Genomic DNA, 53,673 nt, shown 5'->3' with positions numbered 1-53,673 from the left:
GGTCCGGCCCACAGGTCGTCGTAGGTGAAGGTGACCGGTGCGTTGGCGGCCGTGCTGAACAGGTAGGTCGACACCCCGACCCCACCAGCGACCTGCAGCGACGCCGTGGAGTCGGTCGACTCCAGCTGCCAGGCCGTCGGCTCGGTCGTCCCGACCTTCCAGACCTTCGCCCGCAACGTCGTCGGGCTCGTGCCCTGGGCCTGCACCCGCATCTGCAGCTGATCACCGGCCGCGAACGTCAACCCGCTGACCACCACACCCGACACCGGCGTCCCGTTGCCCGCCGTCAGGTACAGCTCGACCGTGCCGTCCGCGCGCAACCGCACCCGCGAACCGTAGTAGTTCGTCGCCGAGACCCGACGCGCCGCGACATACACGAACGCACCGCCACCCGAGGGCACCTTGTCGGCCGAGAACGAGACCTGCACCTCGGTCGAGTCGGACGAGACCCCGCCCAACCACGCCGACCCCGTCTGCCCCGCACCGAGCACCTGCACACCCGCCGAACCGTCGACCGACAGCCCACCGGAGGGACCCGACACCGACCACGCGCCACCCACCGGAGCCGAACCCCAGCCGGACAGCACCAGACGCGAGAACCCGTCCTGCGCCAACGCGCCACCCACCGGCTCACTCACCGTGACGTCGTGCGACACCGAACCCGTCGCACCACCGTCATCGGTCACCGTGAGCGTCACCGTGTACGTACCGGCCGCCGCATACGCATGCGACACCGTCGCACCCGACCCACTCTGCGAGTCACCGAAGTCCCACGCCCAGCCCGCGATCGTGCCATCCGAGTCCGACGAAGCCGAACCATCGAACGACGCCACCAGGGCCGCCGTCGACCAGCCGAACGCCGCAGCGGGTGCGATGTTCGCCGGCGGGACCACCGGGCCGCCGGGGCTCGACCCGACGGGTCCGGCCCACAGGTCGTCGTAGGTGAAGGTGACCGGTGCGTTGGCGGCCGTGCTGAACAGGTAGGTCGACACCCCGACCCCACCAGCGACCTGCAGCGACGCCGTGGAGTCGGTCGACTCCAGCTGCCAGGCCGTCGGCTCGGTCGTCCCGACCTTCCAGACCTTCGCCCGCAACGTCGTCGGGCTCGTGCCCTGGGCCTGCACCCGCATCTGCAGCTGATCACCGGCCGCGAACGTCAACCCGCTGACCACCACACCCGACACCGGCGTCCCGTTGCCCGCCGTCAGGTACAGCTCGACCGTGCCGTCCGCGCGCAACCGCACCCGCGAACCGTAGTAGTTCGTCGCCGAGACCCGACGCGCCGCGACATACACGAACGCACCGCCACCCGAGGGCACCTTGTCGGCCGAGAACGAGACCTGCACCTCGGTCGAGTCGGACGAGACCCCGCCCAACCACGCCGACCCCGTCTGCCCCGCACCGAGCACCTGCACACCCGCCGAACCGTCGACCGACAGCCCACCGGAGGGACCCGACACCGACCACGCGCCACCCACCGGAGCCGAACCCCAGCCGGACAGCACCAGACGCGAGAACCCGTCCTGCGCCAACGCGCCACCCACCGGCTCACTCACCGTGACGTCGTGCGACACCGAACCCGTCGCACCACCGTCATCGGTCACCGTGAGCGTCACCGTGTACGTACCGGCCGCCGCATACGCATGCGACACCGTCGCACCCGACCCACTCTGCGAGTCACCGAAGTCCCACGCCCAGCCCGCGATCGTGCCATCCGAGTCCGACGAAGCCGAACCATCGAACGACGCGGTCAGGTCGGTGGGCACGAAGGAGAACGCGGCGGTCGGCGGCTGGTTGACCACCGGCGCCGTCACCGTGACGTCGTGCTGCAGCGAGGCCTGGGCACCGCCGTCGTCGGTGACCGTGAGGGTCACGGTGTACGTCCCGGAGGCGGCGTAGGCGTGCGACGTCGTCTCGCCGGACGCCGTCCCACCGTCGCCGAAGTCCCAGTCCCAGCCCGTGACCGTGCCGTCGGGGTCGGTCGACCCCGAGCCGTCCACGGCGACGCTCAGGTCGGTGGGCACGAAGGTGAACGCGGGCACCGGCGGCTGGTTCGTCTCCGCCACAGTGACGTCCGCGGTCACGGCCCCGGTCGCACCGATGTCGTCGGTGACGGTCAAGGTCACCGTGTACGTGCCGGCCGCGGCGTAGGTGTGCGACGCCGTCTCGCCGGACGCCGTCTCACCGTCGCCGAAGTCCCAGTCCCAGCCCACGACCGTGCCGTCCGGATCCGTCGAACCCGAACCGGTGAACGAGACGCCGAGCCCGGTCACGGTGGATCCGATCACGGCCGTCGGCGCCTGGTTCGGAGCCGTCACGGTCACGTCCTGGCTCGCGGTCCCGGTCGCAGCGCCGTCGTCGGTCACGGTCAGGACGATCGTGTACGTGCCGGCCGCCGCGTAGGTGTGCGACGTGGTCTCACCCGAATCGGTCTCCCCGTCGCCGAAGTCCCACTCCCAGCCCACGACCGTGCCGTCGGTGTCGGTCGAGCCCGAGCCGTCCAGCGCGACCGTCAGGTCGGTCGGGGTCGGCACGAACGACGCCGTCGGCGCCACGTTCACCGGCAGGGGTTCGGTGACCGTGACGTCCACCGTGGTCGAGTCCGTCGCACCGACGTCGTCCGTCACCGTCAGGGTGACGGTGTACGTGCCGGCCGCCGCGTAGGTGTGCGACGTGGTCTCGCCCGAACCGGTCTCGCCGTCGCCGAAGTCCCAGTCCCAGCCCACGACCGTGCCGTCGGTGTCCGTCGAGCCCGAGCCGTCCAGCGCGACGTCGAGGTCCGTCACCGTGGATCCGATCACGGCCGTGGGGGCCACGTTCGGCGGCGGGTCGGTGACCGTGACGTCGACGGACGTGGAGTCCGCCAGGCCCCCGTCGTCCGTCACCGTCAGGGTGACGGTGTACGTCCCGGCCGCCGCGTAGGTGTGCGACGCGGTCTCGCCCGAACCGGTCTCCCCGTCGCCGAAGTCCCAGTCCCAGCCCACGACCGTGCCGTCGGTGTCCGTCGAGCCCGAGCCGTCCAGGCTCGCGGTCAGGTCGGTCGTGGACGCGGAGATCATGGCGGTCGGCGCGTGGTTCACCGGGCCGACCCCGAGCTCGTAGTGCTCGGCGACGGTCGTGGCGTCCAGCGCCTGGGAGTACACCGCGACCTCGTCGATGTCGCCGGCGAACCACGGCTGCGGACCCCAGGTGGTGTCACCGCCGACGCGCCAGTACCCGGTGTAGCTCTGGGCCGCCGTCTGCGGGTTGGTGCCCACCGCCGCGCCGTCGACGTAGAGCACCATCCCGGCCGACGACTGCGTCGCGACCATGTGGTGCCACTGGCCGTCGTTGTACGACAGCGGCGACGTGATGGTGTTCGTCTGGCCGGTCCACACACCGAACGTCAGCCGGCCGTCGGTCTCCATGTAGACGTGCCGGTCGTAGTTCGTCGACGTGCCGGTGGCGTTGTTGCCGAAGCCGATCAGCTTGCCGCCGTTCGTCGAGGTCGTCCGGAACCAGAGCTCCTCGGAGTACGTCGTCGGGTTGACGAACGTGCTCGCGCTGGAGACCAGGCCGGAGACGCCGTCGAACGTGACGGCGGAGTCGGCGACCCCGGTGAGCGCACCGTCGGTACCGAGCGTGTAGCCGCTGCGGTACACACCCGGGTTGTCGAACCACCCGGTGTCGGCCGCGTCGGTGCCCGACGTCTCGTCGAGCCGCCAGTAGAGGTCGGGCAGGAGGCTCTGCACCGCGGCGCCGTACGCGTCGGCCGGCACCGGCGGCAGCTCGACGGTGCCGCCGCCCGCCGTGAAGTGGTCGACGACCGTCTGGTAGTCGACCACCGTCGGGTAGATCGCGACGTCGTCGATGTCACCGGCGAAGTAGCTGGTGCCGTCCCAGCCGGTGTCGCCGCCGACGCGCCAGTAGCCCTGGTACGCCTGTCCGGCGGTCGGCGTCGCTCGCGAGCCGACCTGCTGACCGTCGACGTAGAGCCGCTCACCGTTCGACCCGAGGGAGGCGACGACGTGGTGCCACTCGCCGTCGTTGTAGGCCTGCGACGAGGCGACCGTGGCCTGGCTGCCGATCCACACGCCGAAGACCACCTGGCCCGCGGTGTTCATGTAGACGTGCCGGTCGTAGCTGCTGCTACCGCCGGACGACGCGTTGCCGAAGCCGACGATCTTGCCGCCCGCGGTGGTCGTCGTGCGGAACCACGCCTCGAGCGTGAAGGTGTCCGGCCCCTGGATCAGGTTCTGGCTGATCACCGTGCCGTTCGACGTGCCGTCGAACGAGGACGCCTGGTCGCTGTCGCCGATCGCGCTCGCGACCCCGCGGGTCACGCCGGTGCCGACGGTGGCGTCGTCGAAGCCCGCCCAGTCGAACGCGACGTCACCGGAGGGCTCGCCGAGGCGCCAGTAGGTCGAGGCGCCGTCGTTGAGCACATCGCTGGCGTAGGCCGACAGGTCGCCCGAGTCCGCCACCGTGACCGTCACCCAGTCGGTCATCGCGAAGTTGCCCCACGGGTCGGTCGCGATCACCCGGTATCTCGCCGTCGACCCGGGTGTCAGGCCGGTGTCGGTGAAGCCCATCCGCGGCAGGTCCCAGAACGGCGTCGTGAGCGTCGTGGTGTAGATCGGGTCGCTCGCGGTGCTGTTCCGGTAGAGCGCGTAGCTCAGCGTCTCGTTGTCGCGGTCCCAGTTGGCCGACCAGCTGACCCGCGCCGTCCCGGTCGCGAAGGAGGTCGCCGAGATCGAGAAGTTCGCACCCGACGAGCGCGGCCCGTCCAGGTTCGGCGCGGTCGACGGCATGGCGAAGCGCACGAGCCCCTGCTGGGCTGTGCTGTTCACCATCGTGAACTCGCCGCCGTACAGCACGTACTGGTCGTTCCCGCTGACCGTCCACGGCCCCTGGGACTTGCCGGTGTAGGTGCCGACGTTGATGTCCGGGTACCAGTTCAGGAACTGCGGCGACGGCTCGCCGTCGTGGTCCGGGTAGCCGTACGGGTCGGCCGTGTTGATCCGCTCGGCCGTCTTCGTGGTCGCGGTCGCGCGGTGGTAGGTCCACGGCGTCGTCTGCGGGAAGCCGCCCGAGTTGCCGCAGTAGTGCTTATGGCTCGCCGAGTAGACGGCGTCGCCGGCCGGGAAGACCGAGTAGGTGTCGCCGTGGCAGTCCTCGACCCAGGTGAGGCTGCCGGTCGCCCAGTCGGCCGAGAACGACCCCTCCATGTTCCCGCCGCCGCCGAAGTGGTAGCCGGATCCGTAGAAGTGCTCCCCGTCGCTCTCGAGGCTCAGGACCGCCGACGCGGTACCGGCGTCCTGGATGTACGTGTTCACCGGCAGCGGCAGCACCGCGCCGGTCGTCGAGTCGAGCCGGGCGAGCCCGTAGCCGGGGTCGCTCGAGCCGGAGACGCTGGTGAACGAACCACCGATCACGACCGACGCCTGGTCGGGCGCGAGCACCATCGCCAGGGGCGTGCCGTTCTCCACGGTGGCGGTGAAGCTCTGCGTGACCAGACCCGTACCGGCGTTGACCGCCGCGACCTTCTGCCGTGCCTGACCGTTGACGTTGGTGAGCGAGCCGGCGAGCCAGACCGTCGTGTCGGTCGCGGAGATCGCCGTGACCGTGGCGTTGACGACCGGGCGGAAGGAGGTCAGCGCTCCGGTGGCCACGTCGATCGCCGCGGCGCGGTAGCGGTTCTGCCCGTCGACCTGGGTGAACGAGCCGCCGATGTAGAGCGTGCTGCCGTCGGGCGACACCGCGAGGTCCTTGACCTGGGCGTTGACCACGTGGTTGAAGGAGCTGATCAGCACGCCGGTCTGCAGGTTGTAGGCCAGCAGGTTCGACCGCGGCACCTCGTTGGTGCCGAGCGGCGACCCGGCCGGACGGGCGGAGGTGAACTCGCCGCCGACGTACACCGTGTTGCCGACGATCAGCTGGACCCAGGCAACGCCGTTGATCTGCACGGTCGGCAACGGGTCCGAGGAGACCGTGAGCGGCTCGGTCGCCGACGCGGGCGCCGTGTCGGCGTACGCCGCTGGAGCTCCCACCCCGACGATCGCGAGTGACATGACGGCGACGGCGGCCCAGAGGCGCCTCGGGGCAGGTCGAGACATGTGGTGCTCCTCGTTCGGGGTCGGCGCGCGGCATGAGGGGAGTCCCGCGTGCTTCCGGCCCAGGGTACGGGGCAATTCGGACATTTCTACCCCGCCAGAAGGGTGAAACTTGACCATCGTCACGCTTGCGGGTGACGACGACGAGGGCCCCGTGCCGCAGCGCGGGGCCCTCGTCGTCCGACGGTCAGTTGAGGTCGAGCACCTCGAGGTCGTCGTAGGCCAGCACCAGGGGCCCGTTGGTCGCGCTGCTGGTCAGGTACCCGATCAGGCCGACCCCGCCGGGCACCTGCAGAGCCGCGGTGGTGTCCGTCGCGGTCGCGAACCAGGTCGTCGGCTCGTCGGTGCCCACCTTCCACGCGCGTGCCTGGACGGTAGTCGGGTTGGTCCCGGACACCTCGACCCGGACCCGCACCTGGTCCCCGGCAGCCAGGGTGAGGCCGGGCACCGTGCCGCCCGCCACGACCGTCCCGTTGCCGCGGGTCACATGGAGCTGGACGGTGCCGTCGGCGTTGAGCCGCAGCCGTGCGCCGTAGTACTCGGTCGCCGAGACCCGCCTGCCCTGGACGTGCACCCAGGCGCCGCTGCCGTTCGGGATCACGCTGGGCGCGATCGTCACGACCGTGTCGGTCGAGGTCGCCGACACCGAGCCGAGGGCCGTGGCGAGCGTGAGCCCCGGGACCAGCGTCATGGTCCCGGCGGTGCCGTCCACCGCGAACCGGCTCGCCGTGCCCGTCAGGGCCCAGTCCCCGCCGGTGTCCGCCGTGCCCCAGCCGCCGGACACGGTCCGCGCGAACGCGTCGGCCGCGATCACGCCGGCCGCGGGCGGCTCGGTCACGGTGACGTCCTGCGACAGCTGACCGGTCACGCCCTGGTCGTCGGTGACCGTCAGGGTCACCGAGTACGTCCCGCCCGCCGCGTAGTCGTGCGACGCGGTCGCACCGGTCGCCGAACCACCGTCACCGAAGTCCCAGGCGTACGAGACCACGGTCCCGTCGTCCGACGACGCCGAACCGTCCACCGCGACCGACAACCCCGCCGGGGTGGCGCTGAACGCCGCCACCGGCGCCTGGTTCACGCCCGGCTCGGAGACGGTGACGTCCTGGGAGAGCTGACCGGTCAGGCCCTGGTCGTCGGTGACCGTCAGGGTCACCGAGTACGTCCCGCCGACCGCGTAGTCGTGCGACGCGGTCGCACCGGTCGCCGAACCACCGTCACCGAAGTCCCAGGCGTAGGAGACCACGGTCCCGTCGTCCGACGACGCCGAACCGTCCACCGCGACCGACAACCCCGCCGGCGTGGCGCTGAACGCCGCCACCGGCGCCTGGTTCACGACGACCGGGCTCGTGCCCACCGCACCGGCCCACAGGTCGTCGACCGTGATCGACACCGGGCTCGCCGCACTCGAGGTGAGGTAGCTCTGGAAGCCGATGCCGCCGGTCGTCTGCAGGCCCGCGGTCGTGTCGGTCGTCTCGACCTGCCAGGCGTCCGGCTCGGTGGAGCCGACCTTCCAGACCTTGGCCCGCACGGTGGTCGGCGAGGTCCCGTCGGCCTGGACCCGGACGTTGAGCTGGTCGCCCGCGGCGAAGCTCAGGCCCGGGACCACGATCCCGGAGACCGCGGTGCCGTTGCCGCGCGTCAGGTGCAGCTGGACCGAGCCGTCCGGCTGGAGCCGGACGCGTGCCCCGTACCAGTTCGTCGCCGAGACGCGACGAGCCTGGACGTGCACCCACGCGCCCGTCCCGGTCGGCACGGAGCTCGCCGACAGCACTGCCCGCACCTCGGTCGAGTCCGACGAGACGGCGTCGAGCGACGAGGTCAGGGTCGTGCCGGCGACCAGCGACTGCACGCCGACCTGGCCGTCCACCGAGAACCGGCTGGCGGTCCCTGTGGTCGTCCAGGCGCCGCCGACGGGCGCGGTCCCCCAGCCGCCGGAGACCGTACGGCCGAACGAGTCGGACGCCAGCGCGGTCCCCGGCTCGGGGGCCGTCACCGTGACCTGCTGGGCGCTCGTGCCGACCGCACCGTCGTCGTCGGTGACCGCGAGCGTCACGGTGTACGTCCCGGCCGCCGCGTAGGTGTGCGACGCCGTGGCGCCGGTAGCCGAGCCACCGTCACCGAAGTCCCACGCGTAGGCGGTCACGACGCCGTCGGAGTCGGTCGACCCCGAGCCGTCCACGTCGACCGTCAGGTCGGCCACGGAGGTCGTGAACGCCGCCGTGGGCGCAACGTTCGGGACACCTGGGACGTCGACGACCTTGCTGAGCGTGCCGGTCGCACCGTCGTCGTCGGTGACCGTGAGCGTCACGGTGTACGTGCCGGCGGCCGCGTACGTGTGCGACGCCGTGGCGCCGGTCGCCGTCCCGCCGTCACCGAACTGCCAGGCGTACGACGCGATCGTGCCGTCCGTGTCCACCGAGGCGCTGCCGTCGACCGAGACCGAGAGGACCCCGGGGGTCGCGGTGAAGTCTGCGGTCGGCGCCACGTTGGACCCGACGCCGGTGGAGCCGAGCAGCCAGTGCTGCTGGATCTGCGCGGCCGACAGCACCGAGCGGTACACGGCGACGTCGTCGATCGTGCCCTTGAAGTAGTCGCTGCTCGGACGGTTCGGCCAGCCGTTCAGCCGGTCGCCGCCGATCCGCCACCAGCCCCACAGCTCGCGGATCATCGAGACGTCGCTGCGCGAGGCGGCGAGCGCGCCGTCCACGTAGAGCTTCAGGACGCCGTCGGTGTACGTGCCGACCAGGTGGTGCCACTTGCCGTCGTTCACCGCCTGCGTGCTGCGCACGGTGTCGAGCGTCAGCGACTGGGTGCCGAAGTTCACCCGGCCCGAGTTGTCGAGGTAGAGGTGCCGGTCACCGACCGTCGACGTGCCCGTCTGACGGGTGCCGAAGCCGACGATCTTGCCGCCGGTCGTGGTGGTCGTGTTGATCCAGGCCTCGACCGAGAACGTGCGCGGCCCGTTGTCCGCGACGGTGCCGTAGGTGTAGCCGTTGCTGCTCGAGCCGCTGAAGGTCGCAGCGCCGTCGGTGTCGCCCGCGATGCCGCCGGTGGCCCCGAGGGTCACGCCGGACAGCTTGGTCTGGTCGTCCCAGCCGATCGTGTCGTCGAGCGTGGTGCCGGACGTCTCACCCAGGCGCCAGAAGGCGTAGGGCTCGTCGGCGCGGACCTGGGCGAGGTACGGGCTGGTGGTCCCGGACCCGGCGACCGTCACCGTGACCCAGTCGGACATCGCGACGTTGCCGAACGCGTCGGTCGCGGTGACCCGGTAGCGCTGGCTCGACCCGGGGCTGAGCCCCTTGTCGGTGTAGCCGAGGATCGGCAGCTGCCAGAACCTCGCGGTCACCGACCGCAGCGTGAGCGGCGTCGATGCCGTCGAGGACCGGTAGAGGCGGTAGGTCAGGGTCTCGTTGTCCCGGTCCCAGTTCGCGGTCCAGGTCAGGTGCACCTCACCGGTCGCGCTGGAGGTCGCCTTGAGCGTGAACGCCGAGGACGTCAGCCGCGGGCCGTCGTCGTTCGGGGCGAGGTCGGTTCGGGCGAACCGCACCAGACCCTGCTGGCCCACACCGTTGACCTCGGTGAACTCACCGCCGTACAGCACGTAGTCCGCGTTGCCGGTCACCGTCCACGGACCCTGCGTCTTGCCGGTGTAGGTGCCCGCGTTGATGTCCGGCCACCACGAGAGGATCGTCGGCGAGGGGGTCCCGGGGTGGTCCGGGTAGCCCAGGTAGTCGGCCGTGTTGACGCGCATCGCGGCGTTGGTCATCGCCGTCGCGCGGTGGTACGTCCACGGCGTGGTCTGCGGGAACCCGCCGGAGTTGCCGCAGTAGTGCTTGTGGCTGGCGGCGTACACCACGTCACCGACCGGGTAGGCCGAGTAGGTGTCGCCGTGGCAGTCCTCGAGCCAGGTCAGCTCACCGGTGGCCCAGCTCGCCGAGAACACGCCCTCGCTGTTGCCCGCCCGGCCGAAGTGGTACCCGGTCCCGTAGAAGCCGTTCTCGTCCGCCTCCAGGCTGAGGATCGCGGAGTTGTCCCCCGCGTCCCGGATGACCGAGTTCACCGGCAGCGCGAGCGACGCACCGGTGGTCATGTCGAGCCGAGCCAGGCCGTAGCCCGGGTCGTTCGAGCCCGCGACCGAGGTGAAGTTGCCGGCGATCACGACCGACGCCTCGTCGGGCGCGATGGCCAGCCCGAGCACGCCGTGGTCGTCCACCGCTGCGTCGAAGGCCAGCGGCGCGCCGGTGGACGCGCTCACCGTCGCGACCCGGTTGCGCGTGACCCCGCCGACGGTCGTGAAGATCCCACCGATCGCCACCGTGGTGGCCGTCGCGTCGATCGCGTCGACCCGCGAGTTGACGACCGGGCGCCATGAGGTGAGCGCGCCGGTCGCGACGTCGAACGCGGCGACCCGGTACCGGGTCTGGCTGTCGATCGACGTGAACGACCCGGAGACGTAGAGCGTCCTCCCGTCGGGCGACACGGCGAGGTCCTTGACCTGCGCGTTGACCACCGGCGCGAAGGAGGTGATGAGCGCGCCGGTCGTCAGGTCGTAGGCGAGCAGGTTGGAGCGCGGCACCTCGTTCGTGCCTGCCGGGGACCCGGCCGGCCGGGCCGAGGTGAACTCGCCACCGACGTAGACCGTGTTGCCGACGATCAGCTGGTTCCACACCACGCCGTTGATCTGGACCGTCGGCAACGGGTCGGAGGACACCGTCGCGGGCAGCCCGGCCGTGGTCGGCGCGGTGTCGGCCGCCGCCGGTGGCGCGGCCAGGCCGACGAGGACGATCGCGGAGGCGGCGGTGGCCGCCCACAGGCGTCGCTGGTAGAGACGAGACATGGGGGGGCTCCTCGTGAGGCACTGCACGCACCGCACGGAAGCCCGTGCTCGGCCCAAGGATAAGCGGCAAATCGGACAATTCCACCCGGCCGCATGGGTGAAAAGTCCCGCCGCCCGGGCGTCGCGGCAGAGCGGTCGCGGGGCCTCGAGCAGCACGTCGGGGCCCGCACCCGGTGCGAGCCCCGACGGTCGCCCCGATCAGCCCAGGCTGGTGACCTCGAGGTCGTCGAACGCGAAGACCACCGGGCCGTTGGTGACGCTGCTGCTCAGGTACGCCAGCAGGCCGATGCCGCCGGGCGCCTGGAGCGCGGCCGTGGCGTCCGAGGTCGTGGTGAACCAGGTCGTCGGCTCCGTGTCGCCGGCGAGCCATGCCCGGGCCGAGACCGTGGTGGGCGCGCTGCCCTCCACCAGCACCCGGACCCGCACCTGGTCGCCGGCACCGACGGTCAGCCCGGGCACCACGCCGCCGGCGACGGGCGTGCCGTTGCCGCGCGTGACGTGGAGCTGGACGGTGCCGTCCGCGTTGAACCGCAGCCGGGCACCGTAGTACTCCGTCGCCGAGACCCGACGGCCCTGCACGTGCACCCAGCCGCCGCTGCCGTCGGGGACCACGCTCGGCGAGATGGTCACGACGGTGTCGGTCGACAGGGCCGAGACGGACCCGAGGGACGCGCCGAGGGTCAGCCCCGGCACATGGGTGAACGTGCCGACCTGACCGTCGACGGCGAAGCGGCCGGCCGTGCCGGCCGTCGTCCACGTCCCACCGGTGTCCGCGTCGCCCCACCCGTTCGCGACCGTGCGCGTGAACGCGTCGGCGGCGACGACCCCGGCGGCCGGGGGCTCGGTCACCGTGACGTCCTGGCTCACCGAGCCGGTGTCGCCCTGGTCGTCGGTCACCGTCAACGTCACGGAGTAGGTCCCCCCGGCGGCGTACGTGTGCGACGTCGTCGCACCGCTGCCCGTGGCACCGTCACCGAAGGCCCAGTCGTACGCGACCACCGTGCCGTCCGGATCCGACGACCCGGTCCCGTCCAGCGCCACGTCCAGGTTCGACGGCGTGGCCGTGAACGCCGCGACCGGAGGTTGGTTGGTGCCGGGCTCGCTGACGGTGACGTCGTGGGTCACCGAGCCGGTGTCGCCCTGGTCGTCGGTCACCGTCAACGTCACGGTGTAGGTCCCCCCGGCGGCGTACGTGTGCGACGTCGTCGCACCGCTGCCCGTGGCACCGTCACCGAAGGCCCAGTCGTACGCGACCACCGTGCCGTCCGCATCCGACGACCCGGTCCCGTCCAGCGCCACGTCCAGGTTCGACGGCGTGGCCGTGAACGCCGCGACCGGTGCCTGGTTGCCCGGCACCGTGCCGACCTCGCCGGCCCAGACGTCGTCGACGGTCATCGTGAGCGCGCTCGCGGCCGAGGTGAGGTAGCTCTGGAAGCCGATCCCACCGCTGGTCTGCAGGCCGGCGGTCGAGTCGGTGCCGACCAGCTGCCAGTCGGCCGGCTCGGCGTCCCCCACCTTCCAGATCTTGGCCCGGATCGTCGTGGGCGAGGCGCCCTCGACCTGCACCCGGGTCTCGATCCGGTCGCCCGCGGTGAACGTGAGGCCCGGCACCACGATGCCGAGGAATGGCGACCCGTTGCCGCGAGTGAGGTGCAGCTGGACCGAGCCGTCCGGCTGCAGCCGGACCCGCCCCCCGTACCAGCTCGTCGCCGACACCCGGCGCGCCTCGAGGTGCATCCACGCGCCGGTGCCGGTCGGCACCGCATCGGTGGACAGCACCGCACGCAGCTCGGTCGACGCCGAGGAGACGCCGTCCAGCGCCGACACGAGCGTCACGCCGCCGGCGAGCAGGTGCTGACCGACGGCTCCGTCGACCGCGAACCGGCTCGCCGTGCCGGTCGTGGTCCACGCGCCGCCGACCTGCGCGGAGCCCCAGCCACCGGAGACCGTGCGGCTGAAGTCGTCCGAGGCCAGCGCCGAACCCGGCTCGGGGGCGACCACGGTGACGTCCCCCGTCACGGATCCCACGGCGCCGTCGTTGTCGGTGACCGTGAGCTCCACGGTGTAGGTGCCGCCGGCCGCGTAGGTGTGGCTGGTGGTGGCTCCGGTGTCGGTCGAGCCGTCACCCAGGTCCCACAGGTAGGAGACGACCGTGCCGTCCGGGTCCGTGGACGACGACCCGTCGAGCGTCACCGTGAGGTCCGTGACCGACGACGAGAAGCTCGCGGTCGGCGCCTGGTTGGGCGGCTCGGGCACGTCGACCACCTGGCTGAGCGTGTCCGTCGCGCCGAGGTCGTCGGTCACCGTGAGGGTGATCGGATAGCTGCCGCCCGCCGCGTAGTCGTGCGACGCCGTCGCGCCCGTGGCCGTGCCGCCGTCGCCGAAGGTCCAGGCGTAGGAGACGACGGTGCCGTCCGGGTCGGACGAGGCCGAGCCGTCGACCGCCACCGAGAGCAGCCCCGGCGTCGCCGTGAACGCAGCCGTCGGCGGGTCGTTCAGGGACACGCCGCTCGTTCCGAGCGACCAGTGCTGGGCCACCTGGGCGTCCGTGAGCACCGAGCGGTACACGGACACGTCGTCGATCGTCCCGGCCAGGTAGTCGCTGGCCGGGCGGTTGGGCCAGTTCCTCATCTGGTCCCCGCCGACGTGCCACCAGCCCCAGAGCTGGCGGATCATCGGGATGTCGTTGCGCGTGTCGACGACCTGACCGTCGAGGTACAGCGTCGCCACGCCGTCGGAGTACGTGCCGACCGCCTGGTGCCACTGCCCGTCGTCGACGCGCTGCGAGCTGCGCAGGGTCACGAACGAGATCGCCGTGATCCCGAGGCTCAGCCGTCCGCCGGAGTCGACATAGAGGTGCCGGTTCACGGTCCTGGACAGCGCGGACTGCCGGTCGCCGAACCCGACGATCATGCCGCCGGCGGACGAGCTCGTGCGGAACCACGCCTCGACCGAGAACGTCGAGGGTCCGTTGTCCGCCGCGGTCCCGATCGCGATCCCGGAGGAGGTCCCGTCGAAGCTCGCCGCGGTGTCGCCGTCACCGGAGATCGCGCCGGTCACACCGAGGCCGACCCCCGAGCCCCGGGTGAGCGGGTCCCACCCGATCGTGTCGTCGAGCGTGCTGCCGCCCGACTCGCCGAGCCGCCACAGCGCGTACGGCTCGTCGGCACGCAGCTGCGCCAGGTACGCGCCGGTGGACCCCGAGCCGGCGACCGTCACGGTCACCCAGTCCGACATCGCGACGTTGCCGGAGGCGTCGGTCGCGGTGACCCGGTAGCGCTGGCTCGACCCTGGTGTGAGACCCCGGTCGGTGTAGCCCAGGTTCGGCAGCTGCCAGAACTTGGCCGTGACCGGACGCACCACGAGCGGCGTCGACGCGGTCGAGGACCGGTACAGCCGGTAGGTGAGCGTCTCGTTGTCCCGGTCCCAGTTCGCCGACCAGGTCACGTGCACCTCGCCGGTGGCGCCGGAGGTCGCCTTGAGCGAGAACGCGGACGAGGTCAGCCGCGGACCGTCGGCGTTCGGCGCGAGCCCGACGCGGGCGAAGCGCACCAGGCCCTGCTGGGCGGTCCCGTTCACCGTGGTGAACTCTCCGCCGTAGAGCACGTAGTCGGAGTTGCCGGACACGGTCCAGGGACCCTGCGTGAGGCCGGTGTAGGTACCCGTGTTGAAGTCCGGGTACCAGGTGAGGATCTCCGGTGCGGGGGTCCCCGGGTGGTCGCCGTAGCCCCAGTAGTCGGCCGTGTTGACGCGCATCGCGGCGTTGCTCAGGGCCGTCGCGCGGTGGTACGTCCACGGCGTGGTCTGCGGGAACCCGCCTGTGTTGCCGCAGAAGTGCTTGTGGCTCGCGACGTACACGACGTCACCGACCGGGTAGGCGGAGTAGGTGTCCCCGTGGCAGTCCTCGAGCCAGATGAGCTCGCCGGTGTCCCAGCTCGCCGCGAACACGCCCTCGCTGTTGCCGGCCCGGTGGAAGTGGTACCCCGTGCCGTAGAAGCCCGAGGCGTCGCCCTCGATGCTGAGGATCGCCGAGTTGTCACCCGCGTCCCGGATCTCGGAGTTCAGCGGCAGCGGCAGCAGGTCACCGGTGGCCAGGTCCAGCCTGGCCAGGCCGTACCCCGGGTCGCTCGAGCCGTCGACCGTGGTGAAGTTCCCGCCGATCGCCAGCGTCGTCGCATCGGGTGAGATCGCGACGCCGAGCACGCCGTGGTCGTCCACCGAGGCGTCGAACGCGAGCGGCGCGCCCGTCGCCGCGCTCACCGTGGCGACCCGGTTGCGGGTCACGCCACCGACCGTGGTGAAGATGCCACCGATCGCGACGGTGGTCGCCGTCGCAGCGATCGCGCTCACCCGCGAGTTGATCACCGGCCGCCAGGAGGTCAGCGCGCCGGTCGCCACGTCGAAGGCCGCGGCCCGGTAGCGGGTCTGGCCGTCGATCGACGTGAACGAGCCCGCGACATAGAGCGTGGACCCGTCCGGCGAGACCGCGAGGTCCTTGACCGCCGCGTTGGTCGACGGGTGGAACGAGGGGTCGAGCACACCGGTGGTGAGGTCGTAGGCGAGCAGGTTCGTCCGCGACACCTCGTTGGTGCCCGCCGGCGACCCGGCGGGCCTGGCGGAGGTGAACTCGCCGCCGACGTAGACGGTGCTCCCGACGATCAGCTGGTTCCACACCACACCGTTGATCTGCACGGTGGGCAGCGGGTCGCTGGACACCGTGGCGGGCAGTCCCGCGGCGGTCGGAGCGGTATCCGCCTGAGCTGCCGGGGCGGCGACTCCGACGAGTGCCAGCCCGAGGATCACGGCGACGAGACGGGACAACGGGCGACGTCGCATGGCGAACTCCTCCGGGCGCGGCGGGTCGGCGCGGGGGGGATGGGCCGGCCACCGGAGCCTTGGTCGGGTAGCACCACCGTACGGCGAAACGGACAAAAAGGACCACGCCGATCGGGTGAATCTGCCCGGCGCGCAGGCGCCCGGATGGCGTCAGCCGACCGCGCCGGAGAAGAGCACCACGGTGTCGTCGGCGGACAGGTCGACCTCCACCAGCACCTGGTCGCGCTGGTCCAGGGGCACGTTGAACACCCACACGCCGGTCACCGAGGCGCCCGGGGCCACGCTGGCCGGGAAGTCGCGCGCGCCGGGTTCGAGCAGGCCGACCGCGGGCCGCTGGTCGGCACCGAAGTAGAGGTTGACGACGGCGCTCGTCAGGCTGACGTCGGCGTCCGTGCGGTTGGTCACCTGGACCGTGACCCGCAGGGCCGGTCCGCCGACCTCGCCGGGGATGGTCGCCTCACCCTCGACCGACTCCATGTTGGCGAGGTCGACCCGCAGGCCCTGGGCCGGCGCGGCCGGGTCGGTCAGGTCGACCGGCGGGGCACTCGGTCGGGCGCCGGGGATCGGCTGCTCGTTCTCGTCGACCGGGATCGTCGGTTCCACCGGGGTCGGGTCGTCCCCGGCGTCCGGGGCCTCGGTGGTCGGGTCCACCTCGGGCTCGGCGGTCTCGGTGTCCGTCGCCCCCGCGGACGGCTCGGCCGAGTCGGTCGTCGAGCTCGTCGCGGTGGACGAGCCCGTCGCGGTGGGCTCGGCGGCGTCCCCGGTCCCGCGGCCCGACAGCGCGCCGACGACGACCACCACCGCCACCAGTGCGAGCACCACCACCCACGTCACGACGACCCGACGTCGCATGCCGCGGTCCGCGTCGCTGGACATCCGGCCTCCTCATCACACCTGACTGCCGCGACGGCTCGCGGAACGACCGGCCCACACTACGTCCTGCCGACCCATCTACCATGGTGGGGACAAACCGCACACACCAGGTCCGGGCGGGTGAAAACGCCCCCCGGTGCAACTGGATCGCCGTCGAGGCGCGACACTGGGGGAACGCACCACCCGCCGCCGCCCCCGAGTGCGCGCGTGGTGGTCCCGACGTCGGACGAGCAGGGAGCCTGTGCATGGAACTGGGTGAATACCTGGCGGTGCTGCGCAAGCGGTGGCTCGTGATCCTCGTGCTGGCCACCATCGGCGCGGCGCTCGGCTACGCGTCCACCGCGACCGAGACACCGCTCTACCGCTCGTCGAGCACCGTGTACCTCACCGCGGCCCGCGGCGACACGATCTCCGAGCTGGCCCAGGGCTCCACCTACACGTCCAACCTGATGGAGACGTACGTCCTCCTCGCGACGAAGCCGGTCGTGCTGGAGCCGGTCATCGAGGACCTCCAGCTCGGCGTCTCGGCCAGGACCCTGGCCCGGTCCGTGCAGGCCGACTCGCCGCTGAACTCGTACTTCATCGACATCACCGTGGCGAGCGCCAACCCCCAGCGGGCCGCCGACATCGCGAACGCGGTGGCCGCGCAGCTCTCCTCGACGGTGAGCGAGCTGGCCCCGACCGCCTCGGACGGGACCGCCGCGCTCAAGATGACCCAGGTGTCCCAGGCGGCGCCTGCTCTGGCACCGTTCTCGCCCCGGCCGCGTCTGACCGCGACGATCGGCCTCGTCCTCGGTCTCGCTCTGGGCCTGGTGACGGTCGTGCTGTGGGCCCAGCTCGACACCAGGGTCCGCACGCAGCGCGACATCCCGCAGATCCCGTCGCGGACCGTGCTCGGCCAGGTGCCGCAGGACTCCGCGCTGCGCCGTGACTCGCTCGCGGTCGCGACGAGCCCGCACAGCCCGCTCGCCGAGTCCTACCGGCGCCTACGGACGAACCTGCAGTTCCTCGACGCGTCGCGGCCGCTGAGGTGCGTGGTCGTGACCTCGTCGCTGCCGGGCGAGGGCAAGTCCACCACGGCGATCAACCTCGCCCTCGTGATGGCCGAGAAGGGCGCCAAGGTGCTCCTCGTGGACGCCGACATGCGCTCGCCGTCGGTCGCGGACCTGTGCGGCCTCGAAGGCAGCGCGGGGCTCTCCGGGGTGCTCATCCACGAGGCCGAGCTGGGCGACGTCGTGCAGCCGTGGCAGGTCCACGGGCTCGACGTCATCGCCGCGGGACAGATCCCGCCGAACCCCGGCCAGCTCGTCGAGTCCACCGCGATGGAGAACTTCCTGCACGAGGCGCAGGAGCGGTACGACATGGTCATCCTGGACACCGCACCGCTGCTCGCCGTGACCGACGCGGCGATCCTCGCCCACCGCACCGACGGAGCGATCGTCGTCGCGCGCAGCAAGCGCGTGCGCCGCCCGGACCTCGCCGAGGCCCTCGCCAGCCTGGACGCGGTCGGGGCCCACGTCCTCGGCGTGCTGCTGAACGGCGCTCAGGGCTACCGGGGCGACCTCAAGTACGGCTACGGCCAGACGAGCGGCCGCAGCAAGCGTCGGTTTCGCCGCCTGAGCACCGTGCGGCCGATGGCGTCGCACAAGCACGTGGCACCGCAGCTCACCCCGCTCGGTCCGGACGCGGAGCGGCTCCGCGGCGAGCACTCGCCGTTCGGCGACGGCGACGCCCTCGCACCGACCTGGCACCGGGTCGCGGACACCGACGCGAACGAGATCGGCGCCCGCGGAGACCTCGACGCTCCCGTCGAGCGCGACGAGCAGGTCGCCGAGCAGGACCAGCCCGGCCCGGACCGCACGTCGGTCGCTGACGACGCTGCCCTGGGCGGCGAGTCGGTCGACGACGGTGACGGCGTCGAGCCGTCCGGCGAGGACCACCCTCCGGCCGAGCCGGACGCGCCCGAGGCGGTCACCGAGGCGATCACGGACGCGATCACCGAGGAGATCGACGCGAGCGCCGTGGCCGCCTCGTCCCGGGTCCCCGAGCCGCGGCTGGCCGGCTGGGCCGATCCCGGCGAGCCGGTGGCGACAGCCCGAGAGCGCAGCGATCGCCCCGCCTGATCGCGTGGCCGCCGACAGCGAGCCGCGGAGCCCTGACACCGCGCCGGGCCCCGGCCGGGGACGCCCGCCGGGAGCCACGGCGCTCGTGCTCGGCGTGCTCGCGGCCGTCGTCTCCGCGATCAGCTCCTGGCACGTCAGCCTGTGGTCCGACGAGGCGGCGACGATCTCCGCCTCATCCCGGAGCCTCGCCGACCTCACCCGGCTGATCGACCACATCGACGCCGTGCACGCGACCTACTACGTGCTGATGCACCCGTGGGTCGCCCTCGTGCACACCTCTCCCCTCGGGCTCCGCCTGCCCAGCGCGATCGCGATCGGCGCCGCCGTCGCGGGCGTCTACCTGCTGACCCGCCGGCTCGCCGACCACCGGACCGCGCTGTACGCGGCGTTCGTCGCGATGGCGCTCCCCCGGCTGACCTGGGCGGGGATCGAGGCCAGGCCGTTCGCGCTCGCCGCCGCCCTGGCCGTCTGGTCGACGGTGATCCTCGAGGCGGCGCTGCGGCGCCGGCGGTTCTGGCTCTACGCGGGCTACGCCGTGCTGCTCGGGCTCGGGGTCGCGGTCAACCTCTACGTCGCGCTCGTGGCGGTCGCACACCTGGTGACCGTCGCGACCCGACGCGACCTGCGGCAGTCGCTCGAGGTCCTCGCCGCGGCCGCGTGCGGCGCCGTGCTCAGCAGCCCGGTCGTGCTGCTCGGCCTCGGCCAGGGCGGCCAGCTCGGGGTCCCCGACCGCGGGCCGCTGACGTTGCTGCGGTCGGTCGTGGTCGACCAGTGGTTCCTCGGTGAGACTCCGACCCCGACCACCGGGTCGGGCACGCTCGACGCGTCCCCGTTCGCCCCGGGCGAGTGGTGGAAGCTCGCGTCGGTCGTGGTGGCGCTCGCCTGCTGGGCGCTGGTCGCCGTCGCGCTCCTGCGACGCGACCAGCGCACCGTCGTCCCGTGGGCGCTGCCGTGGCTCGCGGTGCCGACCGTGCTCACCCTCGCGGCGGCCCTCGTCGAGCCGACGCTGTACAACGCGCGGTACTTCGGCATCGCCGCCCCCGCGATGGCGATGCTCGTGGCGGCAGGACTCCGCGAGCTCAGTACGAGGACGGCCACCGGCGTCCTGGTCGCTCTCGCCGTGCTCGTCGCTCCGGTGTACCTCTCCCAGCGGACCGTCACGGCGAAGAGCGGGTCCGACTGGTCGCTGGTCGCGGCGGAGCTCGAGGGCCGGACCGCACCCGGCGACGGCGTGTACTTCGGGCCGCGCGACGACCTGGTCGACGGGGTCGCGCTCCGCTCGCTGCGCACCGCGGCCATCGCCTACCCGGAGCCGTTCACCGGTCTGGTGGACATCACCCTGATCGCCTCTCCCGCCGAGGGCGGGACCCTGTTCGGCACCTCCCGGTCGCTCGCGGCGTCCGCCGACGAGCTCGCGGGCGTCGACACGCTGTGGGTGCTGCGCCGCGAGGACCGGCCGGCGGCCGCGGCGGAGGAGGACCAGCTGCTCGCCGACGCGGGCTTCGTGGTGGTCAGCTCCTGGTCCGGTCCGCAGACCGAGGTCCTGGAGCTCGTCCGGGACTGACGCCGCCCGCGGTCGTGACGCGTCCGCCGCGCGGCGTCAGGCTGCCGACGGGCGGCCGAGCCCGCGCATCTCGCGGTACCACTTGACCGTCGCCAGCAGCAGGTACCCCGCGCTGGCCACGACCACGACGCCGTAGCCCCAGGCGAAGGCCACCGGCCAGGCCAGCAGCACGAACAGGTAGCACTGGACGCCGTAGTCGGTGGGCACCGCCACGAGGGTGCGCACCCAGGCACCGGCACCGCCGCTCGCCGCGAGCGGGACGGTGCCGTGCGCTCGCCGCAACTGCTCGGTGAGGATCATGGTGAAGAACGACACGCTCTGTACGACGGCTGCGGCGAGCGGGACGAGCAGCACCGTCTCGCTGAGGTCGGTCCGGCGCAGCGCGAGGAGCACCGCCAGGGGCAGGGCGACGACCTTGATCGAGTCGACCACGTGATCCAGCCACTCGCCGGCCGGGCTGCCGCCGCCACGCAGCCGCGCGAGCTGCCCGTCCGCGGAGTCGAACGCGTACCCGAGCACGAGCAGCACGGTCACGGTCACCCCCTGGAGGAGGCCCACCGGCGCGAGGGCGAGCACCGCGATCCCGGAGAAGGTGAACAGCGCACTGATGCCGGTCACACCGTTCGGCGTGAGCCCGACGACCGCGGCCGCCGCCGCCAGCACGCGTCCGAGCCGGCGGTTGACGAACCTCGAGTAGGCGGGCGCGCCTCGGGCCGCCGCCTTCTGTGCGCCGCCGAGCGCGGCGAGCGCCTGGGAGAAGGTGTAGCTCACGAGGTCTCCTCGGGTCGTGGTTCGGGACGGCGGCGACCGGACAGGCGCGGCCGGCGAACCCGCCGTGCCGCGAGGTCGCCGAGCAGGGTCTCGTACCGGGCCGCGACGTCGTCCCAGTCGTAGTCCTTGGCGCGCTCGCGCAGCCGCTCGCCACGGGCGACCCGGGCGGCGGGCTCGGCCTCGGCCTCCGTGATCCGCTCGGCCACGGTGCCGGGGTCGGAGAAGAACACCCCGTCGCCGGCGAGCACCTCACGGTTGAAGCTCACGTCATAGGCGATCGTCGGGGCGCCGGCACCGATCGCTCGCAGCAACGCCGGGTTGGTCCCGCCGACGGAGTGGCCATGGAGGTACGTCGCCGCGTTGGCGAACAGCTGGTCGAGCAGCTCGGCGTCCCACAGGCCGCCCAGGAACCGCACCCGGTCGTCCGCCACGGCGTGGACCCGGGCGGTGTACGCCTCGGAGTAGGGCGCCGACCCGACGACGACGAGCGGCAGGGTCGCGGCGCTGCGCGCGTATCCCTCGACGATCATGTCGACGTGGTTCTCCGGCTCGAACCGCGCCACGACCAGGTGGTACCCCCGCTCGGTGAGGTCGAGCTCGGCGAGCCGGTCCGAGCCGGGCGCGACCAGCGGTGCACCGTAGGCGATCAGCCGCGTCGGCGCTCCGAACTCCTCCTGGTAGTAGTCGGCGATGCCCTGCGCATCCGCGATCAGCGCGTCGGACCACCGCACCGAGAGCGCCTCGGCGGCCCGGTAGTAGCGCCGCCCGCGCGGGCCCCACTTGGCCCGGCGCCACTCGAGGCCGTCGACGTGCGTCGCCACCGGGACCCGGGCGGCCCGCAGCACCGGCAGCAGCGGCGCGTTGGCCGCGTTGAAGAGCACCGCGGCGTCCAGCCGCCGGCCCACGGCGTGGCCCACCGACAGCGCCGTGTGCGACAGCGTCTCGAGGGCACGGTGCCGCACGGCGGGCAGGTGGACCAGACGCATGCCGAGGTAGTGCTCCAGGCGAGGCTCGCCGGGAACCGGCCGGCAGTAGACGATGACCTCGTGCCCCCGGTCCGCGAGCCGGCGACCGACCTCCTCGACGGCCGTCTCGAAGCCGCCGTAGCGCGCGGGCACGCCGCGCGTCCCGATCAGCCCCACCCGCAGGGTCGTCATCGTCGTCCTCTCGGTCGGCGCCCGGTCGCCGTCAGACGCCGGCCCGGGTGCCGGCACGTTCCGGGCACGGGCCCGCCGGCCCCGTCGACCCGCGTCGTGCGCGGCACGGAACACCGCGGCGTGTGCGCGCCCGAGGTCCGGCCACTCCCGGCGGGACAGGTCGGGCGGCGCGGGCGGCGCCTGCCGGGTGGCCTCCAGCGCGTCGTGCAGGTCGGTGGCGTCGAGCTCGTCCTCGAACCGCCGCACCCACCACTCGCCGACCTCCTCGGCCATCGCGTCGGTCACCGCGTTCCGCGGGACCAGGACCGGACGGTCGAGGGAGAGCGCGAGGAAGGCCGCGGACGAGTTGTGCATCTGGCGGTACGGCAGCACCACGACCGACGCCTCACCGGTGTCGTGCACCATGACGTCGTCCGGCACGTGCTCGAGCGCGAGCGACACCCGCGGGTCGGCACCCGCTGCGGCTCGCACGGCGGCGGCGACCTCGGGCGTGGACGGACGGCCGGTGACCCGCAGGCTGGCCGACTCGTCCGGCATGCCGGTGAAGACCTCGAGCAGCCGCTCGACGCCCTTGTAGGGCCGGATCAGGCCGAAGCACAGCAGCCGCCCGGGCACCGGACTCGTCGGGGTGACGTCGGCGAACCACTCGCGGTAGTGGCCGAGCGGGATCGTCGTGACCGGCGCGCCGGCGGGCGTCGGGGTGTGCTCGTTGAGCCGGATCCAGGAGGCCGTCCACCGCTCGCACAGGGCCAGGGCGGCGGCCGTCGTCCAGCGCGGTCGCTCGTGCGGGCGAAGGTTGTGCACGGTCCGGACGATCGGCACGCCGAGCAGCCGGCAGCGCAGCAGGACGAGGGCGAACAGGGTGGCGGCCGCCGCGGCCCGCACCGGGTTGCGCCGGTCCACGACGACCTCGGGCCAGTGCACGTGGAAGACGTCGTAGCGGCCGAGCAGCGCGGCCGGCCAGGAGAAGGTGGTGACCTCGACGTCGGCCGGGAACGACCGGAGGAGCAGGACGAGGTAGGGGTTCGTGGTCGTGCGCGGCGCTCGGAAGGACTCGAGCACATGCAGCGGCGGCGCCCCGCCCGCGTCGTCCGTCATCCCGCTCCCTCCTGTGAGTGGCCACGATCGTAACGGCAGAGCGCTGATCACCGACGGTACGCTCGGGCGACGTCCCCGAGCCTGGTGGTGATCCGTGGCACCCCTGACCGCCGTCATCGTCGTCTCCTACGGCTCCAGCCGGTTGCTGGCCGAGAACTTCGCCACCGCGGGTTCACCGGGCACCAGCCCAGCAGGCACCGCGATGGTGGTCGTGGACAACTGGTCCACCGCCGCCGAGCGGGCCGACGTGGCCCGGCTCGCCGCCGACCGCGGCTGGGACCTCGTCGCGCCGCGCGACAACGGCGGGTTCGGCGCGGGGGTCAACCTGGGCGTCGCGCGGGCGCTCGAGCTCGGCGCGGACGTCCTGGTCCTGCTGAACCCGGATCTCGAGATCGACGCCGCGACCGTCGACGCGCTCGCCGAGACGGTGCGAGCCGACCCGGACGCGGTCGTCGCCCCGGTCACCGCGCGACCCGACGGGCGCATGTGGCACAACGGCGGGACGCTCGACGTCGCCACCGGGCGGACCCGCTCGTCCGGTGCGCCGGCAGAGCCCGACTGGTTGTCCGGTGCGGCCCTGGCGATCTCGGCCTCGATGTGGGAGCGGGTCGGTGGCTTCGACGAGGACTACTTCCTCTACTGGGAGGACGTGGACCTGTCGCGCCGGGTCCGCCGGGCCGGTGGGCGGCTCGTGGTCCGTCAGGACCTCTCCGCCGTGCACGACGCCGGCGGCACCCAGGCGACGGCGGGCACCCGGGCCAAGTCGACCGTCTACTACCGCTACATGACCCGTGGCCGGCTGCTGTTCGCCGGTACCCACCTGAGCGCGCGCGCGGCAGCGCGCTGGGCTCTCGGCGCCCCGGGCTACGCGCGCGAGGTGGTGCTGCGGGGCGGCCGGCGTCAGCTCCTGCGCTCGCCGGCACCCGTGCTCGCGGCGGCCCGCGGCACCCTGGAAGGGCTGGCGGCCGGCTGCATCCGGCAGCTGCGCCGTCGCAGGCCCCGCGGCCGCGGCAGCTCGCTGCTGATCGCCCACCCCTCCCCGGACCTGTACGGCTCGGACCGCCAGATGCTCGAGACCGTCGCGGCGGCCGTGGGGGCCGGACGGCGGGTCGAGGTCGCGCTGCCCGCCGACGGCCCGCTGGTGCCCTTGCTGCGCGAGCACGGCGCGACGGTGACCGTCGAGTCGTTCCCCGTGCTGCGCAAGGCGTTGCTGCGGCCGACCCGCCTTCCCGGGCTCGTCGGCCGGACGCTCGTCGCCACCGTGCGGCTCAGCGCGCGGATGCGGCGCGAGCGCCCCGACGTGCTGCTGGTCAACACCGTGACGATCCCGGTGTGGGCCCTGGCGGGCCGGCTCGCCCGGATCCCCGTGCTGTGCCACGTGCACGAGGCGGAGGAGGACCAGCACCGCGTGCTGCGGGCGGGCCTCGCCGCTCCACTGCTGCTCGCCAACCACGTGATCACGAACAGCGCTGCCGCACGTCGAGCCCTGACCGACGTGCTCCCGGTGCTCGCCCCACGCATCACCGTGGTGCACAACGGCGTCCCGGGGCCCGCCGAACCACCGGCTCCTGCCGAGCACGAGGCGGGCGCCCCGTGGCGGCTCGTGCTCGTCGGCCGACTCTCGCCGCGCAAGGGCACCGACGTCGCGGTCGAGGCGGTGGCCCGGCTGGTCGAGGCCGGGCGAGACGTGGAGCTGGCGATCTGCGGGACGACGTTCGAGGGCTACGAGTGGTTCGAGGCGGAGATCGCGGACCGCGCGGCGCGACCGGACCTCGCGGGACGGATCGAGCTGCTCGGCTACGTCCACCCGACCTGGCCGCACCTCGCCGCGGCCGACGTGGTGCTCGTGCCGTCCCGTGCCGAGCCGTTCGGCAACGTCGCGGTCGAGGGCATGCTCGCCCGCCGCCCGGTGGTCGCCTCGCGCGTCCAGGGGCTGGCCGAGGTCCTCGACGACGGCCGTACCGGGCTGCTCGTGCCGGTGGGTGACGCCGACGCCCTCGCCGAGGCCGTGGGTCGGCTGATCGACGACGCGGACCTGCGCACGGCCCTGGCCGAACGGGGCCACGACGAGGCCCACGAGCGGTTCACCCCCGCGCGGTACCGCGCGGCCGTGCTCGCGGTCATCGACGACATGGGGTGAAATCCCGGCCACGACTCGGGCCCTGGCCGGCAGGTGGGTACATTGTCCGCACGCCGACGACCGTCGCGCGTGAGCCGGGCGTCGTCGACCGTGCGGGTCGCCGGCGCGGCCACGCACCAGGAACGGAAGGGCTGCATGCGGGCACTCGTCACCTGGGCCAGCGACACCTCACCCAACCTCGGCGTCCGGGCTCTCGCGCAGGGCACCGAGGCGCTGCTGCGCCGGGTGTGGCCCGACGTCGAGGTCGAGCACCAGAACTTCGGTCGGGGCGCCGCCCCGATGCCGATCGGCCGCACCCGCTCCCTGGTCAAGGAGCGCGTCACCGGCCGCGCCGGTCTGATGGCGTGGCTGCGCGGCTTCGACCTGGTCGTGGACACCAGGTCCGGCGACTCGTTCGCCGACATCTACGGCGTGCGGCGCCTGCAGCGGATGACGGCGTTCGCCGAGCTGGTCGCGCAGGCGAAGGTGCCCCTCGTGCTCGGCCCGCAGACCGTGGGGCCGTTCGACCACCCGCTCGGCCGTGCGCTCGGCCGCTGGACCCTGCGCCGTACCGACCTCGTCATGGTGCGCGACGGCGAGAGTGCCGCGTGCGCCGAGGGGCTCGGCCGCACGCCGGACGTGCACACCACGGACGTCGTCTTCGCGCTGCCACAACCCGACGTGCCGCGCGACCGGGACGTCGTGCTGAACGTCTCGGGGCTGCTGTGGCGCCCCGGACCGCACGTCGACGCCGCCGCCTACCGCCGCACCGTCACCGACCTGCTCGACCGGCTCGGCGCGGAGGGGCGGACCGTGACCCTGCTCGCCCACGTCCTGGACTCCGACCACCCGGACAACGACGTGCCCGCGGTGCGTGAGCTCACGGCCGCCCGCGGCCTGGAGGCCGTGGTTCCGGCCGGCCTGGAGGAGGTCCGCGAGACCGTCGCCTCCGCGACCCTGGTGATCGGCTCGCGGATGCACGCGTGCCTCAACGCGCTCTCGGTCGGCACGCCCGCGATCCCGCTCGCCTACTCGCGCAAGTTCGCCCCGCTCCTCGGCGAGCTCGGCTGGGGTGCGACGGTCGACCTGCGCACCGCCGAGGACCCGGTCGCCGACGTGATGCGACGGCTGACGGACGACCTGGCGCAGCAGAGCGACGCGGTCGTCGACCGCGCGCAGGCGCTGCTCCGCCCCGCCGAGGACGCCCTGCGAGGGCTGCTGTGAGCGCGGCGCCGTTCGGGACGACGGCGCGGTGAGCGAGCCCGCCGCCGGGCAGGAGCCGGCTGCCCCACCGCCGCGGCTGAGCCACACGGCGGCCCGCGGCGCGATGATCACCCTGACCGGTCAGGGCGCGCGGATGGCGCTGCAGATCCTCTCGGTCGCGGTGCTGGCCCGTCTGCTCGCCCCCGAGGACTACGGCCTGCTCGCGATGGTCACGGTGATCGTCGGCGTCGGCGAGATCTTCCGGGACTTCGGCCTGTCCTCGGCGGCCATCCAGGCACCCGACCTGTCCAAGGCCCAGCGGTCCAACCTCTTCTGGATCAACGCCGGCATCGGGGTCCTGCTGGCCGGCATCGTGATCGCCTCGTCCGGGCTGATCGCCACGCTCTACGGCAGGGACGAGCTCGCCACCCTCGCCAAGGTGCTGTCCGTCACGTTCGTGTTCAACGGCCTCGCCACCCAGTACCGCGCCGACCTGGTGCGCGGGCTCCGGTTCGCCTGGACCGCCGCGGCCGAGCTCGCCGCGCCGGCGGTCGCGCTCGTCACGGCCGTGCTCGCGGCGCTCGCCGGCTGGGGGTACTGGGCCCTGGTCGCCCAGAACGTCGCGCAGTCCCTGACGCTGCTGATCGGGTACGTGATCGGCGGCCGATGGCTGCCCGGGCTGCCGCGCCGGGTGTCCCGATGCGGGGTCTCCTGTCGTTCGGCTGGAAGCTGGTCGGCACGCAGCTGATCGGGTACGCCAGCAACAACACCGACGCGCTGGTGATCGGCATGCGCTTCGGAGCCGGCCCGCTCGGCTACTACAACCGGGCGTTCCGGCTGCTCATGACGCCGCTGATCCAGCTCCGGGCACCCACGACGACGATCGCCCTACCGGTGCTCTCCCGCCTCCAGGGCGAGCCCAAGCGATTCGGCGACTACGTGATCCGCGGCCAGCAGGCGCTCGGCTACACCCTGGTCGCCGGGCTGGGGCTCGTCGCCGCAGCGGCGGAGCCGATCACCGCCATCTTCCTCGGCGACCAGTGGCTCAGCGTCGTCCCGATCCTCCGGTTCCTCGCGCTGGCCGGCATGTTCCAGACGCTCGCCTACGTCGGGTACTGGGTGTACCTGGCGAGGGACCTCACCACCGACCTGCTGCACTACACGCTCGTCTCGGCCGGCGTGCGGATCACCTGCATCCTGGTCGGGAGCACGTGGGGGGTCGTCGGCGTCGCCGCCGGGTACGCCCTCGCGCCCGCGCTGACCTGGCCGCTGTCGCTGTGGTGGCTGTCCCGACGGGCCGCGCTGCCGGCCCGGGACCTCATCGTCGGAGCGTTGCGGATGCTCTCCGTCGCCGCCGCGGCGGCCGTGCCCACGGCCCTGCTCGTCGTCCTCCTCGAGGACGCTCCGAGCGTGCTCACCCTCGCCGCCGCGACCCTGACCACCGCGGCCGTCTACGGCCTCGCCTGGCTCGTCGTGCCGAGGGTCCGGGCGGACCTTCGGGGCGTGATCGACGTCGTCCGGCTCGGCGCGCGGCGGAAGTCCGCTTCCTGAACCGGGGACCTCACCCGTTCGGGTGAGTAGAGTGAACCCGATCTGCCGCCCAGCCACGGGAGACCTGCATGCCCGGACGCCACCGCGCTGCGGGTGCTCCCGCCCGCACGCGGCGAGACTCTCCTGCGGGCGGCCGGCAGCAACGCTGGTTCTCGTCCGCACCAGGGCGTCGCCTGGTACGGATCTGGGTGCTGGCGTCCGCCGCGATCCTCGCCACCGGGGCAGCCCTCTCCGCGTCGGCCGCTCCGGTCGACCGGCCCGCGTCGCTCGCCGCGCTCCCGGCGGTGGATGCCGTCCGGGACGCGGCCACGGCGTCCCGGTCCGCGGTGCGCAGTGCCGCCCCGGCCACCCCGGCCCCGACCTCGTCGGCGGCGGTCACCGACCCGCCGGCGACGCCCGAGGACGCCGGTCGTCCACCCGTCACGTCGCAGTCGGCCACCCCGTCGCCGAGCCCGTCGCCCAGCGCGACCGCGTCCTCGAGCCCCTCGCCCAGCGCGAGCGCATCGCCGTCGCCGAGCGCGTCACCGAGCGCGAGCCCGTCGCCGAGCGCGAGCCAGACGTCCAGTCCTCCGGCCGCGGCGCCGTCGTCGTGGTCGTTGCCGGTCGGCGTGCCGGCGGGGACGTCGTTGACGGTGCACAACGGTGACCTCACGGTCACCACCGCCGGTGCGGTGATCTCCAACCTGGACATCCGCGGCTACCTTCGGATCAAGGCCCCGAACGTGACCGTGAAGAACACCATCGTGCGCGGCGCGCCGGGCCTGACCGGCTCGATGTCGCTGGTCCAGGCCTCCTCGACCGGGACGAAGATCATCGACTCCGAGCTCGTCGCGCAGTACCCGACCTGGGGCATCGACGGGATCGTCGGGTCCGGGTTCACCCTGACCCGGGTCAACATCCACGGCGTGGTCGACTCGGTGAAGATCACCGGCGACAACGTGACCATCGACTCCTCGTGGCTGCACGACAACCTCTACTACGCCAGCACGCCCTCGGGCCACGACACCCACAACGACAACATCCAGATCCAGGTCGGCACCAACATCACCGTGCGCAACTCGGTGCTCACCTCGACCCGCTACACCGGGATGATCATCACCCAGGACACCGGCGACGTCTCCAACGTCACCTTCACCAACAACCGTGCCGACAACGGCTCGTGCACGATCAACATCGCCGAGAAGTCCTACGGTCCGATCCATGGCCTGACCATCGCCGACAACGTGTTCGGCATCGGCCAGACCAACCCGCACTGCGCCGTGATCGGCCCGGACTCCACCACGAAGATCTCCACGATCACCGGCAACAGCTTCACCGACGGCACCACCTTCCGGGTCTCACCCGGCAACTGAGCAGGGCGCCGGCCAGGGCCGGCCGGCTCGAGAACGATGCTCCGCCGAACGGGTCACGACTTGCGGGGAGTTGTCCGGTTTTGGGTTGATCTGGCCGTTATGCGTCTGTGATCTTCTTCACAATCCCTGGAAATTCACCCTTCGAGCGCCTGTACTTTCACACGAACGGCGCTCACGACCGCCCCCACTCGCCACCCGGACGGGTGAGCGATCGTGAGGAGATGCCCCCGCCCGGGTGCAGCTCGAGCCGACCATCCGAAGACGAAAAGGCAAACCCGCCGCGAGGCGGGGACGCAAAGCCATGGGGCCTCCAAGGGCCAGCCAGGCTACCGAACCGACGGAGCTCATACGTGATCACCGCAGGGCCATTCTCTCGTTCCCTCCGACCCGGTGTGCGCAAGCGCGCCGCCGCGGTCGCAGCAGCCCTGGCGACCCTCGTGGTCATGGTGGCGCCCGCCTCACCGGCGCACGCCGCCACCACCGCGGAGGAGAAGATCCGCACCTACGTGACGTCGGTGTACAGCGACCTGTTCGACCGAAAGCCGGACAGCGCGGGCCTCTCGTCGTGGACGACCGCACTGATGTCGGGGACCCCGCGGATCGCCGTCGCGAACTCCATCACCGCGAGTGACGAGTACCGCAGCCGCCTGATCAAGAGCTCGTACTGGACGTACCTCAGCCGCAGCCCCGAGTCGGCCGGCATGTCCTCGTGGCTGGCCTTCCTGCGCAGGGGCTCGACGCTGCAGAACATGGAGGCAGGCTTCCTCGCGGCGCCGGAGTACTACCAGCAGTCCGGCAACTCCGACGCCACCTGGGTGTCGCGTCTGTACCGGCACGTGCTCGGCCGGAGCGCGTCGAGCTCGGAGGTCTCCTACTGGGTGGGCAAGCTCCACTCCGGGACCTCGCGGTACTCGGTCTCGATGGGCTTCCTGAACTCGGCCGAGCACCTGGGCACGGTGATCGACGGCTTCTACCGCGACCTGCTCGGCCGCAAGATCGACTCGTCCGGCCGGACCACCTGGGTCACCGCCATCCAGCGCGGCACCCGGCTCGAGCAGGTGATCGGCCAGCTCATCGCGAGCGACGAGTACGTCAGCTCCCACGGCGGCGTCTGGACCCTCGCGCCGACCGGCCCGGACCAGGTCGCAGCAGGTGTGCCGGCGGGGACGTCGCTGACGGTGCACAACGGTGACCTGACGGTCACCACCGCCGGTGCGGTGATCTCCAACCTGGACATCCGCGGCTACCTGCGGATCAAGGCCCCGAACGTGACGGTGAAGAACACCATCGTGCGCGGCGCGTCCGGCCTGACCGGGTCCATGGCCCTGGTCCAGGCCTCGTCCACCGGGACGAAGATCATCGACTCCGAGCTCGTCGCGCAGTACCCGACCTGGGGCATCGACGGGATCGTCGGGTCCGGGTTCACCCTGACCCGGGTCAACATCCACGGCGTGGTCGACTCGGTGAAGATCACCGGCGACAACGTGACCATCGACTCCTCGTGGCTGCACGACAACCTCTACTACGCCAGCACGCCCTCGGGCCACGACACCCACAACGACAACATCCAGATCCAGGTCGGCACCAACATCACCGTGCGCAACTCGGTGCTCACCTCGACCCGCTACACCGGGATGATCATCACCCAGGACACCGGCGACGTCTCCAACGTCACCTTCACCAACAACTACGCCGACGACGGCTCGTGCACGATCAACATCGCCGAGAAGTCCTACGGCCCGATCAACGGTCTGACCATCACCGACAACATCTTCGGCACCGGCCAGACCAACTCCCACTGCGCCGTGATCGGCCCGGACTCCACCACGTCGATCTCCACGATCACCGGCAACACGTTCACCGACGGGACCGCGTTCCGGGTCAACCCCGGCACCTGAGCACCGCAGCTGCAAAGGGCCCCGTCCGACCCCCGGACGGGGCCCTTCGCATGCCCCCGGATGGTGACCTCGGATGCGAATTCGACACCCCGGACGTCGCTCTGACCTGCACAGATGGCCCACTGTGGCCGAACTCACTCACCCGAATGGGTGACGTCGTTATATTTCCGTGACACTATCTCCATCACGTCGTTATCCATGCCGGCCCTCGACACCGGCCCGCGCGAACTCCCGTGCGAACCCGCGAGCGACGCACAGCCGCCCGACGAGATGGAGCACCCGCATGACGCATGGCCGCCATACCCTGGCCGTCGCCAGGGGTCGACATGCCGCCCCCACCACCACTCGCCCCTCGCGCCGTCGCACGGGCTTCGCCGTCCTCGCCGTGGCGGCGCTCGTCGCGACGACCGCGTCCTCGGCCCAGGCCGCGACCCGCACCGGTCCGCCGATCGGCAACGTCGACAAGGTCGTCGCCGTGGACGGAGGCGTCCGCGTCGAGGGCTGGGCGTGGGATCCCGACACCACCGATCCGGTGACCGTCGAGCTCCACGTCGGTAGCCAGACGGTGGTCAAGACCGCCACCGCCTACCGACCGGACGTCGCGCGGGTCTTCCCCGAGGCCGGGAGCAACCGCGGCTTCGCGACCACCGTGCCGACCCGCGGCGGCGAGATCACGATCTGCGTGGTCGCGCAGAACGTCGGCCCCGGCTCCGACCGCTCGTTCCCGTGCCGCACCGTGAACGTCGTGAACGACGACCCGGTGGGTTCGCTCGACGTGGTCGCCGCCCAGGACGACGGCACCGTGACGGTCCGAGGATGGGCCGACGACATGAACGCCACCGGCGCCGTGTCCGTGCGGCTCACCGCCGGCGACGCGACCAGCACCGTCTCGACCGGTGAAGCGCGGCCCGACGTGCCCACCGTGATCCCGTGGGCCGACGGAGCGACCGGATGGTCCTCGTCGCTCTCCGGGTTGTCCGGCTCGACGAAGGTCTGTGCCGTGGCACTCAACGTCGGCCCGGGCAGCGACACCCCGCTCGGCTGCCGCACGCTCGACCTGCCGGCCGGGACCGCATCAGCGACCCCGACCCCGACCCCGACGACATCGCCGAGCCCGAGCCCGTCACCGAGCCCGACGGCATCGCCGAGCCCGTCACCGAGCCCGAGCCCGACGACCGGAACGCCGTCGTCGTGGTCGTTGCCGGTCGGCGTGCCGGCGGGGACGTCGTTGACGGTGCACCACGGTGACCTGACGGTCACCACCCCCGGTGCGGTGATCTCCAACCTGGACATCCGCGGCTACCTGCGGATCAAGGCCCCGAACGTGACCGTGAAGAACACCATCGTGCGCGGCGCGTCCGGCCTGACCGGCTCGATGTCCCTGGTCCAGGCCTCGTCGACCGGGACGAAGATCATCGACTCCGAGCTCGTCGCGCAGTACCCGACCTGGGGCATCGACGGGATCGTCGGGTCCGGGTTCACCCTGACCCGGGTCAACATCCACGGCGTGGTCGACTCGGTGAAGATCACCGGCGACAACGTGACAGTCGAGGACTCGTGGCTGCACGACAACCTCTACTACGCCAGCACGCCCTCCGGCGGCGACACGCACAACGACAACGTGCAGATCCAGGTCGGCACCAACATCACCGTGCGCAACTCGGTGCTCACCTCGACCCGCAACTCCGGGATGATCATCACCCAGGACCGCGGAGACGTCTCCAACGTCACGTTCACCAACAACCGTGCCGACGACGGCGCGTGCACGATCAACATCGCCGAGAAGTCCTACGGCCCGATCCATGGCCTGACCATCGCCGACAACGTGTTCGGCGCCGGCCAGCTCAACCCGCACTGCGCCGTGATCGGCCCGGACTCCACCACGAAGATCTCCACGATCACCGCCAACCCCTTCACCGACGGCCCCACCTTCCGGGTCTCGCCCGGCAACTGAGCCCGCACCACGAGGGGCCCCGTCCGCACGCCGGACGGGGCCCCTCGTGCATGCCCGTGTGCCGGTGAGCCACGTCGTTGCCGGGAACCGGTGTGACGCTCGCCACACCTGCCCGGATCGCACCGTTTTGCCACCTCGTGGCGAGACAGTCACCACCTGCAAAACCCTCAGCACTCCCCCTCGCTGCCGATCCCTCGGATGGACGCACCCGATCGGGTGATCAACATCGCTCCTAGCGAGGGGGACACACAACATGACAGCGCGACACTGGAGGGGCCGGGGCCGAGCCGCGGCACTGCTCCTCACCGTAGCCGGACTTGTCCTGGCACCGAGCGCGGCCGACGCCGTGCCGAAGACCGGCAAGCCGGTGGGCAACGTCGACGTGGTCGTCGGCGTCGACGGCGGCGTGCACGTCGAGGGCTGGGCCTGGGACCCGGACTCGACGGCCAGCGTCACCGTCGTGGTCACCGTGGCAGGCGGGTCGACCTCGACCCTCGCCAACCAGCCGCGCCCCGATGTCGCGCGCGTCTTCACCGCGGCCGGCGGGTACCGAGGCTTCTCGGTGAACGCCGCAGCCCCCGGCGGCTCGCAGAAGGTCTGCGTGCGGGCCGTGAACATCGGCTCCGGGAGCGACAAGACCTTCCCGTGCGTGACCGTCGACGTGCCCGTGGCCGACCAGGCGCCCGTGGGGCACCTCGACGCCGCGACTCCGACGCTCGGCGCGATCGACGTCGCGGGCTGGGCGGCCGACCGCGACTCGTCCTACCCGGTCGACGTCGAGATCTCGCTCAACGGCGTGCCCGCCGCGACGCTCACCGCGTCCGAGGAGCGGGCGGACGTCGCCAAGGCGATCCCCGACCTCGGTTCCGCCGTGGGCTTCTCCGGCCAGATCCCCGCCGCGCCCGGCACGTACGAGGTCTGCGCGACCGCGTTGGACATCGCCGGGACCAGCGACACCACGTTCCCCTGCATGGAGGTCACCGTGGTCGGGCGTGCGCCCGAGGGTGAGCTCTCCTCCGTGACCGACACCGGGCTGGGCGGCCTGCAGGTCATCGGGTGGGCGAACGACGCGGACAGCGCCGCGCAGACCCCGGTGGCCCTGACTCTCGACGGCGCGGACGCCGGCGTCGTCCAGGCCTCCGCGACGACCCCGTACGGCTTCACCGCGGACCTCGCCGCCGACCCCGGCCAGCACACCGTGTGTGCGGTCGCGCTCGACGTCGAGGGCTACAGCGACACCGCGCTCGGCTGCCGCACCGTCACCGTCCTCGAGCACTCGCCGGTCGGGGAGCTCACCGCCGCGACCGAGGACCTGTCGACCCGTGGCATCCTCCTCACCGGCTGGGTCACCGACGCCGACACGCTCGACCCGGTGAAGCTGCAGGTCTCGATCGACGGTGCGCCGACCACGACCACGGCCACCACGGTCGCTGCCGCCGGTGTCGCGCTCGAGCCGAGCACCGCTGCCGGTTCGTTCACGCTCTCCGCTCCTGCCTCCCTCGGCGAGCACACGGTCTGCGTCACCGCGACGAACGTCGGCTTCGGCTCCGACACCGACCTCGGCTGCCGGACCGTCGCCGTCCTCAAGCACGACGTCGTCGGCCACCTCGACAAGGTGACGGCCGGGACCGACTCGATCACCGTGGCCGGCTGGGCCGCGGACCCCGACAGCACCGACCCCATCACGGTCGCGGTGGCGATCGACGGCGTGCGGAGCGACCTGACCACCGGCAGCCCGCGTCCGGACGTCGCGAAGGTGTTCCCGCAGTACGGCGACTCCACCGGCTTCACCGGAGTGCTGCCGGCCGCTCCCGGGACCCACGAGGTCTGCGCGACCGGCATCAACGTCGGCCCGGGCTCGAGCACGACCTTCCCGTGCCTCACCGTGACCATCGAGGCCCCCGCTCCCGAGCCCACCCCGGAGCCGACCCCGGAGCCCACGCCCGAGCCGACCCCGGAGCCCACGCCGGCGCCCGACGTCGCGCCCGCGCAGTCCCAGGTCCCCGGCCCGACCACGACCGGCGTGCCCGCCGGCACCGCGCTCACCGTGCACGAGGGTGACCTGACGATCACCACGCCGGGCGCCGTCGTCGACTCGCTCGACATCCGCGGCTACCTGCGCATCAAGGCTGCGAACGTCACGGTGATCAACACCGTGGTCCGCGGCCGTGACGGGCTGACGACCGAGATGGCCCTGGTGCAGAGCTCCGGCTACACGGGCGTGCGGATCATCGACTCCGAGATCGTGGCGGACTACCCGACCTGGGGCGTCGACGGCTTCGTCGGCAACAACGTGACCTTCACCCGGGTCAACGTCCACGGCGTCGTCGACGCGATCAAGCTGACCGGCGGGAACGTGGTCGTCGAGGACTCGTGGCTGCACGACAACCTCTACTACGCGACCACCCCGGCCGGGCACGACACCCACTCGGACAGCATCCAGATCCAGGGTGGCTCGAACATCGAGATCCGGAACAACGTGCTCACCGGCTCGACCAACGCGGGCCTGATGATCACCCAGGACCGGGCCGCCGTCTCGAACCTCACCTTCGCCGGCAACATCGCCGACAACGGCGTGTGCACGATCAACGTCGCCGAGAAGTCCTACGGCCCGGTGCAGGGCCTGCAGATCCTCGACAACGCCTTCGGCGTCGGGCAGAGCATCGACCACTGCGCGGTGATCACGCCGCTCACGACGTCGAGCATCTCGACCATCTCCGGGAACACCTTCAGCGACGGGACGGCCTTCAAGGTCAACCGCGGCTGATCCCACGACGCGACGGGGCCCCGGTCCGCCCGGCCCGGGGCCCCGTCGCGGCGACCGGCACGCGGTCGGCGGAGGCGTCGGGGGTGCCCCCCCCCGCCCCCCCCCCCCCCCCCCCCCGGCCCCCCCCCCCCCCCCCCCGCCCCCCCCCCCCCCCTCGACCGGCACGCGGTCGGCGGAGTCGTCGTGGGTCAGTAAGCGCCGCTGGGCCGCAGCACGGCCCGCAGGGTCTTCCAGAGGATCATCAGGTCCATCATGACCGACCAGTTGTCGACGTAGCGCAGGTCGAGCCGGACCGACTCCTCCCACGACAGGTCCGAGCGGCCGGAGACCTGCCACAGCCCGGTCAGCCCGGGACGCACCCGCAGGCGCCGATGGGCGGCGTCCTCGTACCGGGCGACCTCCTCGCCGAGCGGCGGGCGCGGCCCGACGAGCGACATCTCGCCGCGCACCACGTTGAACAGCTGGGGCAGCTCGTCCAGCGAGTAGCGCCGCAGGACGCGACCGACCGGGGTGACCCGCGGGTCGTCACGCATCTTGAAGAGCATCCCGTTGCCGTCGCTCTGCTCGGCGAGCTTCGAGCGCCGGCGGTCCGCGTCGACGTACATGCTGCGCAGCTTCCACATGGTGAACGGTGCGCCGTCGACCCCGACCCGGGTCTGGCGGTAGAAGGCCGGCCCGCGCGACGTCGCACGCACCGACAGTGCGGCGAGCGCGATGATCGGCGAGGCGACCATCAGCAGGAGAGCACCGGCGATCCGGTCCATCGCGGTCTTGGCGATCAGCCGGCGACGAGGTGCGGCGACCTCGAGCTCGAGCAGCGAGAGACCCGCCGTGGGGCGCAGCGTGATCCGGGGCCCGGTGACCTCGACCAGCCCCGGAACCACGACCAGCTGGGCTCCGACCCGGTCGAGCGCCCAGGACAGACGACGCAGCGCATCGGGCGACAGCGCCGGACCGGCGACCACCACGACGTCGACCGCGCGGTCCACCACGACCTGGGCGACGTCCGCGACCGCCCCGACCACCGGTAGGTCGGCGACGTCCTCGACCTGACCGACGCTCGGCAGGCATACCCCGGTGAGCCGGTAGCCGTGGTGGCTCGACCGGCTCAGTCGCCGCGCGATCCGCTCGACGTCCTCCTCCGGGCCCACCACGACGGTGTTCCGCATCGCGAGGCCGTCGGCGCGGGCGTGGTGCAGGAAGCGCCGGTGGGCGTAGCGGACCAGCGCGACGACGGCGATCAGCGTCGGGGCCCCGACGAAGACGAGCAGGCGCGACACCTCGGCCTTGGTCGCGTACGAGAACGCCATGACGATGGCGGCGCCGATGGCGCCGGCGCGCAGCACGGCCTGGAACTCCTCGGGCCCGTCGCCGAGCAGGCGGGGGTCGTAGCCCTGGCGCATCCAGACCAGCAGGCAGAAGACGGCGGCCGTCGAGGCCGCCAGGAAGACGACGTCCCACACGGGGCCGAGGACACCGATCAGGAAGGCGGCCGAGACCACCATGGCGAAGACCGCGTCGAGGGCGATGGTGCGGTGCCGGTAGACCGTCGCGATGCGCGGCCATCGCTGGGACGTGAGCGCGGCGTCGTTGAACGGCGTACCGCGGTACTCGACAGGCTGGGGGGACGCCCAGGACCGGCGCGGCTCGACGGCGGCACCACGACGGTCAGGGACGACGGGCCAGTCGAGCGAGCGGTCGATGGCGAGCGTCACGAGCCACCTCTTCCTCGCACGCAGCGGGCAGATCGGCTGGGGGTCACCCCGAGGTTACCGCGGGGTATTGGTCCTGAGATGTCCCCAATGCCCGATTTCACCCGTTCGGAACGTGCGCCGGACGAGTCCGTGACCCGGCCGTGACCTCCATATCGATTCAAGCCGAGTGGAAGCGCTGCTGGGCTGCCGCGAGCCCCTGCACGACGAGCATCTCGACCGCATCCGCAGCGGCGTCGACGAGCCACGGCAGCTCCTTGGCCTCCACCGAGCTGAAGTTGGCCAGCACGAAGTCCGCCGGATCCATCCGCCCCGGCGGGCGCCCGATGCCGACCCGCACGCGCAGGTAGTCGCGCGTGCCGAGCGCCTGGCTGATGCTGCGCAGGCCGTTGTGGCCGCCCTCGCCACCACCCGACTTGAGCCGCACGGCAGCGAACGGCAGGTCGAGCTCGTCGTGCACCACGACGACGCGGTCGACCGGCACCTGGTGGTAGCGCGCGAGCGCCGCGACCGGCCCCCCGGACACGTTCATGTACGTGGTGGGCTGCGCCAGCAGGACGCGGGGGCCGGGCACCCCGCCCGGCAGCATGCCCAGACGAACGTCGGCGACCTTCGCGCGCGACCGGTCCGACCCGAATGCCGTCGAGGCGCGCTTGGCGAGCTCGCCGGTGACCATCTGCCCGACGTTGTGCCGGTTGCCGGCATACCCCGGACCGGGGTTGCCGAGGCCGACCACGAGCCACGGTGTGGTCATGTCACCTCCGCCCGCCCTGCGCCACCACGGACGCAGGGCGGTGAGCAGTCGCTCAGGCCTCGTCGGCGGTCTCCGCCGACTCCTCGGCCGCCTCGACCTCGAGCTCGGCGCCCTCGGCCTCGCCCTCGGCCTCGGTGGCCTTCGGGATGGTGACGGTGACGATCACGGCCTCGGGGTCGCCCAGGTACGTCGCGCCCTCCGGCAGGACGAGGGCGGACCCGTGCACCTGCGCGCCGGCCTCGAGACCCTCGACCGAGACCTCGATCGCCTCGGGCAGGTTGGTCGCCTCGGCCTCGACCGTGACGGTCTGCGCCTCGACCATGTGGATGGTGCCCGGGGCGGACTCGCCGGTCACGTGGACCGCGACCTCGACCGTGACCTTCTCGCCCTTGCGGACCACGAGCAGGTCGACGTGCTCGATGTCGTAGCGGACCGGGTCGCGCTGCACGTCCTTCGCGATGGCGAGCTGCTCGGTGCCCTCGATGTCGAGGGTGAACAGCGCGTTCGCGTGCTTGAGCGCGAGCATCGTCTCGTGGCCCGGCAGCGCGATGTGCTGCGGGTCGGTGCCGTGGCCGTAGAGCACGGCCGGGATCTGGTGGGCACGGCGCAGTCGACGCGCGGCGCCCTTGCCGAACTCGGTGCGGATCGTCGCGGCGAGCTTGTTCTCGGACGTGGCAGCCACAGGTACTCCTTGTTGTCTCGTGGGGTGGTGACCCCGGAAGGGCGGTGTGCCCAGGCGCGGGACAGCGGGCGCGCCAGGCGCACCGCGTCGATCACGGAGACCGCAGGCAGGTCAGCCCGCCCGCTCTCCCTCGCCGAGGCAACCGGAACAGTTTAGCCGCTCGTCCGGGGTGCGTCGTCCACGTCCGCCCAGCCGTGCCGGACGACGACCTCGACGACGACCTCCTGCTCGCCGGCCTCGACCGGCACGGCCGCGGCGGCCCGCATCGCCATCCGCCCGGCCACCGGCGCCACGTCGCCGGACCCGGACTCACGCACGTCGATCACTCGGCCGAGCTCACGGCCGGCGAGCGCGGCGAGCTGTCGCGCGGCAGCGACCGCGTCGGCGAAGGCCAGCTCGCGCGCCTGGCCGCGAGCGGCGGACTGGTCCGACACCTGCAGCGTGGTGCCCTCGAGCCGGGCCGCGTCACCCGCGGCCTCGAGCGCAGCGCCGATCACCTCGCCCGCTCGGACCAGCTCGCGCAGCCGCGCCTCGACGGCGATCGTCACCGTGGTGCGCGGCAGCCGGGTCGCGGTCTGCTCCCCCTCCTGCACCGTGGCACCGGGATCCGTCCACGCGTGCGTCGCTGCGGTGCGCAGGTCGCGGTCCGCGACGCCGGCCGCCCGGAGCGCCACGAGGAGCGCCTCGGCGGCCTCCACGGCGGCCTCGTGCGCAGCCCGCGCCGAGGTGTCCGAGGCCTGTGCGGCGAGCCGCACGACCGCCACGTCGGGCACCACGGGCACCCGGCCGCTGCCGACCGTGGTGATGCCACCACCGCGACGGAAGCCGGGGTCACCCATCAGGACGCGCCGTCGAAGAGCGAGGTCACCGACCCGTCGTCGAAGACCTCGCGGATGGCCCGGGCGAGCAGGGGAGCGATCGACAGCACGGTGAGCTGCTCGAAGCGGCGCTCCTCGTCGATCGGCAGCGTGTCGGTGACGACCACCTCGCGCGCGCCGCAGCCGGACAGCCGCTGCGCGGCGGGGTCGGAGAGCACACCGTGGGTCGCCGCGACGATCACGTCCTTCGCACCGGCGGCGAGGCACACCCGGACCGCCTCGGCGATCGTGCCACCGGTGTCGATCAGGTCGTCGGTGAGGATCGCGGTCCGTCCCTCGACGTCGCCGACCACCCGGTTGGCCACGGCCCGGTTGGGCCGGGTGATGTCGCGGGTCTTGTGGATGAACGCCAGCGGGCAGCCGCCGAGCTTCGCGGCCCACTGCTCCGCGACCCGGATCCGACCGGCGTCCGGCGAGACGACCGCGACGTTCGTGGGGTCGACCCGGGTCCGCACGTAGTCGACCAGCAGGGGCATCGCCCAGAGGTGGTCGACCGGGCCGTCGAAGAAGCCCTGGGTCTGCGCGGAGTGCATGTCGACGCTCATCAGCCGGTCCGCGCCGGCCGTGCGGAACAGGTCGGACATCAGCCGGGCCGAGATCGGCTCGCGGCCGCGGTGCTTCTTGTCCTGGCGGGAGTAGCCGTAGAACGGCAGGATCACGGTGATCGTCTTGGCCGAGGCGCGCTTGAGCGCGTCGACCATGATCAGCTGCTCCATGATCCACTGGTTGATCGGCGACGTGTGGCTCTGCAGCACGAAGGCGTCCGCACCGCGCACGCTCTCGCCGAACCGCACGTAGATCTCGCCGTTCGCGAAGTCGTAGGCCGTGGTCGGGACGAGCTCGACCCCGAGCTCGCGTGCGACGTCGTCCGCCAGCTCAGGGTGCGCCCTGCCCGAGATGAGGACGAGGCGTCGTTCCCCGTCGGTCGAGACGATCCCGGTCATGACCGCGGCTGCCCTTCGTTCGTGCCATCACTGTCGTTCGTGCGATCACTGTCGTTCGTGCGATCACTGTCGTTCGTGCCATCACGGCCGTTCGTGTCATCGCTGTCCTGGCCGCGCGCATGGCCTCGCAGCTCCAGCTGTGCCTGCGGTGACAGGGCCGTGGGCTCCTCCTCGGTGACCCCGAGCGCAGCACGCGCAGCGGTCGCCGACGGGCTGGTCGGCCGGCGGCGCAGCACCCAGCCGTCGATCGTGCGCTGCGGGGCGGTGTTGATGCCCAGAGCGCCGGCGGGCACGTCCCGCCGGATCACCGAACCGGCGCCCGTGTAGGCGCCGTCCCCGATCGACACGGGCGCGACCAGGGCGTTGTCCGAGCCGATCCGCACGTGGTCACCGACCGTCGAGTGGTGCTTGGTCACGCCGTCGTAGTTGACGAAGATCGTCCCCGCGCCGACGTTGCTGTGCTCACCGATCGTCGCGTCGCCGACGTAGGACAGGTGGGGCACCTTCGAGTGGGCGCCGATCGTGGCGGCCTTGGTCTCGACGTAGGCGCCGATCTTGCCGTGCTCGCGCAGGTCCGTACCGGGCCGGAGGTAGGAGAACGGACCGACCAGGCTGTCCGGACCGACCTGCGACCCGAGCACGTGGCTGCGGACCACCTGGGCGCCGGCGCCGATCGTGGAGTCCCGCACCGTGGTGTCCGGGCCGACCACGGCTCCGGTATCGACCACCGTCCGGCCCGCGAGGTGCGTGCCCGGCAGCAGCGTGACGTCGGCGGCGAGCTCGACGTCGACGTCCACCCAGGTGCTCGCCGGGTCCATCACGGTGACGCCCTCGATCATCCAGTCGGCGAGGATCCGGCGGTTCATCTCCGCGGCCAGCCGGCCCAGGGCGAGACGGTCGTTGACCCCCTCGACGATCATCGGGTCGTCGACCCGCACCGCGCGCACCGCGCCGCCGTCGGCCCGCGCGAGCGCGAGGACGTCGGTGAGGTAGACCTCGCCCTGAGCGTTGTCGCGACCGAGCCGGCCGAGGCCGGACCGGAGCACCGCCGCGTCGAAGACGTACACCGAGGAGTTGATCTCGGCGATCGCGCGCTCCTCGGCGGTTGCGTCCCGGTGCTCGACGATCCGCAGCACGTCACCCGTCCCGGGCTCGCGCACGATCCGGCCGTAGCCCGTCGGGTCCGCGACCTCGGTGGTCAGGACCGTCACCGCGTTGCCGTCCGCCAGGTGCGCGGCGACCAGCTCGGCCAGGGTGCCGCCGTCCAGCATGGGGATGTCGCCGGCCATCACGACGACGGGTCCGGTGACGCCGGGCAGCGGCTCGCCGGCCAGCGGGGTCCCGGCCGGCATCCCCGCACCGTCACCAGTGCCCGCCGCCGTGGCCGCGGCCGCCGCGTCGAGCACCGACATGGCGCACTGCACGGCCCGACCGGTGCCCGGGATCTCGTCCTGGTCGGCGATCAGGGCGCTCGGGGCGAGCTCGAGGGCGTGTGCCGCGACCCGGTCACGCCCGTGGCGCACCACGACGACGAGGCGGTCCGGCTCGAGGTCGCTCGCCGCGCCGATCGCGTGCCCCAGCATCGTGCGGCCCGCGAGGGCGTGCAGGACCTTGGGTGTCGTCGACCGCATCCGGGTGCCCTCACCTGCGGCGAGGACGACTACGGCGGCGGGTCGAGCTGCGGTCACCAGGACTCCCGTCGATTCACCTGCGAGGTCGGCCGCGGCCACTCTACCGTCGCCCCGCGGTCGCTGAGACCGCGGGCCGACCGCCGGCCACGGGTCCGGCTCGGGCTCCGCCCCCAGGATTCGAACCTGGACCGCAAGGCTCCAAAGGCCTGCGTGCTGCCGTTACACCAGGGCGGACCGCCCGCGAGCGTTCGGCGCTGACGCGCCGCCGGGCCAGTCTGCCAGCCCGGACCGGATGGCACGGCATGATGGGCGGGTGGCCACCACTCGACCCCCTCGCGCCAGGATGACCGCTGCCCAGCGCCGCGAACAGCTCCTGGACGTCTCCCGACAGCTGTTCGCCGAGAAGGGGTTCGAGGGCACGAGCGTCGAGGAGATCGCCTCCCGGGCCGAGGTGTCCAAGCCCGTCGTGTACGAGCACTTCGGTGGCAAGGAAGGCGTCTACGCGGTCGTCGTGGACCGCGAGATCCAGGCCCTGACGGGGGCTCTGACCGGCGCCCTGGAGGCCGGCGGCCACCCGCAGGTGCTGGTCGAGCGCACCGCGCTGGCGCTCCTCGACTACATCGAGTCCTCCACGGACGGGTTCCGCATCCTGGTGCGCGACTCCCCCGTGACGCAGTCCACCGGGACCTTCTCCAGCCTGATCGGCGACGTCGCGATGCAGGTCGAGCACCTGCTCGCGGCGCAGTTCAAGCGACGCGGTCTCGACCCGCGCACGGCGCCGATCTACGCACAGATGCTGGTCGGCATGGTCGCGCTCACCGGGCAGTACTGGCTGGACGCCCGCAAGCCCAAGAAGGACGAGGTCGCCGCCCACCTGGTGAACCTGGCGTGGAACGGGCTGTCGGGTCTCCAGGTCAAGCCGAGCCTGCGCGGTCAGGCATGACCCTGCGGACCGACGAGGTCGACCGGATCCTCGAGGCCTGGCGCCGCGAGCGCCCGGACCTCGACGTCGAGCCGTTGGCCGTGCTGTCCCGGATCACCCGCCTCGCCCGTCACCTCGCGACGGCACGGTCCGGTGCGTTCGCCAACCACGACCTGGAGCAGTGGGAGTTCGACGTGCTCTCCGCGCTGCGCCGGGCCGGGGCCCCGTACGAGCTCTCCCCCGGCGTCCTGGTCACCCAGACCATGGTGACCAGCGGCACGATGACCAACCGGATCGACCGGCTCGAGGCCCGGGGGCTGGTACGTCGCGGGCCGGCCCCGGCGGACCGCCGCGGCGTGCTGGTCCGGCTCACCGACGCCGGACGGGCCCGGGTGGACGCAGCGCTCGCCGACCTGCTCGACGTCGAACGCACCCTGCTGGCCGACCTCGAGCCCGCCGACCGCGCGCGTCTGGCCGAGCTGCTGCGGGTGCTCGTCGCGCCGTTCGACGCCTGACCGGACGGCCCGGCGTCCTGCGCGCGACGATTGACGATCCAGGATTTGTTCTACAAAGTAAGACACATGCGGACGACCGGCGCTCTGGAACTTGACGTGCTGCTCGCGGTCGCGCGGCACGACGGGTCGGCCTACGGGCTGCTCGTCCGGGAGGAGGTCAGCGCGGAGCGGGGCCGGGAGCTGTCCGTCGGCGCGACCTACACCACCCTGTCGCGCCTGGAGACCAAGGGGTTGCTGACCTCGCGCACCACCGACCCGCTGCCCGTGCGCGGCGGCCGCTCTCGCCGGGAGTACCGGCTCACGACGGCCGGGCACCAGGTGCTGGCCGCCGAGCGCGAGCGGGCCGCGCGGCGGTGGGGCTCGGCCCCGCAGTGGGGCCCCGCATGAGCCCCGACGAGCGCGGAGCCGGTCGCGCCGCGGACCCGGCCTCCGCCCTCGGACCCACCGGAGCCCTCGAGCGGTTGCTCACCCTCGTGCTGGCCGGGCTCGTCCGGGACGAGGACGAGTTGCTCGGCGATCTCGCCGAGGCGCGCGCAGGGGTCGCGGCCTCCCGGGGGGAGCGTGCGGCACGCCGATGGTGGTGGGGCCAGGCGCTGCGGGCAGTGCCGAGGCTCGGGTGGCACGACCTGGTGCACCGGCCGGCGATGGCCCTGCTCGGGCTGGCGGGGTTCGTCGGCTGGGTCGCACTGACCTCCGTGGCCTACACCGCCTCGTGGTTCCCCACCGTGAACCAGTCCTACGACATGGCCCACCCCGTGCTCCCACGGCTGAGCGACGTGATCGTGGCCACGACCGCCGCCGGGGTCTGGAACCTGCTCGCCGCCGCGCTGGTCGGCGCGGGGACCGCTCTCTTGGCCCGCCGGGCACGCCTCGTCCCCGGGTTGGTCTCCGCCGCGCTCATGGCGCTGATATCGGCGCGGCACGCCTTCTACATCGTCTACGGCCCCGGCACGTGCGCGACATCGCCCGACGGTTCGGTCGAGACCTGCTCCCTCGAGCTCGGCGCGTGGTCCGACGACGTCGTCGTCCCCGTGCTCTGGCAGCTCCCGACCATGATGATCCTGCTACCCGTCGCGACGGTTCTCGGGGGTCTCGCGGTCGTCGCCCGGGTCCGAGCACACCGCGCCCGGGGCCAGGCCGCGCCTCCCCGGTGAGGACCCGGCTCTCAGCCGGCCGTCTCCGCGGCCACGAGCCACTCGTCCTCGAGCGCGGCGCGCTCGGCCTCGACGTCCCGCAGCTCGGCGCCCAGGCGCAGCAGCGCCGCGTGGTCGGCCGCCTGCGCCGCCATCGAAGCGTGCAGCCGGTCGACGTCGGCCGAGAGCCGCTCGAGGCGGCGTTCGATGCGCGCCAGGTCCTTGCGGGCCTGGCGCGCCTGCGCAGGCGTCGGGCCCGCCGGCGTCGGCGGCGCCTCGGGCACGGGCCCCGTCCCGGCGAGGTCGACCCGCTCCCGGGCGGCCGCGCGCAGCTCGAGGTACTGCTCGACCCCGCCGGGCAGGTCACGCAGCGCGCCGTCGCCGAGCAGCGCGACCTGGCGGTCGCAGACCCGCTCGAGCAGGTAACGGTCGTGCGAGACCACGACGAGCGTGCCCGGCCAGCCGTCCAGCAGGTCCTCGAGGGCGGCGAGGGTGTCGGTGTCCAGGTCGTTCGTCGGCTCGTCCAGCAGGAGCAGGTTCGGCTCCCCGACCAGGAGCCGGAGCAGCTGGAGCCTGCGCCGCTCACCGCCGGACAGGTCGCGCACCAGCGTCTGGCTGCGCCCGCGCGCGAAGCCGAGCCGCTCGACGAGCTGGGCGGCGGTGAGCTCCGCGCCACCCACCACGACCCTGCGCCGCTCGCGCTCGACCACCTCCACGACCCGCAGGTCGGCCAGCTCGTCGAGCTCCGCGACGTCCTGCGTGAGGGTCGCCACGACGGCAGTCTTGCCGCGGCGCACCCGCCCGGAGTCCGGCGCGAGCTGCCCGTCGAGCACCTTGAGCAGCGTGGTCTTCCCTGCCCCGTTGACCCCGACGAGGCCCCAGCGCTCACCCGGCCCGAGCCGCCAGGTCACGTCGTCCAGCAGCGCCGGGGCGCCCGGGTAGCCGACCGTGACGTCCTCGAGGTCGACCACGTCCTTCCCCTGCCGCGACGTCGCCAGGCGCACGAGCTCGGTGGTGTCCCGCGGCGGGGGCTCGTCGGCGATCAGCGCTGCGGCCGCGTCGAGCCGGAAGCGTGGCTTGCTGGTGCGGGCCGGCGCTCCGCGGCGCAACCAGGCGAGCTCCTTGCGCAGCAGGTTCGAGCGCTTCTCGGCCGCGACCTGTGCCGTCCTGGCGCGCTCCGCGCGGGCGAGCACCCACGCCGCGTAGCCACCGTCGAGCGGGGCGACGTCGCCCGTCCCGGTGACCTCCCACGTCCGGGAGCACACGGCATCCAGGAACCACCGGTCATGGGTGACGGTCACCAGGGCGCCGTCGGCGGCGGTGAACCGGCGCACCAGGTGCTCGGCGAGCCAGGCCACACCCTCGACGTCGAGGTGGTTGGTCGGCTCGTCGAGCAGCAGCACGTCGAGGTCGGCGACCAGGAGCGCCGCGAGGGCGACCCGGCGGCGCTGACCGCCGGACAGGGTGTCCACCGCCGCGTCCAGCGCGACGTCGGCCAGCAGCCCGTCGTGCACCTCGCGGATCGCGGCGTCCGAGGCCCACGCGTGCTCCGCGGCGTCGCCGTGCACCGCGTCGAGCACGGTGCCGTCGAGCGCCGGGTCCCGCTGGTCGAGCAGCCCGACGCGCAACCCCCGCACGTGCGTGACGCGCCCGCTGTCCGGCACCTGGGTCCGCGCGATGAGCCGCAGCAGGGTCGACTTCCCCGACCCGTTCGGGCCGAGCATGCCGATCCGGTCGCCCGAGTCCAGGCCCAGGCTCACGCCGTCGAACAGCGTGCGGACGCCGACGGACAGGCCCACGCCGTCCAGGCCGAGCAGGTGACTCACAGCACGCGCGCCCCGCCGACGGGGCCGACCACCCAGGCGACCTCGTCGGCCTGGCCGGCGGCGGTGACCGCCGCACCGATCGCCATCGCGTGGCGGCGGCTGCGGGCCAGCGCGGCGACGGTCGGACCCGAGCCGGTCACGACGACGCCGAGCGCCCCGGCGCTGCGTGCCGCGGCGACCGTCTGCGCGAGGTCCGGCGCGAGCTCGAGCGCGGCGCCCTGCAGGTCGTTGCCGAGGTTGCGCCCCACGGCCTCCAGATCGGCCGCGCGCAGCGCGGTGAGCAGCTCCCGGTCCGGCTCGGGGTCGGCCAGGCCGGGTTCGGCGAGGTCGTCGAAGCGCCCGTACACGTCGGCCGTGGACAGGCCGCTGCGCCGGGTCGCCAGCGCCCAGTGGTACCGGCCGCGGCACAGCGCCGGGCTGATCAGGTCGCCCCGGCCGGTGCCCACCGCGGTGTGCCCGTGCAGCAGGAACGGAACGTCGGCGCCCAGCTCGCCGGCGAGCAGCGCGATCCGTTCGCGGGTCAGGCCCGCGTCCCACAGCGTCTCGCAGGCCAGCAGCGCGGCGGCTGCGTCGGCCGAGCCCCCGGCCATCCCGCCGGCCACCGGGACCTGCTTGCGCAGGTGCAGGTGCACGGCCGGCTCGATGCCGACCTCGGCGGCGACCAGCTCGGCGGCGCGCCATGCGAGGTTCGTCGCATCGGTGGGGGTGACCTCCGCGCCGGGTCCCTCGACGGTGACCGTCAGCTCGTCCGCGGCGGTCGCCACGACCTCCTCGTACAGCGACACGGCCTGGAAGACCGTGGCCAGCGGGTGGTACCCGTCGTCACGCCGACGCCCGACGCCGAGGCTCAGGTTGAGCTTGCCCGGCGCCCGGGCCGTCACGGCGTCACGGGTGCTCACGACGCCCACTCTGGCACGGTGCCCGCGGGCCTGCTCGCGGGTCCGCGGGCGGGTACCGCAACGGCCCCGCCCGACCGGGAGGCCACGCGCGGCTCAGCCACCGAGCGCGACCCCGGCAGCGACCAGCCGTTCGGTGACGGCGGCGAACTGCTCCACGGTGAGGCGTTCGCCACGGTCGGTCGGCTCGACGCCGGCTGCAGCCAGCGCCTCCGCGGCGGCGGCCGACGACCCGGCCAGCCCGGCCAGCGCCGAGCGCAGCATCTTGCGTCGCTGCGCGAACGCCGCGTCGACGACGGTGAACACCTGCTCGCGGGTCACAGCGGTCACCGGGACGGGTCGGCGCTCGAGCGAGACGAGCGCGGAGTCGACCCGCGGCACGGGCCAGAACACCGCACGGCCGATCGGCCCGGCCGGGCGGGCGTGCGCGTACCAGGCGGCCTTGACCGACGGGATGCCGTACGTGCGCGACCCGGGCGCGGCGACCAGCCGGTCGGCGACCTCGGCCTGGACCATCACGAGCACGCGCTCGAGCGAGTCGAACCGCTCGAGGAAGGAGAGCAGCACCGGCACCGCGACGTTGTACGGCAGGTTCGCGACCAGGGCGGTCGGCGCCGGGTCGGGCAGCTCCCGGACGTCGAGGGCGTCGGCGCCGACGACCGTGAGCCGGTCGGCGGCCTCGGGCAGCCGGGACGCGACCGTGCTCGGCAACGCGCCCGCCAGGACCGGGTCGATCTCGACGGCCACCACCGACGCCCCGGCCTCGAGCAGCCCCAGGGTGAGCGAGCCGAGCCCCGGGCCGACCTCGACGACGCGCTCACCCGCCGACACCCGCGCGACCCGGACGATCTTGCGCACGGTGCCCGGGTCCACCACGAAGTTCTGCCCGAGGGTCTTGGTCGGGTGCACGCCGAGCGCACCGGCCAGCTCGCGCACCTGGCTCGGTCCGAGCAACGCCTGGGTCATGCCGCGAGCCTAGGGCCAGACGGCCGCGCCCGAACGCGCCGAGGTCCGGCCCCCGTCGTGGGACCGGACCTCGGGACTCCGCTCGCCCGGTGGCTCAGCGCAGGCCGAGCTTGGCCGAGCAGTAGGGCCACTGGCCCCAGCCGGAACGTGCCTGCAGCGCCTGCGCCCGCTGGGTCTGCTCGGCGGCCGACGCCTGGCTCGGCAGGCCGGAGCCACCCATCGCACGCCAGGTCGGCAGCGAGAACTGGTACAGCCCGTAGTAGAGGCCGTTCGAGGACACCGCCGTGGGGTTGCCGCCGGACTCGCACTGCGCGAGCCGGGCCCAGACGTCGCCGCTCACGGTGCTCGACGAGCTCGACGAGGTCGTGGCCACCGGCCGCGCCTTCGTGCCGACCTCGACGACGGCCGTGACCGGCTCGGTGGTCACGTCGTCGCCGAGCTGGGTCCGGGACTCCTCGGTACCGTCCACGAGCGTGACCTCGTAGGTGAGCGTCCGCTCACCCGCGACACCCTGGGTCACGGTGCGGCTCTGCCCCTTGTACAGGCTGTCGGTGGACCGCGTCTCGGTGTCGAAGTCGATCGCCTGGGTCTCGGTGGTCTCGTGGACCACGACCCGCTGCACGAGGACGGTCAACCGTCCCGCGTCCCCGGACGGCAGGATCTGCACCCGGTCCGGGGTGGCGAGGAGCACCTGTGCCTTGCCCAGTGCGTCGGCGAGGCTCTGTGCGCCGTCGACGGTGGTGGTCCGGCCGTCGGCGACGACGTCGACCGAGCCGCTCACCGTCAGGTCGACGGGGAGCTCGGCGCGGTCGTGCGACCGGGACACCATGAGCCGGACGTCCTCGCCGCGCAGCGCCAACGAGTCGAGCGCGTCCTGCGCGGACAGCGCCGTCGACCAGACCGTCTGCTCCGTGCCGTCCACGGAGAGCGTGAGCTCGTGGCCGTGGCGCACCACGACCGCGGTTCCGTCCTGCAGCGCCGTCGTGCCGGCCGGCGAGAGCGAGTCGTGCTCGCCGAGCTCGACACCTTGCGCGGCGAGCAGGCCGTCGACGTCACCGGCGAAGGTGGAGACCTGCTGGGTCGCGCCGTCGATGTCGAGCGTCACGACCTTGTGCGCCTGGGCGAGCGCGATGCCGCCGCCGGTGAGCGCGAGCGCCCCGGCGGTCGCGATCACGACCGGGACGCGCAGTCGTCGGGCCAGCGGTCGGGTGGTGCCCGTCTCGGCGGTCTCGCCGGGGGCCTGGTCGGGGGTCTGTTCGGGGGTCTGGTCAGGGGTGGTGCTGGAGGGCGTGGGTCGCGCGAACACGCGGCGCAGAGCGGAGAAGGTCACCGAGATCCAGTCGTCGTGCCATCCGGGCACAGGGAGCTGCGCCACTACTGGCGCCCAGCCGACAAGAAGGGGGGATGACCGGGTCCATGACCACGGTCCGGCTGGTCCGGACTCCCTGATCCGGCCGTCGGGCCCACCGCTCACGGGCGGGGGCTGCAGCGCCTCTGACGACGCCTGCATCGACCGTAACCGAATCGTGACCTGAGATTCGACCCACGGTGTGAGAGGTGTGTGCAGATCAAGGTGAGCACCTGCGCGGGTGCCGGCCGGACGGGCCTCGGCGCCCGGGCGACCGTCAGTACCAGTTGTGCGACTGGAAGAAGCCCCACGCGCCGCACGGTGTGCCGTACCGCCCCGAGATGTAGCTCAGGCCCCAGGCGATCTGGGTCGCCGGGTTGGTGCGCCAGTCGGCACCGAACGCGGCCATCTTCGAGCCGGGCAGCGCCTGCGGGATGCCGTACGCGCCGCTCGACGCGTTGCTCGCGTTCACCCGCCAGCCGCTCTCCCGCGACCACAGCGAGTCGAGGCAGGCGAACTGCTGCTGGTCCCAGCCCCGGGCCAGCACCATCTCCAGGCCGACCGCGCGCGCCGTGCCCGGCTCGACCGCGGCCACCTGCGGCAGCTCGCCGGTGCCGACCCGGATCACCTCGTCGACCGGTTCGGTGAGCACCGACTCGGTCAGCACGGTCCGCCCGATCTCGACACCGTCCACCGTGTACGCCTCGTAGGTGACGACGGCGGATCCGTCCTGGCCGCGCGTCGCCGTGACCTCGTTGCCCTTGAGCAGCGAGGCGTCGTCCTGGCGGACCGTCTGGAACGGAGTGGTCTCGGTCTGCGACCCGATCACCGTCTGCACCCGGGTGACCATCACGACCAGCCCGTCCACCGCGGCCGCGTCCAGCGGCACCGAGACCAGGTCGTGCTCACCGAGCACGACCCCGGCGTCGGCGAGGACCTCGCGCACGGTGGCGCCCGTGGTGCTCAGGTCGAGCGTGGAACCGTCGACCGCGACGTGCACCTGCTTCAGCGTCGACAGCCGCAGCACGTCACGACCCGGTGCCGAGGATCGGGACACCGAGGTCCGCGAGTCGCGCAGGCCGAGCTCGTCGACCACGCCGCCGACCGTGAGCGCCGTGCTCCACACGGTGCGCTCCTGCCCGTCCACGACCACCTGCAGCTCGCGGGCGTGCTGGACGACCACCCGGCTGTCGCTCGAGACGGTCGCGTCCAGGGCCGGCGTGACCAGGTCGTGCTCACCGACCTCGACGCCGCGCGCGGCCAGCACGTCGGCGACGGTGCGGCCGTAGAGGGTCACCGGCGCGGCGTACCCGTCGACCTCGAGGGTGACCTGCTTGTGCAGTGCGGCGAAGCCGGTGGTGCCCGCCACGACCGCGGTCAGCACCAGGGTCTGCGCGACCAGACGCGTGCGTGCGGACACCCTCGCGGGGCGTCGCACGGTGGTCGGCAGTCGCATCAGTCGTCTCTCCGGAGCAGGCACGGACCGAAGAACGGTAACGGAATGGACACGGTCGGCGAAAGCGGAGAAGGTCCCGAGCGGGGCACGACGGGAGGAATCGGACCCTCACCAGGGTCCGTAGAGCTCCGTGCTCGTGCGCCAGACCTGCTCGCACAGCCGCTCGAGAGCCGTGCCCAGCTCGTCGGCGACCTGCCGTGCCGTCTCCGCGACCAGGTACGGGCCGTTCGGGCGACCGCGCCACGGATGCGGCGGCAGGTAGGGCGCGTCGGTCTCGAGGAGCAGCAGGCCGGGCGGCGTCGCGTGCAGCGCGGCGCGCAGATCGGCCGACCCGGGGTAGCCGACCGGGCCGGCGAACGACGCGTACCAGCCGTGCTCGGCGCAGGTCCGGGCCAGCTCGGCGTCGCCCGAGAAGCAGTGGAACACCGTGCGTGGTGGAGCGCCGTCGGCGAGCAGCACCTCGACCACCTCGGCGTGCGCGTCCCGGTCGTGGATCTGCAGCACCAGGTCCAGCTCCTTGGCGAGCGCGATGTGCGCCCGGAACGCCTCGCGCTGCACCGCGCGCCCCGCCTCGCCCGCCCGGAAGAAGTCGAGGCCGGTCTCGCCGATCACCCGGACCCTCGGGTCGGCCGCGGCGACCCGGGCGACCTCGGCGATCGCGTCGGCCAGTGGCACGTCGTGGTGCGGGCGCGGGTCCGGGTCCAGGCCGTCCGGTGCGACCTCCCGCACGCCCGCGTGCAGCACGGCCTCGTTCGGGTGGATGGCGACGCCACCGAGCAGCGCCGGCGCGACGGCCGGGTCGGCGAGCGTGCGCTCGGTCCAGGCGATCGCCGGCAGGTCGCAGCCGATCTGCACCAGCCGGGTGACCCCGGTCCGGGCGGCCAGCTCCAGGTGGTCGGCCACCCGCGGCTCGCGGTCCAGCCACGCCCGGCCGGGACCGTCCGCGGACCGTTCCCGCCAGCCGAACCCGTCGGTCACCTCGAGCACGTGGTCGAGGTGGGTGTGGTTGTCGACGAGAGGGTGGGGCAGCGGCTCGGGGACGCCGGGCCACGACCGGTCGCGCCGCTTGCGGCTCACGGGCGCGGGCTCACTGCTCGGTCGAGGCCAGGCGAGCGATCTCCTCGTCGACCACGGACGGGTCGAGCTTGGTGAACACCGGGGTCGGCTTGGCCACCGGCGCGCCGACCTGCACCGGGCGGGACTCCCACGCGGGCGTCCCGGAGTAGTCGCCGGTGATGATCGTGTACGTCGCCAGACCGGCGCCGTTGTCCGGGTCGAGCTCGGTGACCTGCTCCGCGCGAGGCATCGGCATGAGCTCGCCCTCGCCGCCGAGGACCTGGTGGACGCGGTTCGCGGAGTGCGGCAGGAACGGCGCGAGCAGCGTGTTGCAGTCCTGCACGCACTGCGCCGCGACGTGCAGCACCGTGCCGAGACGTTCGCGCTGCGACTCGTCCTTCATCTTGTAGGGCTCGGTCGCCGTCAGGTACTTGTTCACCTCGCCGACGACGCGCATGGCCTCGGCGATCGCGGCGCGCTGCCGGTGGCGGCCGATCAGCCCACCCACCGTGTCGAACCCGGTCCGGACGGCAGCCAGCACGGCCTCGTCGACCGGCTCGAGCGGCCCGGCGGCCGGGATCTCGCCGAAGCTCTTGGCGATCATCGTCGCGGTGCGGTTGACCAGGTTGCCCCAGCCGGCCACCAGCTCGGAGTTCGTCCGCTGGACGAACTCCGACCAGGTGAAGTCGGAGTCGGAGGTCTCCGGTCCCGCGGCACTGATGAAGTAGCGCAGCGCGTCGGGCTGGTACCGCGCGAGCA

General features: G+C 72.8%; 34 protein-coding genes, 1 tRNA gene and 1 riboswitch (1 of these 36 cut by a window edge). Of the genes, 14 read left to right on the top strand and 21 right to left on the bottom strand.

What is annotated here, in order from left to right:
- The 4 genes from OEB99_RS16025 to OEB99_RS16010 form a co-directional block, all read right to left on the bottom strand.
- Nucleotides 1-6,095 (bottom strand): PKD domain-containing protein (locus tag OEB99_RS16025; protein ID WP_263578289.1); only part of this gene is annotated, 6,095 nt, incomplete at its 3' end.
- A gap of 184 nt (nt 6,096-6,279) precedes the next feature.
- On the bottom strand, nt 6,280-10,929 hold the full coding sequence (locus OEB99_RS16020; RefSeq protein WP_263578288.1) for a PKD domain-containing protein: 4,650 nt from the start codon (nt 10,927-10,929) through the stop codon (nt 6,280-6,282).
- Nucleotides 10,930-11,127: 198 nt separating this feature from the next.
- The gene (locus tag OEB99_RS16015; RefSeq protein WP_263578287.1) at nt 11,128-15,765 is read right to left on the bottom strand and encodes a PKD domain-containing protein; all 4,638 of its coding nucleotides are present in this window, start codon (nt 15,763-15,765) and stop codon (nt 11,128-11,130) included.
- 150 nt (nt 15,766-15,915) lie between these two features.
- Nucleotides 15,916-16,641 carry a hypothetical protein gene (locus tag OEB99_RS16010; RefSeq protein ID WP_263578286.1) on the bottom strand — a complete coding sequence of 242 codons (726 nt, stop codon included), beginning with the start codon at nt 16,639-16,641 and terminating at the stop codon, nt 15,916-15,918.
- 242 nt (nt 16,642-16,883) lie between these two features.
- Between OEB99_RS16010 and OEB99_RS16005 the strand changes: the two genes are divergently transcribed.
- Both OEB99_RS16005 and OEB99_RS16000 read left to right on the top strand, forming a co-directional pair.
- Nucleotides 16,884-18,761, top strand: coding sequence for a polysaccharide biosynthesis tyrosine autokinase (locus OEB99_RS16005; RefSeq protein ID WP_263578285.1), 1,878 nt, complete (start codon nt 16,884-16,886; stop codon nt 18,759-18,761).
- Between the two features lie 4 nt (nt 18,762-18,765).
- A complete protein-coding gene (locus OEB99_RS16000) occupies nt 18,766-20,325 on the top strand; it encodes a glycosyltransferase family 39 protein (RefSeq protein ID WP_263578284.1) in 1,560 nt (519 codons plus the stop codon).
- Nucleotides 20,326-20,361: 36 nt separating this feature from the next.
- On the opposite strand, the gene OEB99_RS15995 is transcribed toward OEB99_RS16000, so the two are convergent.
- Together OEB99_RS15995 and OEB99_RS15990 are read right to left on the bottom strand one after the other, a co-directional pair.
- Nucleotides 20,362-21,096 (bottom strand): CDP-alcohol phosphatidyltransferase family protein, encoded by a 735-nt coding sequence (locus OEB99_RS15995; RefSeq protein WP_263578283.1) that lies wholly within the window; start codon nt 21,094-21,096, stop codon nt 20,362-20,364.
- Nucleotides 21,093-22,253, bottom strand: a complete 1,161-nt coding sequence (locus OEB99_RS15990) for a DUF1972 domain-containing protein (RefSeq protein ID WP_263578298.1) — start codon at nt 22,251-22,253, stop codon at nt 21,093-21,095. Before OEB99_RS15990 ends, OEB99_RS15995 begins: the two co-directional genes overlap by 4 nt.
- Nucleotides 22,254-23,445: 1,192 nt before the next feature.
- Between OEB99_RS15990 and OEB99_RS15985 the strand changes: the two genes are divergently transcribed.
- The 4 genes from OEB99_RS15985 to OEB99_RS15970 all read left to right on the top strand — a co-directional run bounded on the left by OEB99_RS15985 (nt 23,446) and on the right by OEB99_RS15970 (nt 28,224).
- Entirely contained in the window at nt 23,446-25,491 is a 2,046-nt protein-coding gene (locus OEB99_RS15985) for a glycosyltransferase (protein ID WP_263578282.1), read from the top strand.
- Nucleotides 25,492-25,560: 69 nt separating this feature from the next.
- Nucleotides 25,561-26,694: a polysaccharide pyruvyl transferase family protein gene (locus OEB99_RS15980; protein WP_263578281.1), complete on the top strand. Its 1,134-nt coding sequence runs from the start codon at nt 25,561-25,563 to the stop codon at nt 26,692-26,694.
- Between the two features lie 28 nt (nt 26,695-26,722).
- The gene (locus OEB99_RS15975) at nt 26,723-27,421 is read left to right on the top strand and encodes an oligosaccharide flippase family protein (RefSeq protein ID WP_263578280.1); all 699 of its coding nucleotides are present in this window, start codon (nt 26,723-26,725) and stop codon (nt 27,419-27,421) included.
- Complete coding sequence (locus OEB99_RS15970) at nt 27,373-28,224, top strand: oligosaccharide flippase family protein (RefSeq protein ID WP_263578279.1); 852 nt, start codon at nt 27,373-27,375, stop codon at nt 28,222-28,224. Before OEB99_RS15975 ends, OEB99_RS15970 begins: the two co-directional genes overlap by 49 nt.
- 10 nt (nt 28,225-28,234) lie before the next feature.
- Here OEB99_RS15970 and OEB99_RS15965 read toward each other — a convergent pair whose 3' ends face one another.
- Nucleotides 28,235-28,915 carry a hypothetical protein gene (locus tag OEB99_RS15965; protein ID WP_263578278.1) on the bottom strand — a complete coding sequence of 227 codons (681 nt, stop codon included), beginning with the start codon at nt 28,913-28,915 and terminating at the stop codon, nt 28,235-28,237.
- Between OEB99_RS15965 and OEB99_RS15960 the strand changes: the two genes are divergently transcribed.
- From OEB99_RS15960 to OEB99_RS15945, 4 genes are all read left to right on the top strand, one after another.
- Nucleotides 28,896-29,576 carry a right-handed parallel beta-helix repeat-containing protein gene (locus OEB99_RS15960; protein WP_263578277.1) on the top strand — a complete coding sequence of 227 codons (681 nt, stop codon included), beginning with the start codon at nt 28,896-28,898 and terminating at the stop codon, nt 29,574-29,576. The two genes, OEB99_RS15965 and OEB99_RS15960, sit on opposite strands and share 20 nt — an antisense overlap.
- Before the next feature lie 258 nt (nt 29,577-29,834).
- A riboswitch (cyclic di-GMP riboswitch) is annotated at nt 29,835-29,910 on the top strand.
- A gap of 58 nt (nt 29,911-29,968) precedes the next feature.
- Nucleotides 29,969-31,474 carry a DUF4214 domain-containing protein gene (locus OEB99_RS15955; protein ID WP_263578276.1) on the top strand — a complete coding sequence of 502 codons (1,506 nt, stop codon included), beginning with the start codon at nt 29,969-29,971 and terminating at the stop codon, nt 31,472-31,474.
- A gap of 283 nt (nt 31,475-31,757) precedes the next feature.
- The gene (locus OEB99_RS15950; RefSeq protein WP_263578275.1) at nt 31,758-33,428 is read left to right on the top strand and encodes a right-handed parallel beta-helix repeat-containing protein; all 1,671 of its coding nucleotides are present in this window, start codon (nt 31,758-31,760) and stop codon (nt 33,426-33,428) included.
- A 253-nt stretch (nt 33,429-33,681) separates the two neighbouring features.
- On the top strand, nt 33,682-36,195 hold the full coding sequence (locus tag OEB99_RS15945; protein ID WP_263578274.1) for a right-handed parallel beta-helix repeat-containing protein: 2,514 nt from the start codon (nt 33,682-33,684) through the stop codon (nt 36,193-36,195).
- Nucleotides 36,196-36,383: 188 nt separating this feature from the next.
- Here OEB99_RS15945 and OEB99_RS15940 read toward each other — a convergent pair whose 3' ends face one another.
- The 7 genes from OEB99_RS15940 to OEB99_RS15910 all read right to left on the bottom strand — a co-directional run bounded on the left by OEB99_RS15940 (nt 36,384) and on the right by OEB99_RS15910 (nt 43,030).
- Nucleotides 36,384-37,910: a sugar transferase gene (locus OEB99_RS15940; protein ID WP_263578273.1), complete on the bottom strand. Its 1,527-nt coding sequence runs from the start codon at nt 37,908-37,910 to the stop codon at nt 36,384-36,386.
- Nucleotides 37,911-38,067: 157 nt separating this feature from the next.
- Nucleotides 38,068-38,661 (bottom strand): aminoacyl-tRNA hydrolase, encoded by a 594-nt coding sequence (gene pth, locus OEB99_RS15935; RefSeq protein WP_263578272.1) that lies wholly within the window; start codon nt 38,659-38,661, stop codon nt 38,068-38,070.
- Between the two features lie 52 nt (nt 38,662-38,713).
- On the bottom strand, nt 38,714-39,343 hold the full coding sequence (locus OEB99_RS15930; RefSeq protein WP_263578271.1) for a 50S ribosomal protein L25/general stress protein Ctc: 630 nt from the start codon (nt 39,341-39,343) through the stop codon (nt 38,714-38,716).
- A 152-nt stretch (nt 39,344-39,495) separates the two neighbouring features.
- On the bottom strand, nt 39,496-40,182 hold the full coding sequence (locus OEB99_RS15925; protein WP_263578270.1) for an SIMPL domain-containing protein: 687 nt from the start codon (nt 40,180-40,182) through the stop codon (nt 39,496-39,498).
- Complete coding sequence (locus OEB99_RS15920; RefSeq protein WP_263578269.1) at nt 40,182-41,165, bottom strand: ribose-phosphate diphosphokinase; 984 nt, start codon at nt 41,163-41,165, stop codon at nt 40,182-40,184. The genes OEB99_RS15925 and OEB99_RS15920 overlap by 1 nt, the downstream gene beginning before the upstream one ends.
- On the bottom strand, nt 41,162-42,853 hold the full coding sequence (glmU, locus tag OEB99_RS15915; RefSeq protein ID WP_263578268.1) for a bifunctional UDP-N-acetylglucosamine diphosphorylase/glucosamine-1-phosphate N-acetyltransferase GlmU: 1,692 nt from the start codon (nt 42,851-42,853) through the stop codon (nt 41,162-41,164). Before glmU ends, OEB99_RS15920 begins: the two co-directional genes overlap by 4 nt.
- A gap of 105 nt (nt 42,854-42,958) precedes the next feature.
- A tRNA-Gln gene (locus OEB99_RS15910) sits at nt 42,959-43,030 on the bottom strand.
- Between the two features lie 109 nt (nt 43,031-43,139).
- On the opposite strand from OEB99_RS15910, the gene OEB99_RS15905 reads away from it, so the two are divergent.
- The 4 genes from OEB99_RS15905 (at nt 43,140) to OEB99_RS15890 (ending at nt 45,387) form a co-directional block, all read left to right on the top strand.
- On the top strand, nt 43,140-43,739 hold the full coding sequence (locus tag OEB99_RS15905) for a TetR/AcrR family transcriptional regulator (protein WP_263578297.1): 600 nt from the start codon (nt 43,140-43,142) through the stop codon (nt 43,737-43,739).
- Nucleotides 43,736-44,233, top strand: a complete 498-nt coding sequence (locus tag OEB99_RS15900; protein ID WP_263578267.1) for a MarR family winged helix-turn-helix transcriptional regulator — start codon at nt 43,736-43,738, stop codon at nt 44,231-44,233. The genes OEB99_RS15905 and OEB99_RS15900 overlap by 4 nt, the downstream gene beginning before the upstream one ends.
- A gap of 66 nt (nt 44,234-44,299) precedes the next feature.
- Nucleotides 44,300-44,620, top strand: a complete 321-nt coding sequence (locus OEB99_RS15895) for a PadR family transcriptional regulator (protein WP_263578266.1) — start codon at nt 44,300-44,302, stop codon at nt 44,618-44,620.
- Entirely contained in the window at nt 44,617-45,387 is a 771-nt protein-coding gene (locus OEB99_RS15890; protein WP_263578265.1) for a hypothetical protein, read from the top strand. The genes OEB99_RS15895 and OEB99_RS15890 overlap by 4 nt, the downstream gene beginning before the upstream one ends.
- A gap of 11 nt (nt 45,388-45,398) precedes the next feature.
- Here OEB99_RS15890 and OEB99_RS15885 read toward each other — a convergent pair whose 3' ends face one another.
- The 7 genes from OEB99_RS15885 to metG form a co-directional block, all read right to left on the bottom strand.
- A complete protein-coding gene (locus tag OEB99_RS15885) occupies nt 45,399-47,192 on the bottom strand; it encodes an ABC-F family ATP-binding cassette domain-containing protein (RefSeq protein ID WP_263578264.1) in 1,794 nt (597 codons plus the stop codon).
- The gene (locus OEB99_RS15880) at nt 47,189-48,091 is read right to left on the bottom strand and encodes a 4-(cytidine 5'-diphospho)-2-C-methyl-D-erythritol kinase (protein WP_263578263.1); all 903 of its coding nucleotides are present in this window, start codon (nt 48,089-48,091) and stop codon (nt 47,189-47,191) included. Before OEB99_RS15880 ends, OEB99_RS15885 begins: the two co-directional genes overlap by 4 nt.
- Nucleotides 48,092-48,184: 93 nt before the next feature.
- Entirely contained in the window at nt 48,185-49,054 is an 870-nt protein-coding gene (gene rsmA, locus OEB99_RS15875; protein WP_263578262.1) for a 16S rRNA (adenine(1518)-N(6)/adenine(1519)-N(6))-dimethyltransferase RsmA, read from the bottom strand.
- Nucleotides 49,055-49,148: 94 nt separating this feature from the next.
- Complete coding sequence (locus OEB99_RS15870) at nt 49,149-50,414, bottom strand: resuscitation-promoting factor (RefSeq protein ID WP_263578261.1); 1,266 nt, start codon at nt 50,412-50,414, stop codon at nt 49,149-49,151.
- A 265-nt stretch (nt 50,415-50,679) separates the two neighbouring features.
- Nucleotides 50,680-51,858: a resuscitation-promoting factor gene (locus OEB99_RS15865; protein ID WP_263578260.1), complete on the bottom strand. Its 1,179-nt coding sequence runs from the start codon at nt 51,856-51,858 to the stop codon at nt 50,680-50,682.
- A 108-nt stretch (nt 51,859-51,966) separates the two neighbouring features.
- Nucleotides 51,967-52,935, bottom strand: a complete 969-nt coding sequence (locus OEB99_RS15860; RefSeq protein WP_263578259.1) for a TatD family hydrolase — start codon at nt 52,933-52,935, stop codon at nt 51,967-51,969.
- A 10-nt stretch (nt 52,936-52,945) separates the two neighbouring features.
- Nucleotides 52,946-53,673 carry the end of a methionine--tRNA ligase gene (gene metG / locus OEB99_RS15855; protein ID WP_263578258.1) on the bottom strand. 1,090 nt of this gene lie beyond the right edge of the window, so 728 of the gene's 1,818 nt are visible here — the last part of the coding sequence; its start codon lies off the right edge, out of view; the stop codon is at nt 52,946-52,948.

Source organism: Actinotalea endophytica (genome assembly GCF_025717005.1).
Lineage (GTDB): Bacteria > Actinomycetota > Actinomycetes > Actinomycetales > Cellulomonadaceae > Actinotalea.
The sequence above is the reverse complement of the archived record's forward strand: the minus strand, read 5'-3'. Positions and strand labels throughout refer to the sequence as shown.

What these genes read in the sequence shown, in the direction of transcription:
- OEB99_RS16020 (WP_263578288.1), bottom strand. Translation starts at nt 10,929, where the DNA reads ATGTCTCGTCTCTACCAGCGACGCCTGTGGGCGGCCACCGCCGCCTCC.
- OEB99_RS16015 (WP_263578287.1), bottom strand. Translation starts at nt 15,765, where the DNA reads ATGCGACGTCGCCCGTTGTCCCGTCTCGTCGCCGTGATCCTCGGGCTG.
- OEB99_RS16010 (WP_263578286.1), bottom strand. Translation starts at nt 16,641, where the DNA reads ATGTCCAGCGACGCGGACCGCGGCATGCGACGTCGGGTCGTCGTGACG.
- OEB99_RS16005 (WP_263578285.1), top strand. Translation starts at nt 16,884, where the DNA reads ATGGAACTGGGTGAATACCTGGCGGTGCTGCGCAAGCGGTGGCTCGTG.
- OEB99_RS15990 (WP_263578298.1), bottom strand. Translation starts at nt 22,253, where the DNA reads ATGACGACCCTGCGGGTGGGGCTGATCGGGACGCGCGGCGTGCCCGCG.
- OEB99_RS15970 (WP_263578279.1), top strand. Translation starts at nt 27,373, where the DNA reads ATGCGGGGTCTCCTGTCGTTCGGCTGGAAGCTGGTCGGCACGCAGCTG.
- OEB99_RS15965 (WP_263578278.1), bottom strand. Translation starts at nt 28,915, where the DNA reads ATGTCCAGGTTGGAGATCACCGCACCGGCGGTGGTGACCGTGAGGTCA.
- OEB99_RS15950 (WP_263578275.1), top strand. Translation starts at nt 31,758, where the DNA reads ATGACGCATGGCCGCCATACCCTGGCCGTCGCCAGGGGTCGACATGCC.
- OEB99_RS15945 (WP_263578274.1), top strand. Translation starts at nt 33,682, where the DNA reads ATGACAGCGCGACACTGGAGGGGCCGGGGCCGAGCCGCGGCACTGCTC.
- pth (WP_263578272.1), bottom strand. Translation starts at nt 38,661, where the DNA reads ATGACCACACCGTGGCTCGTGGTCGGCCTCGGCAACCCCGGTCCGGGG.
- OEB99_RS15925 (WP_263578270.1), bottom strand. Translation starts at nt 40,182, where the DNA reads ATGGGTGACCCCGGCTTCCGTCGCGGTGGTGGCATCACCACGGTCGGC.
- OEB99_RS15920 (WP_263578269.1), bottom strand. Translation starts at nt 41,165, where the DNA reads ATGACCGGGATCGTCTCGACCGACGGGGAACGACGCCTCGTCCTCATC.
- OEB99_RS15905 (WP_263578297.1), top strand. Translation starts at nt 43,140, where the DNA reads ATGACCGCTGCCCAGCGCCGCGAACAGCTCCTGGACGTCTCCCGACAG.
- OEB99_RS15900 (WP_263578267.1), top strand. Translation starts at nt 43,736, where the DNA reads ATGACCCTGCGGACCGACGAGGTCGACCGGATCCTCGAGGCCTGGCGC.
- OEB99_RS15895 (WP_263578266.1), top strand. Translation starts at nt 44,300, where the DNA reads ATGCGGACGACCGGCGCTCTGGAACTTGACGTGCTGCTCGCGGTCGCG.
- OEB99_RS15890 (WP_263578265.1), top strand. Translation starts at nt 44,617, where the DNA reads ATGAGCCCCGACGAGCGCGGAGCCGGTCGCGCCGCGGACCCGGCCTCC.
- rsmA (WP_263578262.1), bottom strand. Translation starts at nt 49,054, where the DNA reads ATGACCCAGGCGTTGCTCGGACCGAGCCAGGTGCGCGAGCTGGCCGGT.
- OEB99_RS15865 (WP_263578260.1), bottom strand. Translation starts at nt 51,858, where the DNA reads ATGCGACTGCCGACCACCGTGCGACGCCCCGCGAGGGTGTCCGCACGC.